The sequence below is a fragment of the Nostoc foliaceum FACHB-393 genome, assembly GCF_014698505.1.
In the GTDB taxonomy this organism is placed as follows: domain Bacteria; phylum Cyanobacteriota; class Cyanobacteriia; order Cyanobacteriales; family Nostocaceae; genus Nostoc; species Nostoc foliaceum_A.
In genome coordinates, this window is record NZ_JACJTD010000044.1 from 1 (window position 1) to 57,671 (window position 57,671).

Consider the following 57,671-nt stretch of genomic DNA (forward strand, 5'->3'; position numbering starts at 1 on the left):
AGGTTTTTTAGCACTTTTGAATAAATCAACCGCTATTTGGTTTTGATAACATCCTTCTTCAATCATGCTCCGGTACATTTGACGGTTAATGTCCATTGCTTGCTGGATAATTTCGGGAGTTCTTTGAGAATGAGCAAGTTCAACAACCCCTTGCATATAAGGCTTGTATTCTTCTCGAATTAACTTTGGATCTTTCTGGCGTTCTTGATCAAACAGGGTTTCGTAATGGTTAGAAACTTGGTCTAGATAATTTGATTTCTGCTCAAAAGTACCGTAAGTCTTTAGTGCCTCAATTTCTGATTCTAATGCCTCCAGTGCCGTCACTTGATTGTTGATTATGCCCACGCTGATGCTATCGCTCATGTGGATAGCGATTTCTTCAAATGGGCGCTGGCTTCCATCGCTAGGATCATAAAATGATTGTTTTTTGAGCTTAACCGTGGGCGAATAAGCGTTTTGAGGAAGATTTCTTCGCTCTGCCTCTGCTGTTAAATTAGGATAGAAGCTGGCTCTTACTACACCAATGCAATCACCATCGTAGTCTCGCGCTTGGCGTTCTGATTCGGTTTCTGCTGGGTCGATAAAATCAACATCAATCCCCCGTGCTTCTAACTCTGTAATTCTGGCTTGTATGCGCTTGTGGTCTTCGTCATTGACTACAATTATGCCTTCTAAAACCTTCCCATCTGGCGCGATTTGGTCTTCAACGTGCTTGTTGGTAGACACACACAATCCGTTAGAATTCAGAAAAGGAGAGCGAAAGTTAAGAACTTTTTCTCCAAGCTTCAGCCAAGGGACACAAATTTCACCATTTTTGAGTTCCTTGGATGGAATAATCATCCCTCGGTCAAAAGTAAGCGTTTTCCCAACAGCAATATCTCGCCACTCACTTTGTACAAACCGACTTAATTCCTGTTTGACCTTCTCAGTTTCTAATAACTGCTGATGCCCAACTAAATCGGCTTTAATGAGTTTGTACATGAACAAATCATCTTTAGCGGAGTCATCATCCAAGTCCTGATCTGCATTTAAGTCATCATTTCTCTCTAAGTTTTTAACATCTATTTCTTGATTGATGACTTCTCGTGTTTTTAATTTATTTTGGCTCAATGATTCTTTACGCTTTTCATATCTTTCACAATAGTAAGCAGCAACAATTCTTGGGTCATCTTGAATAGAGGCTAATCTTTGAGCTTGTACCTCTAGTTCCTCGACAAAATCTTTAATTCCTTGGGGGAAAGATGCCAGCAGTTGGGAGATAGACATCTGACCTTGCTGAGATTGCCCTTTTTCAGCTAACCAAATATTTTGCTGATATAATCCTGGCTTAATCTGCGGTTTAGTGGGGCCTTTGGGTCTATCTTTGTCTGTTCCCTTAAAACTGCTTACGGGGAGAATTATGTCTATTTCTGGTTTGTTATTTGGATCTGCATATTTGATTTCGTCTAACCTGTATGGTCGCAATGTTCCTTTGCCAAAACGGTATTTAGTAGTATCCTCTCCAACTCCATCCACCCAACCAAATCGATGCTGAATTACACGATAGCTTTTATCTGCTTGGGATTCTCTTAAGGTTACTTTGTCATAAAGTTGTGTTGAAATCTGCCCATAACAGTCACCAACTAATTTATATGCCAAATCATTCGATAATATCCCTCCATTTTCACCAGCCTTTTCAGTAGAATCATCTACTACCAGAATGCTTAATTTTTCGTGAATCGCATTTTTACAAGCCCCAAGGAAGATTGAACCATAAGCCCCACGGTCTTTACTATCTGGACAAATTTTTTGAATCGTTTCTAAACATTCTTTATCTCCATAAAGTAAGCGAGTCTTAGAAGATAGCAATAAAATCTGTCCATCTGGATGATTCTTTAACTCTTCAGCAGTACTGTATTCATCTGAGTGTCCAAACGAGAATTCTTTGCCAGGAAAGTAAAATTCTAATAAGGTATTACTGAGCTTTTCAGTTAAAATTGATTGAGAACCAGTTTTGTTATCGTCTGTATAGATCCACTGATTTAAACGAGGATCAAAATGTTTCAATTCCAGAGTCATAAATGCTAAGTAAATTGATGAAATTTAATCAATTTCTGAGGAGATTTATATGTCAAGGATTAAGCGTTGGATAAATATGCACAAGAAAGAGTTCCATCCAGATGGCAGCTTGAAAAATGAAGCTCGACAAGAAATGTTATCTGTGGGAATGAGTAACGAGGCAATTGATGATTATGCCTCTAGGCTAAAAGCAAGATACGACGAGTGGAAGCACCTGGATGAGATTGATCCAGAACCGTGGCCAATCTACACAGCCTACGATTTCTTTACTGAACAAGAAAAAAAGGAATTTAACCCAGATGGTTCTCTCAGACCTGAATATGTAGAGTACGCTCAGAAAATTGGTATCAGTGAAAGTGCCCTCGAACAGCTTGAGTGGCGCAAGAAAATAGAAGTCGAGAATTATGATGCTGTGTCTGCTGATTACGCAGAACAAGGTATTAACTTTGGTGAGCAGAAAATGAATGCTCGGATTGGCGCTAGCAGAACATACGTCCAACGTCGGCAGCAGATGGAGCAAGACTTGCGTAACTTTGAGCCGGAAGACAGTTTGCCTTTCGACAAGGACACAGTATATTAGGCGGGAGCGATGCCGAGTGAGTGACAATATAAGCTGAAAGCATTATCAAACAACGCTCTCAGCTTTTTAGTGGCATTCTTTTACATCTGCAATTGCTCCCCTTGCACTGAGCATAGCCTCTCCAAGAGTTGTATTGCGACTGGGCGAAAAAGCAGATTGTTTGGTTAATTGGCTTGCCGTTCTATAGCTGGAGGGATTACCCCAGGCGATCGCACAACTGATTTGTTGGAAGCGGCGGCAAGGAACGCAAACATTCCTAAAATAGCAAAGGACGTAATAATCACTTGCTGTACGGATGCAAAGACCGACTTTTCTTTCTCCTTTTGGACAGCAATGCGATTGAGCTTCTGTTGATATATGGAGAAGTACAGATAATTCAAAACTTGTTCGCATAAGGCAGGGTCTTCTCCTTTTTGGACTTTTTGGCACAGGAGAATTTCTAGATGCTCTTGGCGACGAGCACTTGTAGATAAATCGCGCTCGTCCCACAGTTTTACTTGGGTTGCATCTAAAGGTCTATCAATACCTAATAAAGTCATAAATATGTCCTCATTTAATTGTTGGGTTAGTTGAGGGAACAGGTGTAATCAACAAGTCAATTACACCCTACTGTGCTTTTTGAAAAATGGAACTCATACCTAACTTAAGAAGTTTATATACGCCCTCTAAAAAGAACTAGCTACGTTAGTACTGAAAAAATCGGTACTGGAGTAGCTAGTAAAGTTAGTGAGTTTATGCTATATTTCCCATTCCAAATCTGGTTGTAGAGATGGGGATAGAATCTGTGCTTTCGATGGTGGTTGGGGTGTATCCGACTCCAACGGGTTCGTCCCATCCTGGAATAATTCTTGTGCCAGAGTCCGGCCATCTGAGTCAATGTCACTACTCAAGAAATACTCCAAAACCTGCGGTGTAGCACCATCAATTGCTGCTTGTGCTAGTAGGGATTTGATGAATTGGGGAGATGCCTCACTATCAGCTAGTACCTTCAAGGTTTGCTCGGCATCTTGGATGGTCATTTTGGAGATATCCTTAACTCCAACTTCGTCCCAGACATCCCCAAAATACTGTCGATATTGCTGATTGAAGTCTTGCTCTTGGGCAAATCGTGATAATTCTTGTACCTGCAAATGTGTCATTTCAGCCATCTTAATTTGCCAATGTTAATTGTTCGCGCTTGTTACTGTTAGAGCGATCGCACTTTCAGATGAGGAAAGGTGCAAGTTGAAGCATATCTCTTACCAAGAGAGGCTTTTACGATGTTAGACAGAATATCTGTCTAACATCAAGTGCAAAATATGAGCCTTGGACTAGCGGCGATCGCTACTAGCAAAATATGAAATAAACACATTCAATTTAAAATCTCAAATCCAAAATGTGTTTTTTGAGAGCTACACTCTATTGATAGAAGTGAGATGATTAACTGCTGGAGAATAAGAATCTGGTACTAATTTCTGTTTGCGCTCATAGCAAAAATTTTCATCCAGCATTCTCACATAACTAATATGAGTTGCCCAAACATCAGCCAGTCGCTCACCCAAGCCAACGGTATCTAATGATTTGGGAATAACTACTCCACCATTCCAAACGATAGGGATGCTTTCTGTTTGAAAATATTGTGTCAGTTCTCGACGCACAAACTCACCTGTACCACCACAGATGAGAACTTCGTCTAATGGTACATGGTTTTTCACCCACCGCAGCAATGCTCGACAGTATTCATCCCGAATCACTTCTAAAACTGATTTAAACAACTCTAAATCCGAGTTAATTCCTGATGGTGTATTCCTACGTGACAAATTTCGTAATGCAGTGAAATTACCTTTACTTGCTTCCACTAAAGCCGCCGCTATACACGGATCATCTTTCGATAGTCCTACGCTAGTACGTTCGACAAACTTTTGTAACACCCAATTCATCCCCAAGTCTGTCGATTCTTTCTTTGCTACTTTCCCTTTTTCTGAAAGGGTAAAACTGGCATTACGATGACCCAGCATTAACAATCCTATATTTTTTTGAGAAAATACATTCCCTAGAGCGCGATTTCTGTAAGAAATAATACCTGTTCCTTCAGGAAGATTTTTGAAGCTATTGACCTTAATTTTCATTCTTCCCGTTGGCGTTATTACTCCTTGCCTATAGTTCAAGACAAACTTTTTAGCCAAATCTTGTACATTCTTCTCTTCTCCAGGTGGTAGCAAAATCTGGAGAAACATTTCGTGAATATCTAGATTTATTTGACGTTTAGCTAGCCACAACAAACCAGCAACCTTTGATAAGGCATATTCAGACTTCAAATCTTGCAGTGCCGCAGTTCCAGCAAACTCTCTTTTTGCAATACTCCCTAAGACAGAATATTCCTGACCAATTCTCACCCAAGCGCTATCATCAGGCAGCGCATCTACAGTTAAATGTTTGGTTGAACCCTCTCCCACATCGGCAACTTCTGGACTCATCCACAATGCAAATGGTACTCCCGCCGGATAAATCTGGGCGATCGCTTTGGTTGAACTACCCCCCAAGTCTGCCGTCAGTATAAACTGCACGACTTGGCTTGATTTGTCCTGATTAGTATTTGTAGTTGTCATAAATTTTTATTACCGTTTGTTTCGTCAAATCCCAACAATTGAGTAGCCATTAATAAGTCTGGTGTCATTTTCAAGTCCATTAATCCCAAATCATCATCAGATAGTAAGGATTCTTCCTGCTGACTTGTTTGCTCTAGTTCCTCTTGTTCTTCTTTCTCTTTGCGAATCACATTTGTTGAGATTGGCAAGCTTTTTTCTAAAATCGATGATTTGTTCTGCTCTATTTGTTGTGGTGGCAAAATCGCACTACTCTCTACTTCAAAAGAATTAGAAACCTTTTGCATTAAAATTCTAATCTTTACTAGCTTTCCTTCCAATTCCCCAATACTCGACAAGCAAGCTTCAATAAATTCCTCTTTACTTACCTTTCCCACTAATGCTTCTATTAGCCAGTAACTTGTCACTGCTTCCATTGTCAGTTCACCTGCCGACTTTTTTGATCGATGATTCACCAAGTATTCAATAGTTCTTCCATCCCAAGAATCATGTCTCCGTTTTACTCTTGGCAGTTCAACGTCTTTGCTTCCCTGTTTGTCCATTTTTAAAAACCAGTACAGTTGTCTTATTGTTTACATTTGCAATACTTGATACAAAAATGAGTATTGCGGGTAGTCTAAATGAGTATTTAGGCGGAGAAATCCCCCTTTTTCTCTCAATTGCGTTTCCACTGTGTTTTCACTGCGTTGCGCTTTTTCCCTCATTTATGAGTATTCGTGCGTAATTCGTACCCAAATTATTCACTGCTTAGAATCAGGCGACTAAATGCCTGGGGTCTTTGCTATGTAAGCACTTGAGCTAGTTAGGTATTAGAGTTCCTTCAAAAAGTCTTTCAAGCCGCTAAAATAATCGTACTTACTACGACTATCTTCACTTTTTCGCATTTGAGCAATTTAGCTATTTTGGCGACTAGTCGCAATTGCTCCGATTTTCGGTAAATCAGCGTGATAACAAAATCATACCAAGTTTATCCAAGATGTGAAGCCATGAGCTACGCGATCGCGCGATTAAAAAAATTAAAGCGGGGTAATATATCAGGGAGTGCATCTCACACTGCACGAGAAAGAGAAACCCCTAATGCAGATCCGACTCAAAAAAATATTCGGTTCATCGGTAGCCTCGACCCAGAGGAACGACTAGAGGATTTAGTCTTAGCCAAGATAGGGGACTCGGAGCAGAAGCGGAAGATTCGCACTGATGCGGTGTACTGCGTGGAGTTACTGTTGAGTGCATCGCCCAGTTATTTCCGTCCCGACTGCCCCACCCAAGCCGGTTACTATGAACCACAAAAGTTGGATAACTGGGTAGAAGCGACTCACCAGTGGTTAGCGGATGAATATGGCAATCGCATTGTCCGCGCCGAGTTACACCTGGACGAAGCCACCCCCCATATTCACGCTTATTTTGTCCCCCTTGATGATCAAGGGCAGCTACGGTGCAATCATTTCTTTGACGGGCGGCAGAAAATCCAACAATTTCAAGATTCTTACTACAACACGATGCGCCTAATTGGGCTGGAGCGTGGGATTAGGGGAAGTAAAGCCAAGCACCAGGACATCAAGGACTTTTACCGGATTGTGGAGGAGGGGCGTGATTTAGAAGTTGATGAGCTAAGTGCAGCGCAATTGAAGGCCAAAGCTGCCGACCGAGACAGGGCGAATCAGCGAAAACAGGAAATGGAAGCTACAGCCAAAGCTCTCTCACTTGAAAATGAACAGTTACGGCGACGAATTGCACAATTAGAACAAGATAATCAATCAATAAAAAAGCTTATCGAGTGGTCAACTGATTTAGCTTTAAATGATGTTGCTTGGGAGTTAGGGCTGTGGCGTAAAGGGAATGAATGGGTTGGAGGAAGCCACATCATTAATATAGATGGCTCTAAATTTAGTGACCTTGCTCCCGGTTCTCATTTTGAAGGTAATCATGCAATTGATTTAGTGAAACACGTTAATCAATGCAACCAAGTCCAAGCGATCGCATGGATCGGGGAGCGATTTGGTGAAGTCGGCGCAAAACGTGCAGCTCAGACTCATGCTCAAAAAGTTGCGGCTGACATTATCCAAACTCAACCAGCATCCCAATTCACCCCACCCGTTGAGGATAAAGCTAATTGGTCAGTCGTTGAACATTACCTCAAACAGAAACGAGGCATACCTTCTGATTGCGTACAAATGTTACATAACCAGGGGCTAGTTTATGCCGACTCAAAAGCAAATGTTGTGTTTGTGATGCGGGACTTGGAAGGGAATACCAAAGGGGCTTTCTTAGAAGGTACAACCAATAAATTCTCTGGTTATGAGTTAGGTACAGTTCGCCGTAATAGCTGGTTTTACTTTACTTTGGGGAAAAAGCCTAGTGATAAAACTAGCACTGCTGTACTGTCTGACTCTCCCATTGACACCATTTCAGTAGCCATGCTGGAATATCAGGTTAAAGGAATACCAGAAAACAGAACAGTTTACATGGCAGCAGATGACACTTCAAATTTACCTTTTGAAAGATTACGTAATGTTCCTTGTGTACAGGTAGCTTTTAGTCAATCAACTGCGGCACGGGCTGTTAAAGAGCTACTGCCACACTCGACTCAACTCAAGTGCGAAAGTGGGGATTGGAATACGCAGTTAATCAATTTCTCCCATCAATCGCAACAGCGTTATTCACAACAAAACCACGAGGAATTAGAGCTATAGTTGCAAAAAAGTCAAGCTACTCTAGTACCGATTTTTTCAGTACTAAAGTAGCTAGTAAAGAGTTTTAGCTATCAATAATATTGGGGTGAAAATTAGTTAAAATCCTGATGAGTAATGAGTTAACAAAGCAAATATTCTCTCTAATCAAACTTAACAATAAGCTGATAGCTGTCGAGTCTCCATTGCAAGAGAGGGTCAGGCTGCTCATCAATCTAGCCAGTGAATTCCAGCGCCTGGACATTAACTGTTACCTGTGGACGCTGGAAGATGATGCGCTACAGCAGTTATCTACTAATGAGGAGGGATTAAGTTTAAAAACTGTTAACCAGTATCAGGCGATCGCCAAGAATCGACGCGAACATTACTTTGAAATTCTGCGGTTTTGGAAAACTACTGATTTATCAGGAATCCTGATACTAGAAGGTATATTCCCCTGGCTGGGAGAGTCTACCACTGACCCCGATTTCTTTCTGACTTCCGAGTGGATTAAGTCAGCCCTCATTAACCTAAAGCTGTACAATTGCAATGCTAACAAAGCAGCGATTCTCTTAGGGTCAAACGCCACTGTGTCATCTGACATTGCCCCCGAAGTTCCGACAGTCATTCAACAACTGCCAGCTATAGAGGAAATAAGCAGTTATTTAGCCCAAGTATTACCGGATTACAGTCATAGCGATATTCATGCGACGGCGAACGTCTCAGTAGGCATGTACTTGGCAGACATTGACTATGGAATTAGACAGGCTATTGCAAATCATGAAATTACACCGGATGAGTTAGTAGAAAAACTGTCCACTTACAAAATCGAACTGTTTAAGCGAATTTATAATATTCAATTCCTTCAACCTCCAAGCACACCCATTGGTGGTTTAGAATTGATCCAGCAAGCGTTTAAAACTTATAAGCGCCTTCTATCCTCATTGGCTAAAGCTTACAATCTTCGTTTACCCAAGGGGATTTTATTAATCGGCCCACCGGGAACAGGAAAATCTTACTCGGCTAAAGCAAGTTCTGCACAATTGGGGCTACCTCTGATTATTTTGGAGTGGGGGAGTTTCCGCAGTTACGGTAATTTGGCTGAATATAAGCTCAAGAATTTACTCGCACTCGTAGACCGAATTAACCGTGTAATCCTGTATTTGGACGACTTCGACAAAGGATTTTCTGGGGATGATGATTTATCCAAACGCCTAGCTGGTATGCTTTTGACCTGGATGCAAGAACGTACTAGTGAGGTTTTAATTATCGCTTCGGCTAACAATATTCAATGGCTACCACCAGAGCTAACTAGAAGTGGGCGCTTCGACGAGATTTTTAAGGTGGATTTACCCAATTATGGAGAACGGCACGAAATATTCAAGATTCACTTAGCCCGTTTCGATCCTCGTTTCCGCGATCGGGGCGATGGGTACAGCGAAGAAGAATGGAAAAGGTTACTCAAAGCCACGCAGCGATGTGTCGGTGCGGAGATTCAAGCCATTGTTGAACGTGCCGCCGTCTTTAGTTTCTGTGAAATGTTTGGTGATGATGTTGCACCAGCTAGCAAACTACCACCACTAGGAATTACATTGTCGGCATTGTTGGCAGCAAGGCAGAGTATGAATCCTCTGGCCATCCGCGAAGCTGACCGAGTTGAAAGTATGAGGAACATTGCGGCTTTGCATGGCCTTCCATCTAGTCCAATTGATTCATCTATATATAGTCTCGGCAATGTTGATATTTTTGGTGAAACATGAAAACTTTAAAAATTAATTCCGAAAAGGATTTATACGCTGCTTTCAAGTTACTGAACATACTAGGCCCTGTTGCTGGAGTATCAATTATCATTGGCACTGTGGCGATTGGTTACGTCCAAACTCGTCCCCAGGATTTACCAGTTACGCACATTCTCACGAAAGGCAATCGCACATTTAAGCTCTCAGTCGCCTCTACATCAGAGCAATTAGAGAAAGGGCTGAAATTTCGAGCATCCTTAAACGGTTCGCGCGGAATGTTATTCAACCTGGGAGGAGAAATTTACAACGTGCCTTTCTGGATGTACAAGGTAAATTTTCCATTAGACATCTTTTATCTTAAGGACAATGTGGTGACAACTGCGGTTTACAATGCCCAACCGTGTTACAAAACCCCTTGCCCTATCTACAAGGGGAAAGTTGCCAATCAAGTGCTAGAGCTAGCAACAGGCGCTGCCAATATCAAGGTTGGCGACAGGCTTAACATCCAACCGTTATCATCAGCCAAAGAATGATATCAATTGCGATCAGGCTGTCATGGCAATTTGCCAAAAACGTATGTATTAGGGAGAACCAATAAATAAATCAGCCCAGCCGTCGCTTTCGCCTTGAGGGCGAAAGCGCCTAGATATCTCGGTTTTGCCAAAAATATTATTGATACGGCTGGGCTGATTTATTCTTGGCAAGTGCCTTGCATTAAACAGGCTTTAACACACAAAACCAAGCAAAAGTCAATCTCCACATTTCTACCTTACTGAGCTAATTACAAAATTATTTATACTAATAAATAATTGCAGGGATTATATGTCAAGCAAAAAGCTTGCTAACAATATAATTGATTTCTAAATACTTAGAGAATGAATGTTAGCAATATTATACTAGTACTTTTGTGCTATTTTTTTTTAGTACTAAAGTGTCTCCATCTTGAAGCTGACTTATTTAAGAATGTGCGTATTCCTCATCCAATCGTTCAGGAGAACGAGATGCGTACTGACTACGAATATCTAGAAAGTTTTTCCGCTTCGGCAACGGCAACCCTCTCACCTTCTCCAAAGAATGACAGGGCGACAAAAAGCACACTTACACTCATGGGTGTGACTGGTGTGTTGATGATAGCAGAGATGTCCGTCCACAATATATTGATGGGTGGATTTATGATTGCGTCCGCCATCGTCATTGCCTTGCCGAAACAGTCACAAGCATTATTTACTAACTTCGACAAAGTACAACGAAAGTATGGAGTTAATCTCTATGCTGTATTGTTTGCGCTGTTAGCAGTAATTTGCCTAATTGATTTTGCGGCGGCTCCAGCTAATGCTCAGTTCTTCAATAATGCTCAAACTTGGATGACCACCACTTTTGGTAATGCCGGCAATGGACAAACAGCAGCAGTTATCGCGCTTTTTTTCAATGTATTAAGAGCTTTATTCCTATTATATGTTGGGATCAGTCTAGTTCGGATTATTCAATCTGCCCGGAATGATGAAGACTGGCAGACGTTAGCAAGAACTCCATTAATCATAGTTATGGCAGTTTTTGTTGGAGATTTAATTACTGGTTTGATTGTTCAGGTTTAGTAAGAAAGCTTTTTAAGTTATCAGTTATTGATAAATACGTATTTGAATTAATAGCTGATAACTCTTGATTAAATTCAGTAAATATGTCAAATAAACATGATTTTCGGACAGTAAATCGGATTTTAGGAGAAAGACCAAGACTAGGGCCATTCCCTGCCGATCAAATATTTGCCTGGACATTAATAGCAGTAGTCAATGTTTTTCTGTTCAATTATCTACTGAAAACAAGTTGGCTAGGTACTAGCTTAAGTATTGCTTGGGGATGGGCAACATGGTGGACAATTTCTACAAACAAAGACTTTTTCGGTAAGTTCGTCAGCGTCCCTCGAATTAGTAGGGGATATATGAGATTTCAATCAATACAACAGAAGTCAGAGGTCGGAAGTCGTCAGAGAAATAAGTTCTAAGTTCTGAGTTTTAGTGAGATTTCATTTATTGGTAAAGTTATGCCAAAATCTTCTAATAAGGCTAAAGATAAATTAGGTAAAGTCATATTAGAAAAGGAGCAGATTAGTGTTGTCAAAATGCTCACTCCCTTTGAAGATATTATCCATTTAGGGGGGATTTGCGACCTCAACTTAGGAGGTAGGCAGGGCGTAGGCGCATTAATTCTCAAAAAAGGTGAAAATATTCAAATCAAATTCTGCTTTGATTGTTTAGGGATTCATCCGAATTTGGAATCATCGCAAATGCTGCCGATCTTTGAGGGCATAGAAGCGGGGTTAAAAGAAATTCCCGAAGGCGAAAGTCTCACAATACACTTAGGGTCTTTTACCTCGGATTATTATAGGCAAAAGGAACTATCTTCTTTAGAGTCAACTTGCTCTCAAGATCCATTAAAGCTATTGATTCGCAGTGAAAGATTGCGAGTTAAAGAATTAACTCAAAGTGGCACTAGAAAGAATAAGTTTCTCCGGCTATGGTGTACATACACTGTTATTTCTGATAATGAACGCTCTCATGATTTTATCGAATCGGTTATCAGAAAATTAGAAAAAGGTTGGTTTTCTTTTACTGGAGAAATTCATGCCCATAACAATACTAGAATTGAAAATATCCTCCAAAATTCCTTTAGCAATGGTTTTTTGCAATGGTCAGCCATACTAAGTAGTAAAATGAAACTTGGGATTAGGGTGCTGAGTGCCCAAGAAATATGGGAAATGATTTGGCAGCAATTCAATCTGTCATCGCCACCAGCAATTCCTAATCCTTTAAAGATAGATTCTGCCAATGGACTAGTAGAAACTCAAACTAGTGATTTTCATATCCGCCACCATCTGTTAGAGAATGAGCTATCTGTGCCATTCTTTGATAGGAAATGGATAAGACTACAAAATAAATATGTTGGGGCGCTTAACTTCAGCCAAAAACCAGGGGGATGGTATGACGAACAAGCCCAACTGCGATATCTATGGGAATTAATCTCTAGAGATAGTATTTCTGATACAGAGGTTATTTGTCAGCTAACGAAGGCAAATCAAGCTATTTCTAAAACAAATCTTCAACGCATTACCAAGCAATCAATTACCAGCACTTCTTTATCTACAGATAAAGGAAATATTGATGTCAAATCGGGGATGAATATTGAAGAAGCGGTAGAGGCGCAGAAGACAATATATAAAGGTAGTGTAGTAGTGCATACCGCAGTTGCTTTTCTCGTCCACCGTCCAACCCCACGGGAATTAGACGAAGCTTGCCGATATCTTGCCAGCTATTTCTTGCGTCCGGCGGTAGTTGACCGAGAAATAGAATACGCTTGGAAGACATGGTTGCAGTGTTGTCCATTTGTTTGGGAACCACTGTTAACCAAGCCTTTTAACCGCCGACTGCCATATTTTAGTTCGGAAGCACCAGGGCTGATGCCGTTGATTCGCACAGCCACAGGCGATCGCAGTGGGTTTGAGTTGATTGCAGAAGAAGGCGGCACACCAGTACATTTAGACTTGTACCAAAACCACAAAAATTTGGCAGTCTTCGGCGCAACTCGTTCAGGTAAATCTGTGCTGGTGGCAGGTATTCTTACCCCGGCACTTGCACAAGATATTCCGGTAGTGGCACTAGACTATCCCAAGCCAGACGGAACATCCACTTTTACCGACTACACCAATCTGCTGGGTGAAGATGGGGCATACTTTGACATCTCCAAAGAATCAAACAATCTTTTTGAACTTCCTGATTTGCGCTCTCTGGATGCAGAACTGAGAAATGAGCGATTGAACGATTTTAAGGAATTTCTCAAATCAGTGCTGATGACAATGGTGATGGGGACGAGCATGATTGGTGTCAGCCCAACTATTACCACCAATATTGAGTCAATCATTGCTTTAGCTTTGAAAACATTTTTTAATGATGATGAAATTAAATTGCGCTACAAGCTAGCAATACAAAATGGATTTGGAACTCAATATTGGAACGAAACTCCGACGCTCAAAGATTTTTATAATTTTTGTTCTCCAGCTTTCATACAATTAGATTCTATTGCTAGTAAGAGTCAAGAGATTTCTGAAGCCTTAGAGCAAATCAGGCTGAGAATAAATTATTGGTTGAGTACCAGGGTCGGGCAATCCATCTCACGCCCATCCAGTTTTAGAACTAATGCCAAATTGTTAGTATTCGCTTTACGTAATTTATCGAGTGAAGCTGATGCTGCCATACTCGCTCTCAGTGCCTATGCAGCTGCATTACGTCGTGCATTATCATCAAAAGCTTCGATCTTCTTCCTTGATGAAGCGCCAATTTTATTTCAATTCGATGCGATCGCGGAGTTGATTGGGCGATTGTGTGCCAATGGTGCTAAGTCCGGTATCCGCGTCATCATCTCTGCCCAAGAACCAGAGACTATATATCAGAGCAAAGCTGCACAGAAGATATTTGCCAATATCACTACACGTTTAGTAGGCAGGATTCAATCATCAGCCGTTGACCCGTTCATTGTTCGCTTTAAATATCCAACTGAAATCATCAGGATCAATAGTACGGAAGCTTTTTATCCAAAAAAGTCGGGCATTTACTCTCAGTGGCTGCTTGATGATAATGGCAAGCTGACTTTCTGCCGCTATTATCCCGCCTACTGTTTATTAGCCTCAGTTGCTAATAATCCAAACGAGCAAGAATTACGCAGTTTGTTTCTCAAACACTATCAAGATAATCCTCTGCTTGGGCTAGTCAAATTTAGTGAGGATTATATCAGAATGATTCGGGGGGAAGAGTTATCAGAATTAGCGAAGAATTTACTCTCAAAATCATGCACAAAGCGAGTAGCTTAATATGAAAAAACGGACAATTGGGGTAATACTTTCTGCTACAGTTGGCAGTTTATTGATAGCTGCACCTAGCTATGGTTTCAGTATCAACGATTTTATCAATTCATTGGTTTCGGATCTTCAAAGTGAGGTTGGTGAAATTCAAACCTGGGCTAGGGATGAGATTAACAGTGCTTGGGCTGACATCAAAGAAAACGCTAATGCTGCAATTGATAGTTCTATTGGACAATTGGGTGCGCCTGACCCAATCGCTTCGGCTGAACAATTGAAAAATACGCTCAAGGATGATTATTCTTATCCTGTCGCCCAAGAAAAAGCTCAGGAGCTAGAGCGTGAACTGACGCTTGGTTCGATTGCCAGCGTGATTGGAAAAAAAGGACAGCAGCAAACTCAAGAAAAAATTGATACTACTGCACAAATTGCCCAGCAAGCAAAAGATATTTCTGATGAGGCGCAGAATATGGATGCCTCTCAAAACGTTCTCAAAGCGATCGCTGCTCAGAACGGTTTAATTGTGTCGATGTTAGCAGAACAACGTACTGATTCGCTGTTAGCCCGACAGGATAATGCATACTCTAACCTGATGCTGACGCAAGTGGCAGATCATCTTGACTCCCAACGGAAAAAGGAGAACTCCCAAGAAGCTGGCAGATTGTCTCTACTACATGAAGTCGTATTTAATGCACGGCTAGATCCTACTTCTGCTGACTGATGTAGCGTTCAACTAGAAAGGCAGAGGGCAGCTATGCTGGAGTTTCAGTTGGAATACTGTTTTGCGCTAAAGCCCGTGCCCAGAGGGAACAGGGGTCTGAGTCCCCCACCCTACTGGTTCGTAGTTGCTTTATGCCGGGGAACCCGTCTACCGCACTGCTCACCATAATCTCGGATTTGGTGGCCAAGAATTGAGCGGGGTTAAAGCCTCGTTCAAATTCTGACGCTCGCGGACTCGCTAACGCTTCGCTATCCCTTCTGCCCTCTGCCCTCAGCAAGAACTGCCTTCTTTACATATCTTTCAAAATTACTGTATTGAGCAAGGATTCAAATCATGTTTTTACTAGCGCAATTAGATGGTGGCGATTTAGCTGATTTAGCAAAAGAAAATGCAGCTTCAATAGCGCAAGGATTTGATGAGCTTTGGAACGAAACTATTACAGGTGGTGTTTATTCAGCAATTTGTACAGTCGGAGCTTTATTCGCTATAGCAACACTAACTTTCTTCGTCGTTGAATGGACAAAAAAAATGATGGCGGGGGAAGAACAAAGAGCTTATACTGATTTTATTTGGCCGTTAATAGTAATTCTTTTGCTCAGTAATAAGGGGGATGTACTAGGAAAGTCAACTTTGGGGATTAGAAACTATATTAATAATGTAAATAATATAGTTCTTAGCGAAGCGGCGGCAGGAATCGATCTCAAGCAAGCGTATGAAAGTGCATTGGGAACTGAAGCAGCACGTAGCGCTATTGGTATTGCTGTAAATAAATGTAGAAATTCATCTTTAAGTCAACAAGAAGAAATCAACTGTTTGAATCAAGCTAAAGAAGATTTAACCAAAAAATATCCAGATAAGTTTAACAAAAATAATGGGGCTTTTTCTTGGTTTGTAGATGCAATTGATGGCGCTATCGATGCTTTTAATGATGTGAAAGATGGTAAAGCAAATGGAATTGATTTAATTTTATCTCCCATTAATGCTTTTGTCGGGTCTGCTGTTACTGACATAGTTACGATAATTTTAGTCGGAATGAATGGGGCTTACCAATGGGGAATTGAATTGACTATGCTCGTAACAGCGCTGCTGGGGCCTATAGCTGTTGGTGGTTCTCTGCTACCTTACGGAGCTAAATCAATCTACAGTTGGTTAGTCGGATATTTCAGTATAGGTTTTGGCAAGCTCTGCTTCAATATCATTGTTGGTTTCGCCGGGCAATTAGTCGCTGATTCTAAATCTTATCAGCCAATGTTCTTCCTATTTACAATTGGTATAATTGCGCCATTCTTAGCTACAGGTTTAGCAGCTGGTGGTGGCGTTTCTGTTTTACTTCAAATTAATAAAGCTACTGAAACTTATAGTGGAATTGCTATTGAGGTTGCTAAAGGTGTTGCTACTAAAGGTGGTAGTTTAGTCGGAAAATTAGCTAAATGACACGTAAGAATTCAGCACGGGCTAAACGCCCCGCTATCCATGTACAGGATTCAGAAACCAGAATTTAAAAGCAATGAGCGGATAACTCTTCTATTGATTGAAAAGAATTCAATCTTATTCTCCAGCATTCTGACTCCTGAATCCTGACTCCTGACTCCTGACAATAACACCTATGCTAAATCATCAAAATAAAACTCAACCAAAAGAACCATTACAATTACTTAGTTACAACAAATATGTAACAACAAGAGTTGGAATAATTTCTCTAGCTGGATTTTCAATGGCTGCGCTTTCTCTGTTATTACAGTTTTTAAGTTATGGAGCAATTAGTGTTTTAAATAAAAAACAATTGGCATTAGTACAACTCTCATCAGGAGAGACAATCGCCGCTAGAGCAGTAGACCCAAAAGAACGGTCTGATGAAGTAATTAAAAAATTTGTATCTGATACATTTATTACTACGTTTAATTGGGATGGATTAGTAAAAGCATTTAATGAGAAAGGAGAACCTATCACTAAGCAAGATACTGGGGTAGAAGTAGGTAAACTTAATAATAAATCTAATAGTCGGGTTGCGACTAGAGCCTATGATGCTGCATTTGCTTTAAGTGAAAATGAAGGATTTCGCCCCGCCTTTCTCAAGAAATTAGCATCAATCACTCCGACAGGTATTTTCAATGGTGATACTCAAGTATCTTTAATTCCCAGATTCATATCCCAACCACGTCAAATTAAATCAGGGAAATGGGAAATAGATTTTATTGGTACACTGGTAACTTTTGACCGTGAGTATAACTCAGGTAAAGGAATTACTTTCAATAAAACCGTTACAGTTTCTTCAATTTCTAATCCAGAATATATCCCAGCTAATACCACTGAGTTAGCTAAGAAGATTTATGCAGCCCGTCGCGCCGGATTAGAAATTACAGAAATTGTAGATTTAAACTTCGGGAGAAGGAAATGAGCGAAGACAACGGTAAAGGGTCTGTATCAACTATAGAGGATTTGCTTGAAATAGATGATGCTAATAAAACTAATGCTAATAAAGCACCAGAACCGGAAAGTTTATTAGTACCGACTAAGCACACAATTGTCACTTCTCCTTGGTCAAGACTAGCAATAATTGCTGTCCCTTTTGGAGTTGGATTTTTAGCAATATTTTTGATGCTTAATGGTGTTTTCAATCCCGCACCAGCACCAAAGATTGGTCTGAAAACGCAGGAAATACCGACCACTGAACAAGCCCAAAAAAGTGATGAGGGAGACGGTGATGCGCGTGCAAAACTCGCTCTGTCGGATCAAGAAGATGAGTTAGGTCGCATTAACAAAAATAAATTTGACCAATCACCGCCAGTACCAGTTTCAGTAAACCAAAAGGTCGTGCCATCTAACCCACCATCTCCACAACCTGCGCCACGTTCTGTTCAAAATACACAACCACGTCGTGTAACTCAAACTGCACCACAACAGATTAGAACCTACACTCAGTCATCAACACGCACGAGTTTTTCTCCAAGACCATCTATATCTGCACGGACACTCACGCCCCTAGATCCCCTTGAACAATTGAACAAACTCCGAGGCATCGGTTCTTACGGCAAAATCGCATACACCGAAACTAGCACCAGTAAACAATCTTCATTAGATCCATATCTTGCTCAAGCTCAAGCAATTCAAAATCAACCGAATGAACAAAATGAACAAACAGATACAAATAATTTTGACCAAACCACGCCGCAAAACTCAAGCGAGTCGATTGAAAAGCTCCGCCCCAGGTGGCAAGCGACTTCTAAGGTTAACAAGATTACTTTAGCTAACAATTATTTACCTCAAGAAAGCCAAATTCTCCAAGGTAAGCAAACTCGTTATTTGACAGTTGGCTCATTTGCTAGTGGTGTGATTATTACTCCATTAGTTCAAACCACAGTTAATAGTTCAGGAAAGACACAAACACCAACCTCTAATAATACTAAGTCTATTGCTAAACTGCAAGAGGATTTACGCGATAACTATGGGCAAGTGGCAATCCCTTCGGGTAGTTTATTGGCAGTCGAGTTAGCTTCAGTTGATGGCGGCAGTTACGCTGTTGCTTATGTCAGAGCGATCATCAAAGATAATACAGAATATCCGATTTCTGCGGGTGCGATTTCCGTGACAGGAGTTGGTGGTAGACCCCTAATAGCTCGAAGATTTCAGGACAGGGGTGGCGAGATTGCCCGTAGTGACTTGTTTGGTGGCGCTGTGTCTGCACTCTCGAAGGTTGGGGAGATTATGAACCAACCGGATAGTGAAGAAGAAATTTCTGATGAATTCACAGGCAGGATTCGCAAACGTAGTAGTGGCAATCAGCGCAATCTCACTGGTGCGTTAATGTCAGGGTTTTTTGGTCAAGTTAGCCAAAACATCAGCCAACGTAATCAACGTAATACTCAAGAAATTACTTCTCGCCCTAATACTTGGTTTATTCCACAGGGAACCAAAGTCACTTTTAATGTAAATCGTTCTTTGGAGTTGCCATGAAAAGCGTAATTAACACAGTTACAAGCGGCACTCTAGCGTTGGCTCTCGCCGCGACTCCACTATCCACAATTGCCGCACCAGTCGTTCGCACCATCAAACAAACTCAAGCTAGTGGGACGCAGGCCAAACTACAAACTATCAACGTTTGGAATGGTCACGGTGTAGCAATTTCTTTCTATGAAATTGGCGAGACAATTAAAAAAGTCTGGTTAGATGATCCGTCGCAAATTCTGCTTGACACAGATGGTTGTTTAGAGGGATTGGATCAGAATTGCTCTAGCCCCGGTGCAGGGCTGATTCATCTGCGACGGATCAAGAGAATAAACATTCCCGGAATACCGCAAACATCTACCACTTTGTTAACAGTAATTACGCAGTCATCCTCTGGGGAGCGTAAGGCTTACAGTTTTCGGCTAGCAACAAGTAATGGCACTCCTAAATATAGTCAGGTAACGATCCAGAATGAACTGGCACGAGAACAAACAGCCCCGAAACCTCAATTGCAATCATTAGTTAAAACACAGCAAACAATTAACCAAATTCGAGGCGGTATTGTTGTCGCTATTAGAAGTGGATGGATTAATCAGCAAGATGAACTACATCAACGATTGCAAAAGTTGATCGGTTATTTACAAGCGGGTGATGACATTTCTACTGCTGCTAATAAGGCTTCTGTCTCTCAAGACTTAGCTAATAAATTAATTGCTTTGAGTAATAGTTCTGAGAATTTGACACAAGGTAATGGCTTATGAAATCATCTTTACGACCCAATGATAACGCCTTACGTTACTTCATTTTTTTTGGTTTAGTAGGTAGCTTATTGATTCATAGTTTCATAAAATATGGGCTATTGAACTCTTTTGTAGGCTTTTTGATGCCCAAGGCATCTGCACAAGTACCCGTTATCAATTCCCCTAATGGGTTTACTCCTGATTGGTCGCGCTTGCGTTTTAGCGACATGATTATTTCTGTAAGTAGCAGTGTTACCTATCCAGGCACAAGAGGTACAGAAACTAGAACTTGGACGGCAGGACAAAGCATTAGCGAGTTTATGGAACTTGGAGATTTTGAAACACCTCAATTAGCAATAGAAAATTTAAATCTCTCAACCATAGCTTCAGTACAAGGAATCAATTTAAGTAGGTTAACATTAGATGATTTTCAATTAACTCAATGGCAAACTTTACCATCTTTAACCAAAGCTATCCCTGACTTAGGTAATAGAAATGTCAGAAGTGTTAAACCTGTCAGTGATTTTTTGAGAAGATTTGGAATTACCGGGGGCACAATAGGTAACGCCAGCCGATATTCTCGTTTACGTGACGTTCAATTAGGAAGAGTAATAAATTTAAAAAATTACTCACTAACATCTATTTCCAACATTCAAAACACATCTATTAATAGATTTGAGAATTGGCAAGACTCCAAAATTAATGGAGTACCTGGACTATCAACTTTGACATGGGATAACCTACCAGGACTGCGAACACTTGACCTTTCATTTGTTGCCAAAGTTGATCTGCCATTGGGAGATATTGAAGCTAACCGTACCCGTTCCATATCTGGTAGCTACCAAGATGGCTTTAATGTTCCCTGTCTACAAAATAATTGCGCTCATACGGAAATGTCAGGCATTGGTAAGACTACTGGAACACAGTGGATATCCGGGAAATTCCAAAAGGTTAATGGTGGATTTGGCATTTTAAAAGCTCTTAATGATGGTCAAGAGCCTACTGGCAGGAACCCCTTTGGCTCTAGTTTTAAGCAAGTAGTTTGGAATATTGATGATCCCAGTGGTTCTGTCGAGACTGCTATGTTTTTCCGCATCTGCAAAACTATACCCTTCATTGGTCGCACTTGCAGCCCCTACTTCATTGGGCCTGTACCTTTTATTGAGTACCAAGAGAAAGACCCTATCGTTCTTGGTCAACCTAATTCTCTACCTTAAATATGAGCAAATCTTTCAAAGTAAATAGCGCTAATCCTCAAGGATTTCGATTTGAGCAATTACAAAATCATAATGACGCAATTGGCAAATACACTCATCATTTATTTACCCCCAATGGGCTAACAGTTTTATCCTTGCTCGGCGCTTACATTTTGCTCAGGGTATTTTTTGGCGATGGTAACAAGAAGAAAATTGCTACCTCTTATTGGGGTGGAGCTAAAGAAACTGCTACTGCTCAGAAAAAAGCCATCTTGCAAATTGCCAGTCCCCAATGTGATAGTGCTGCACTTTATATTGGTCGGTATCAAACTAAAAGTTCAGGTACTACTTTCTATATACCTGATGTGCAACGGGGTACAGCCGTCATCGGCGCTCCCGGTAGCGGTAAAACATTCAGCGCCATTAACCCGATGATTTACTCCGCAATTGATCAAGAATTTCCATGTATAGTTTATGACTTTAAATACCCTTCTCAAGCGAAAGTTGCTGCTTATGCTAAATACAAGGGCTACGATGTTCACATCTTTGCACCGGGATTCCCTGAATCTGAAGTTTGCAATCCTTTAGATTTTCTCCGGGATAGTAGTGATGCCGAATCGTCCCGACAAATTTCCACTGTTATCAATAAAAATTTCCGACTTTTGGGCAATTCAACTGAAGATGGGTTCTTCGGCCCGTCTGGTGATCAGTTGACTCAGGCAATTCTGATGTTAGCTAAAGAGTTCGGTCAATTCGCAGATGTTATGACTTGCGCGGCGATACTTTCTAGCGAACAAATGGTCAAACGCCTCATGGCTGCTTCACTTAACCCTTGGGTAAAAATTGCCTTTGGTCAGTTGTTCAGTTCCGCAGCTAGTGAAAAAACTGTCGCCGGCATTGTTGCTACCGCCAGTATTATGTTTACGCGATTCATGGCGAAAAACACATTAGGATGCTTCATCGGCAAGACAACTTTACCTTTGGAAATTAAAGGAAAGCAGATGATTATTTTCGGGTTGGACAGAGAACGCCGAGATGCAGTAGGGCCCCTCATGACCAGCATTTTACACATGACCATCGCCCGTAACATTGCCAAAAAGCGACTTGATCCACTCATCGTTGCACTGGATGAATTACCTTCAATATACTTACCTGATTTATATAGATGGCTAAATGAATCTCGTTCTGAGGGCTTCTGCGGTATTATCGGCTTCCAAAATATGGGGCAGCTTGAGAAGAACTACGGTAAAGATATCGCTAAGGCTATCCTTGGTGCTTGCAGCACTAAGTTTATATTCAATCCTGGTGAGAACGAGTCGGCGCAATTGTTTTCCAACTTCTTAGGTGATGAAGAGATTAAGTACAAGCAAAAAAGCCGTTCTACTGGTAGTAAAAATAATAGCACGAGCATCAGCGACCAAGAGAAAACTAGAAAGCTTTTTGAATCGGCTCAATTTCTGAAGTTAATTGCTGGCAAATGTGTTTTTATTAATCCGGCTTATGCCAATCAAAAGGAGGGATCTGTTCCTTTACTCAAAACTATCAAAATTAATGAGCCGCTCAAAAATATTGATAAATACAATCAACTTAAATGGGCAAGAATTGTCAGTTTATTAGCTAGAAAGAGTACACAGAAATTTCCCTCACAGCAAGATTTAGCTTTGCGAGTTAAGCAAGTTGATTCACGCTTTCCGCTTCCCGAAAACCCTCAAGCTATTTCTAATAATTCTGGACTAACATTCAAAGAAGTCGGCAGCATGATTAATCAAAATAAATCTGATAGTGGAATTTGATTGTTATGAAAATGACTATTGAAGAATTGAAAATTAATAATTTTGAACTAATTCAAACACTATCTCAAGAGAAAATTTTAGCAAATGGTAGTTTTATTGATATTAGTCTGCCTCCCCTTCAGATTATTCAGGAGTTTAAGACTTTATCTAAAACTAGACGAAAGCTGAGGAATTTGGGCATATATACTATCATCAACCTAAAAAACACTTACATCCAACTAAATCAAGAATCTTGTCTGAAAATTGTTAACCGATATATTCACGGTATCGGCTGGCATGATTTGCAGTATATCTGTTTTTTAGATATTCAACCTAGTAATATTTATATTCATATTATTTTTAATCGCATTACACCCCAAGGTAAGCTCATGGATATCAAATGCTTAGGGGCTAACTGGCAACAATATGAGGTATTACGTCAAGCTTGTTCTCTCATCATCGACAACCCTGTTCATAACAAATATTTGCAAAGACGATTCTGCAACTGTTGCGGTTAGACAAGAACGTAGAAAGGAAGCTGTTCTTGAGCAAGGGAGGCTCTTGAGGAATAAGAAAAATTTAATTCTCTCCCTGCTTCTCCTCTCCCCCCGCTCCCCCTGCTCAAGAGCCTCTTTTGACCCTTTACCCTTTACTCTGCTACACCCAAATAGATATGTTTGATGAACGACATTTGCAACTCACTTCCGCTTACGCTAGAGCTAGTCAGCATTTTATTAGAGCTTTTATTTATCCTTTAGGAGAGTTTATTTATAAATCAATCGAATCAGCTATTGATCTAAAATGTCGAATTGAAATAGGAGAAGAAACTTATTTTCTTACTCCTGATGAGGATGGTGGCTGGAAATGGTCTAAAAATAACTTTGAAGGTGTAACAGATGAGGAAATAGAACAAGTAGAAGAGACGATGGCATATTTATTGCCTAAACTTCTCCCCGGTAGTAATGATATAACACCGTCAAATTTTCCTCCTGATCCTGATTTAACTCCAGTTTTACCTAACCCCAATTCCCCCTTAATTCTTCCGCCTTCTGCCACATCTGTTGAGTTTTTAACTATACCATTCGATTCTCAAAATCCCCAGGAATATCTACCTATTAAAGACCAAGAAAATCTAGATTTAAATGCTTCCATCCATAGAAATGTTTTTTTTACAGTTGAAAGCGCCAACAATGGCATAAGTAGTAAAAAACTTGAGCTACAAAATACTCAACATATCCCGCCTCACCCGGAACATATTGATCCGCAACATTGGCACGAACTCGTAGTAGGCAGTGCGATCGCACCAGATATTGCACATCTCAACTTCTCTAGTCTTCATTTTAGCTATGTCGGTGGCGAACATGAAGCTTGGGAACGGCTCATGATCAGCGACAAACTTTCACGTACAAATACAGGTAGCCTTTCTACTAGGCTTTTAGAACTCTATTCCCACTTAGATGCAGGTGGCTGGTGGTGTAATTCTGGAGTAGATCCGCGCACATTTGCTAATCTTACTCGTGGTGAGCAACCTCAAATTAAAGAATGGGGATGCTATAAGCCAAACCGCCCCAGACTCAAAACCGTAAAAAAAGATGGGTTCACTGTTGCGGTTGAAGGCAAGTTCATCAAATATGAGCATCCACCATCAGTTGATTTGAGTATTTTCTTGCTAGATGTCCCAGGCGTGATTGCCCAAAATATTTACTCAAAAGCTGGAGTAAACCCCAGCGATAGCGATCGCTTGAGTGGTTTTTGGTATTGTGTGTGCAAACACAATATCCCACTTGTCATTACAGAGGGTGCGAAGAAGGCGGCTAGTCTACTATCGCATGGTCACGCAGCCATCGGACTACCGGGAATTTCCTCCGGCTATCGCTCACCTAAAAACGAGTGGGGCAAGAAAATTGGTGATTCCTATCTGGCTGATGAGTTAGCTGTTTTCGCAACTTCGAGTAGAGAAATCAAAATCTGCTTTGATTATGAAACTAAGCCTGAAACTAAGCTCAATATCCAAAGAGATATTTGGAAAACAGGAAGCTTATTACAAGAATTTGGTGCTGTCGTTAAAGTAGTAACGCTGCCAGGGCCAGATAAGGGTGTAGATGATTTTATAGTCACGCAGGGAGGAGAAAGTTTTGAAAAGCTATCTGCCGGGGCTATAGCTCTAGAAGAATGGCATCAAAATCAACTTGATAGCTTACGTTTTACTATCAAGCTCAAAGATGGCACAGTCAAAACAATTGATCAACAAAAAGGAGATTCTACTGTGAAAGATGCTCCCGAATTAGAACCAAACATGAATGTATTTCACAAGAATCGTCGTCAACCATTTATTGACCCTGGTTCACAGATTATAGATATAAAAGTTATTGATTCAGACATTATTCATATAGATGTTACCCCTGAGTCAACCCAACCAACTGAACCGCCTGTAATTCCACAAAACACAAAAAGCATTAGTTCTTGGGCTAAAAAAGAAAATGTTACACTTTATGAGCCTAATTTTTTTAGAAAGCGCCTAGAAGCTAGCGAGAATAAACAAATAGCTTTTGCTGCTTATACTTTGTTAAAAAAATATGGTGTTGAGGCTAAAGATGAACAACAGCAGACCAGTGGCAAAATCTACCATGCTGATGCTTTTGTAATTAAGAATCATGGCGCTGACAAATACAGTATCTATCGTCGTCATGATGATGTAGAGTTAATGACTTTTCAAGCTGATAAATGGGGACACGTGGGCAATATTAAACTTTCTTACACAGAAATAGATGATGAGCCAAAAATTTGGAGAGAAAGACAAATTAACATTCTGCCTATTGAAAGGCAGGAGTTTTTGTTAGTGGCTGACTACCTCAAAGCTGGTAAAGAATTGCCCTCTGTTGATGAAGACCCTCGCAAAATAGCTTCTGTCGTTGGTTCAGTCTCTCCTAAAGGCACACACAATATTTTAGAAAGTTTCAAAGAAAACGAGGTATTAAAAATTCTCACACAAAGTATTAATAGGTTCGAGAAAGACGATTTAACCTTGGGGAATTACCGGATTCTTTTTCGGCAAACCACTGACAATACATCTACTCTGCAATTACTCAAAACTGAACACAATGGTACAAATCGGGAAGCTGTTCGCTTTCAGTTTGAGAAAACTGACACTGGTATGACTCATCAAGTCCAAGCGATGGCTATCACTGAAGCTGATTTGGAGAAGTTAAGATTATTAGCTCAAAAGCTGCATATTAATTACAAAGATTTGTTTGGCAACCCGACAGACACCCGTGACATCGACTTGCCCGTTCATCCCGAAATTACCCGTAATTTAGACGAGGAGCAGTCACACCAATCGTAATCGACCACGGGGCGATCGCAAGACACAATCAAACCCACAAGAAGCAAGCTTTAATTCTCCAAAACAACAGAATGCTGTATCACACTCAGCTACACCAACACCTAACAGCACAACACCATTACAACCAAATTTTTCTTCTAATTTAGATAAAGTTTTGCTACCACTACATCCAGTTTTGAAACAGTATTGGGAGCAGTTAGAAAAAGATGGTTCAAGTCATGAGACTATAGCGCAAGGACATTTAGAATTTCAATCTAAAATTCAGCAAACTGGCAAGCTGACTATTGGTGAACAACGTGAACTTTACCAGCAGATTCAAAATCAAGCTTGGAGTGAAATCAATCACAATGGGCGTACTGATATTGTGCTTCCATCATTAGCTTATATTGTTAATGATTTGCGATCGCAGGTTCTTACAGAAACACAGCCACAGTTTTCTTCTGACCCGAAACGTGATACCCCCGTGCCTCTTCACCCTGAGATTGCCTCTCATTGGCAAGGTTTAGAAACTAATAAAACTTGGTCTAGTGTTGCCAATCAGTACAACAACCCTTTGCGGGAAAAACTTTCAAAAACTGGCAAGCTGACTATTGGTGAACAGCGTGAACTTTACCAAAAAATTCTCCTTCAAAGTCAATTCGAGCAGCACAACAAAGGGCAAACAAATATCTCACTTCCTCCTTTGAATGATGTTATTCAGGATTTGCTCAATTCTCGTAGCCAGGTTATTAACAATACCTATACGCCCAAGGTTGAAGTACATTCCCAAAAATCTCACACTCCACAACAACCTACTACCACTAATTCACAAGAATTAGAATTGTAATACCTATGCAATCTAGCTCAGTTGCCCAAACTATCACTATCATCAACCGCAACAGTGGCTTTTCTGACAACCAAATGGCCTACAGACTGGCGCTGATGATGGAGAAACACCCACCTTCACCATCAATAACCCCCGCACTAGACCCCACACAGCGCGAAAATATTATTAGTGAGGTGAGAAATACTTTATCTGTATCTCAAAATGTTCAAAGTACTGAAGATTACAGGCAATCCCTTAAGGAAAAATACTACCAAGAGTACGCTCAAAAATTTGGTTTAAATAAATCCGAGGAAACACCTGAAATAGATAACTCAACAAGAGTTGAAGACTTGATCAATGAAAAGAAAAAGACATTCTTGCAGCAGATATTAGAAACTAAAGAACGCAAACTGCCTTTTGTTGACAGTCAAGAGTCAAAATCGGTTGAGACTGAAAATAATCAGGTTGTTAAAAAGTCTCTCATTCCTGCACTAATGAATATTATTGTTACAAAGGGACAAGATACTATTGGTGGTCGGGTCTATGAAGGCATGGCTTATCAATTAAATTTGTTGATGAGAGAAGGTATGCAGCGTCTGACTGTTTGGCGCAAAAGTGATAATCAATCGGCTTTTAGTGCTTATAAAGTAGATGATAACGAAGAATACAAAGTAATACACAATCACCTTTCACCACAAGAAACACAAAAGCTGATCAACTTTGATATAAGAGTGCAACAACAACAGCAACAGCCACAGCAACAACAAAACGAGCGTTCTCCTGACGGCCCAGAGTTAGACTAACTAAAATACCCGACAAACAACCCAAGAAGGTACGCACTTACTAAGACATATCGCTTAGTCACCCGCTCGAATTGTGACCAGGGCGAGATGATGACAGCTAATACTATGTAATACAATGCTTGTAAAAAATCGTTGTGCCCCAGTTTGATGATTGCCGCTATCATCAAAGCCGCAAAAATTAGAAATTCCACTCCTGTTTCAATCCTGTCCCAAAGTTTCACATCATATAAGTAACGCATCAACTCACCTCTGTTATTTGAGGCACATCCTACCATCAACCCCATATATCCCGTCATCTTTGTAAGGAAATATAATGGTGAATTTGGTTCCTTGTTTAGCTACCGAATCTACCCTCATACTCAGTCCGTGAGCATAAGCCACCATCCAGGCAATATACAACCCCATTCCTCTGCCTGGCTTATCAGATAACTTACTCTGGGGCGCTCTCCAAAACGGAATAAATATATTTGATAGTTGTTCGGCGGCAATCCCACAGCCGGTATCTTCAATCTCAACAATTAAATCATCATCTTGATTGAGCAGTCTTATAAATATATCTCCTCGCAAGGTGTACTTAATAGCATTAGTTATGATATTGCATAACATTCTGTCAATACTTATGCTGTCACCCCGTACTTGCGTTCCATGCTTGTATGTTACTTGCGTTTCATAGTGGAGATTCAAGGAATGATACTGTGCTATTACCTTGTATTGAAAATATAGCTTTTGTAAAAAATCTAACATATCAAACTGCCCTAACGTTGCTAGACTAGGTTCTAAACAAGGCGTTCTTCTATCAACCAAGCCCAGTCCTCGCTCATTCATTTCTTGCAAACCTATCAAAAGAGGTCTGATTTCTTCTAAAGACTGTCCATAAGCACCATCAATTATCTGATTCAGCACTAATGATGTGGCTCTAAAACTGCTTGATACATCATGTAACAGAGATGAGAAATCCAATTGCTTGCTTAGAGATTCTTGCTGCATATATGCTTCCCAAGATAGATTGTGATTTTCGCTACTTTTATAAATGCTAATTAAATTTTCTTTCTTCTCGAATATTTTTATTTTAGACTGAAAAAATTTTTATTCACTCAGACTTTAGTACTAATACTTTTACTTAATTTGGACTGCCATACTTTTCTAAAATAACTGTTTTCATTTTACGTTTGTATATATAAATTAAAACACTTAACATCAATAACTGTGATATAAATATTTTAGTATCTAACAATCAAAACAATCAAAACTTTATATGATTCGATTAGTACTTATTGAGGATGAAGAGGTATTCAGACTCGGCATCACTACTGCTATTCAACAGCAACCAGATATGGAGATGGTCGCTAATGCTTCTACTGGTGAGCAGGGTATTAATATCGTCAAACAGTGGGAGCCTGATGTTGTCCTTGTAGATATTGGTTTACCCGACATTTCTGGAGTCGAGGTCATTAAGCAAATCAAGATTTATCGCAGTAACACTAAAGTTGTTGTCCTTTCCTGCAACTCTTCTCAAGAAATTGTCAATGCTGCTATCGGCAGTGGCGCTGATTCTTATATTCTCAAAAAAAATAACATTTCTTTGATTTTAGAGGCGATCAGAACCACTCATAATAATAAAAGTTTATTTGATTCCGAAATTATTAAAAGAGGTTTGTTAAATCTTCTTCACAAGCCCAAAATCAAAGGGAAAATCTTTGATGACCACTTAACCGAGCGAGAAATTAATGTTTTGTCATTAATCGCTGCCGGATTATCTAATAAGGAGATAGGTCACAAGCTGTTCATTGGTGAAAACACGGTCAAAAATCATGCTAGGAATATTTATTCTAAATTAGGTGTTGATAATCGCATCAATGCTATTCTAAAAGCCTCTGAACTCGGCTATATCTCAAACACTGTTACCCAAGTTAGTTAACTGCTTTTCACTTACCTACTTGAATTAAACAATAGCCTTGGGTTTTACTCTGCTGTGTTTGACAGGCTTCAATTGCTGCTTGATTCTTTAAGATTATTTGATACATTTGCTTACCCTCTTGGGATTTTGCCCATTGGAGAATCTTTATCTCGTTACGTGAGACTACTACTGACTGATTCGTTCCTATATTTTGCACCAGATTCCATGTGGTCAGCGAACCCAGCAAGGTACTACCAGCCGCTACTAATCCACACACCAGAGATACTGTCCCCAATCCCCAGCCTGCCTGCACTTTCATGCCTGTGCCGGTGGGCTTGCTTTTTTTGATCTCATCACGCACGGCACTAGAGACAACTGTATAATGCATTGACTCGGCTTGTTTGCTTGTCTTCTCAAGTTTTTGGTCTATCAGTGCTGCCCATGCTTCTATCATTGCCTCCATTCTTGCCTGGAGGTCTATCATCGTTTCTTCATATCGACCCAGCGTTGCCATCATCCTAAATGTTGGGTCATCTGGTGTGATTCCTAATTGGTACGCCCCTTCAACTATGCGTTTTTGTTCTGATGGGGAGTAGCCTTGTAATGTGTCTTGTACTCGCATTTCTCACAAGCTCCAAAGCGTTTAATGATGAGTAATAAGTAAAGAGTAAGAAGTAATGAGTAATGAGTAATGAGTAAGAAGCAAATCCTTAATAAATAATGAGTAATGAGTAAGAAACAAGAAATAAGATATTGAAGTATTCGCTCATAACTCATAACTCATTACTCCTTACTCACTACTCATTACTCCTCCATTCAAGGTGTGGTGAGAAATCCGGGTTGTAGTGTCATCAATCAAGCCCTAAATATTTAATAGCCAATTTGTTATTTATCACTGAATTGCGGAAATTTTTTATCCACTGAAAAATGAAACTTCTCCAGAACAAAATTATTGAGAAATCCTGGCAAACTTGCGAATATGGCTTGACAGCTTTCTCCATCGCTTGATAGTGATTTCGATGTAAAGCCATCAAATTTATTTCTGTTCCTCCTATTGTTAACAGAGTTTTCCGCATTTTTTCGTCATATTCCCTAAACTCTGGCGCAAAATGATAATTCTTCACTATCACATAGTTGGCATTGTTAGTAGCAGTTTGGATGATTTGAGTTAAGTAGTCTATGCAGTCCGTTCTATGTGATATCGGTTGCAGGAACGTTAGCTTCCATCCATATTCAGCTAAAGCTTCTAATAGTTCAGACTCAACAATATACTGACAAATTTTGTCTATGTGCTGCCCCGGCATATCCACTAAAATGATATCTATATCATCAGCTACCAGATCAATAAACATCCTGTCCGTTTGTTTATTGAAAAAATCCATCTTTTCAATAAACACTAAATCTTTATAAGCCAAAAATCTGTCACGATTATCATGATCATAAACTTTCAATCTTTTACCTTGAAGTTGATAAATTTCCAGCAACAGTTTCATAACTGTAGACTTGCCTACACGAGAGTCGCCTACAGTCATTACCATTCTTTTAGAAGATTTCAACATTTATACTCTCCAGCCCTAAGAGATGCTTAACTGGACAAATTTGCTGTTTAAAATTTTTTAGCCAACTCTTCACCCGCATTTTCACCCCTGGTAGTTCTTTTTGCTTTATTCCTTCAGAAAAAGTTAGTGACTTTTCATCTAAATAATCATAGGCATATTCAAGCAAATTCGGCATTGTAATATCAAATAAAGGGATTCCTGCTTTTAATAGCTCTTGCTTTATCTCTTGAACTATTGATGAGTTGCTATATCTAAAAAATTCTGACTCCTCACCATAAAATAAATTTCTAACAACTATGTAATCTACTTTATTTCCGCAAAAGCTGTATAAATCTATTAATTGCTTTACCGAATCTGATACTCGACTAATTACCACGACCATTGTTACTCTAATGTCATAATCATTGGCGGCTGTTTCCAAGAACTCTTGTTCTATGAATTTTTTAAATATTTGTCTTGATTGCGGTGGCAATTCTAATAAAAACAGCGATTCTGGTGGTGGCAGTTGATTATATGTATCTGGCTCTGGCTCCATCATTCTCTTTACCTGATCAAAAAATCTATCTATACTTCCATCTTTAAAAATATTTAACTGCTGTATTTGACAATGCTCACCATTCTCACCATAATATCTCAACAAATCTGGATTAGAATTATCTGCATCTACTGCCACAATTCTTCTTTTCTCATCTATACAAGTTTGTAAAAATCCTCTCGTCCACATCGATTTACCAACTCCACCTTTCCCCCCGTCTACTATTACTAATCTTCTTGGGGGAGTTTTAGTTACCTCTTCTGTTTTTCTATTAATTTCTTCTGCCTCTTTATCTGCATCTGAGGCCATATCCGGGTCTAACTTTAGTTTCTCTAACTCTAACTGCTGCTCTGGTGTTAAATCATTTAGCTTTATTTCTTCTGCTTCAATTGCCGATATATCAGCTTTGCCATTAATATTTCCATTTTGACTGTTATTGATAGTTTGTGTCATTCTTCTTCTTCTCCTCATAATTCAGATTTGTTCTCAATTCTCTAAAAAAAAATCTTTTTGAAATATCGGTAAGACATTACTCCTTATCCATTGCGTGAAATTATTAATCATTTGTTCTTCCACTATGCCTTTTAAATTATATATAGCTCCCGAATTTAAAGTTTTTACTATTGTTACTTGCTCACCAATAACCACATGACGTTCTCGACTTTGGATATGCAGAGGCACTACTTTTTCATTATTTAATTCTGGTGCAATAATCTGAAATACATCTTCAGCAAATATCTCTAGCCCTAATGGGGTTGATATTACTCGAACCGCGCTACCCAAAGTATGGTCAAATTCCCAAAATGTCCATATTTTTTTCATTGCTGATTTAGATGTTACTTACGCCAATTATGCTCACGCACAAATTATTTCTCAACTTTGCTCTTTTATCTATGACATATTCCGACTAAAAAGATGAAGAAACTTTAGTACTGTTTTTTTCCGTACTCAAGTGACTTGTTCTTTCTTCATAATTGTTGTACTATTTTTTATTTGCTTTTTTACAAAACGTAGTAACACAAAATCATCCTGCGCTATAGGAAGATCCAGAGGTCGTTATCACCTGACCTACCATTGGGGCTGTGAAGTGTATCAAACAGTAGTGCGACGATATATCTGGACGCTCTGTGCGCCATTAGACCTCTTGCAAAAGTGACTTTTGCACTCTTGCGGAAAAGGGTAAAGGTTAAAGGGTAAAGGTTTTTTCTTACCCCTTTCCCCCTTCCCCTTTCCCCTTTAACCCACTTCTGCAAGAAGTCTATTGCCTCTATGTGATTTCAGTTGCCGATGGCTGTGGAAGGGTAGAACTATGACTAAAAACTGTTAAAACTTGATTGCATATATGCAACAAATATGTATAATATTTGCAGCTTGTAGTCAAGCATTCTTAAAAGTAGATATTGCTTAAAGAAGGAGTCAGAAGTCAGGAGTCAGAATCAATTAGTGGAGGATTCTGACCCGCCACTACGAAAGTTGACCACCAAAGTTTCTTGTTTTGTAGGGACTTAAACCCGTTTATTCATCCGCTAAATCGATTCAAAATTCAATTCTGTTAGCGGATAGCTAAGGTTTAGCCCATTCTGGCGACTGACGCATGTATTCTTTCTTGTTAAACAAGAAAATCGGTAATTAATTTCGCGTATTAATTGTTGGAGTATTGGAGTTTTTTATGAATAAAATCGGTTTACTCATAGCCCTTGTTTTGATAGGTGCGGGTACTGGGGCTTGCCAGTCTGAAGGAGACAAGGTGGCTCAGGCAGAGAATGATTATGGAGCTAAGTTAACTGATGAGCAAAGCCAAAAAGATAAGGAAGTACAGGAGCAAATAAGGCAATATGTAGAAGAGACACCTAACTTATATAGAATAACTTGGAAGGTATGCGGAGATTATAGAAGTCGTCTTCGGGATGGAGTAAGATGTAGCGAAACTAAAATTCCCAAAACTAAAGGATATGTTGATCCCGTTTACGTCTGGGCAGCTAATGGGGTGCAGTTTGTTAATAAGCAACACTTTGTTAATAGCTATTGGGCTACAGGATTGTTTGTCAAGTCTAAAGGATGCTTGAACTCAGGTAAGCCAGGACAAGAGCAATTTTATAATGTAAAAAATTTCACCAGAGATAAAACGAATCCTGTTCCTACCGCAGCAAACGTGAAGATTGAACCTCTGTCAAAGCAGGAAAAACAAACAGTAGTAGAATTTGCCTTCAAGGACGCAGAAGTAGAAAATTATGCGCTGAAAAATTTTGGTGTGTCAGCAACCACAGGATTAATACCCACTGGGAAAACTTGCTTAACATTAGACGAATGGAAGAAGACGCAATCGTAAACATCAGGCACAGTCGCTTCCTTGGATCGCAGTTCAGTCGCGGCAACTTCCTCCATCTCCACCACAACCAACTAATTGGTTGATCGGCATCGCAATTTGCCGACCATTGGTCGGCAAAAACTTAATTATGATTCTGAAAAACTAATCCTTTATATGAGCCAAGATCGAGGGTGTTAAAAGGAGCGGGAATTTGCAGACCACCATGCCAAACAATGTCTGTGCCTTCCCTTATGCCCTGTGTATAAATATTTTTGTAATATAAAATACCTTACTTGACGCAATTATAATTACTGTAAGCATCGCTATGCAGTAAAATTTCCTGCATTATACTCATCTAGGTAAATAGGCTAAATGAACCTAACATAAGCTTATTCGTTTACCTAGACAAATATCATGATACAGCACGGGGATTTCGTTCGATGTTAAAGTTGTATTTTTAACTGTATAATTTACGACCTCATAAACTAACTCGCAATCAGCTAAAGTCCCTTCAGCCATCAGGGAGCATCTTGGCGTTCACCCTGAAAATTGATTCAGGACAAGTTCGGAATCAATTGCAGAACAGTTTGAGTTTTTGGCACGCAAGTTTTACCCATTTCTTGAAGAATTTTTTATAAGCAATCACACCACTCTCAAAAATAAACTAAAAATGACTCTATAGTTTTATGACGTGATAGCGATTAAAAAACGGGCTATTCCGATAAGCTTGATTTGGCATGAAAGCAACAGAAGCTGGGAAGAATTTTGTACAAGTTTCTTAAAATAATCACCTTTGCCCGTTTTCTCTAACCCAAACTGTGACTTGAAGAAGATTTTGGACAGATTTTGAAAGGAGAAGTTGGACAAGTTGCAAGCTGAACTACTTATAAATTCGTTAAGGCATTAATCAAGCGATGCTAAGGGCGGCAAGCTACGCAACTTTGGATAAAGAAAATGGACATAATAACAAAAATAGAAGAAGGACATGGACACAAATCCATATAAATTCTACTCAGATGCCAACTTTTCTCTGACTCCAGGGATTTCTTACGCTTGGTTGCGATCGCTTGCCGCCCTTAGCATCGCTATTACCAAAACCTTTTTCTTGCATATAGGCATAGGGTTTGAGCAGTTTAGTTTTACTTTATGCTATTTTTTGGAAGTTTTTGGAACGTAAACTTGGACATCCATTTTTGGAAGGTAAAGCTGGACAACCTGTCCAAAATCTTCTTCAAGTCACACAAACCTACACCTGTAATATTTGTGTAGTTAACTGTTAAGAGTATGCTCTTTAATTTTTTATATCACTTATTAACTATAAAGCCATTTTTAGTTTATTTTTTTCACCTATCTTTAGGTTTTTCAATATAGGGGCATTGGCTATAGCCCAATGGCATGAAGAAAGGTAGTGGCTAGGTAAACTGGGACGAAGAGTGATTGAGTCAACCGATCGCTCATCATGATAAAGGTGATTATTGCTTGTGCAGCACGAGCGATGGCAGTCCCAAATGGCAATCGGCTTTTTCTCCTGTGCGCTTAAATGGCAGGGGAATAGTACAGCATTAGTACACCGTTCTGGCTACAGGTGACGGGGGTATTCTGTTGCTGACCGAAGAGGCAGAGGGGCAGTTCTTGCTGGGAGCAGGGGGAGCAATAGAAAGCCCCGTTCGCGCAGCGTCTCCAAGAGTTGCCGTGAAGCGGAGCGGAACATGGGTATCAAGCCCCGCCCTTCCTCTCTCGTTCTCGATTGGTCGGAGTACAAGATCCGTTACTACTTCCCCCCAGCTAATAGCTCCCCGCTCCCCTGCCTCTTTTGACAAACTGCCACAATTTTCACTTTGTCCGTGAACAGGGAAAGGGAAAGGGAAACGGTAGAGAAACTAGTACACATTGCAGTACAGTTCCACACTTTTTTCACCGAAATAAATCCTGGGACGGGAGCATCGGCGATAATGATTAACTATCGGGGGTTCGGGGCTGTGAAAATTGACCGTCACGGAAAGGCAAAAGTTTTGTCGCCGGAAGAAATCCAGCGTCTATTCACTTCGGGATTAACCACAGAGCGAGACAGAACCCTAATAGGCGTGATGCTGTACACGGGTTGCCGCGTCAATGAAGCAGTTACCCTAAAAATTAAAGATGTTTATAACAGCAAGGGACGGATCAGAGCAGAGCTGATCATCCGTAAAGGGAATACAAAGGGAAAGTTAGCTACCCGCAGCATTCCGATTTTGTCAGAACTAAGGAACTTCTTAGCTACTTACAAACCGACAAACTCCCGTGACGGTTTTTTGTTTCCTGGTCGATGGGGGCGCGGTCACTTGCACTCAGAATATGCAAGCCTAATCTTCCGACAAGCTTGCGAACGTGCGGACATCGAAGGAGCAAGCACACACAGTTGCCGCAGAACCGCACTTACTTTCATGAGCAATGCCGGAATTCCATTGCGGGTCATCCAAGAAATTAGCGGACATCGCAACTTAGAGCAACTGCAAAATTATCTGGAGGTGGAACCATCCCAAGTCCGGGGTGCGATCGCGGCGTTATCGATGCTATCACCGCCATCAATGAGCAGCAGCAATCAAGACATGCAAAATGCGGATAACACGAGGTTATCATCGGAGTGATAGATCAGGAAATACCTATTAGTTGATCTAGACAGGACTGATAATCCATAACGGCTTTAAGTATTTTTCCAAAAAGCCATTTACAATTCCATAGGCAACACCTCAAGCGATAGCCACTGATAAAAATCAGGCACAAATTGCTCTTTATTTACGTAGCTCAGTCGAGGCTTTGCCCGCCTTCGACATCGCCGACTTTATCCCTCCATTGGCAACACTTCTTCTGAGAGCCATTCATAAAATTCAGGAACTTGAGCTTCCACAAGTCGCAGTTCATTTGCCGCGATCGCTTCAAGTTCCAGCACCGTATCCCAGCGCAAATCACTCTGCCATCGCTTGAGAATGCCTTTAATTGCGTCCACTCCACGAGAAATACCAGATCGAAGTATTTCTACGCAGTGGAGTAGGGTAACGCGATCTGTCGGAGGCGACTCAAATTCGGTAGTATCCTCCCCTTGGCAATGGGAGTTCCCTATAGCATTAAGGGGGGGGATGGATACGGGCTGGTGATTGGGGTTTACAAGAATAGGGTGTTGGGGGTAGGGTGTTGGGTGTAGGGAAGACGGTATTGGTCGGGGCAAGGAACCCCCGCTAATACAATCATCTTGACAAGACGGGGCAAGTGACCCACTGGTTGTTGGGGCTATTTCTTCCCCCACACCCCACACCCCACACCCCACACCCTGCACCAACGGGGTTTGAGCAGCGTAATAGGTTCGATTTTCTTTTTGATTACGCTTTTCCACGCGATGAGCAATTACCTCTTGAGCAAATTCTAATTCCTCTTTAGATAAAGAAAAAAGTTTCACCTGTTGCCCCCGTTTACCTTGCTTGCGGAAAGTCAGTTTTAGCCCCAGCTGCTCTACTAAAGTAGCTAGCAACCAAATAGGTTTACAGTCACTAGGAATAGTAAACCCAAGAATTGCTTTGACGTGAGCAGCACAATGTATAGCGATCTCCGTCATCTTGAGCAAAGTGGGGTCATCGGCAGTAACTTCATCACCCTTCATTAAAGAAGTGAGAATTTGATGCAGCCCCAGGTTAAATCTAGCCAGCCACCGTGCGGAATAATTGCCCCAGTCGATGCACAAAGGTAGATTGTCGCGCTCGGTGCGGTCTTTTTGGGTGACAATTGTTGGTGGCGTAGGATAACTTTGCCCGGTTTTGGGGTCAGTAAAAGATTCTTCGGGTGGGGCTAAAATTGCCTCAAGTCCAGCAATTGCTCTAATTAATCGACCACCTTTATCCATTTCTACGAGTGATTCGGTTACTTCGATGCCGTAAGAATCAGAAATGCGAAACTTTTCACATTCAAAAATTTCATTAGGGTCAAGGTAATCTTTGCTTTGACGGGCACGGTACTCGCTCAAAGTAATATTCTTGGCCTTGGCTACAGCCGAATTGTGGGCACTATCCAAAGCTTGTGCTGCTGCTTTTAGACTTTCAAGAGATTGAGGATCTGAATCACTGCCCACATATATAAATGTATTGCCCATTTCGGTGAGCAGCGATCGCAAGTCATCACGCAGATTATTGAGAGAATAGTGGCGGTTAGCCATAATTTGGCAGTAAGCCTCAAGCGCCCAATCTTTCTCGGCTCCACGCTTGCCTGTTTGACGGTCAATCCGCAACAGAAAAGCAGTCATTTCATTGGTTTGGAGGAGGCGTTCTTTAATCTTGGTAGCATTGGTATCTTTGTAACCAAAGGGAGGACGCGGGGCGACCCAAATATGAAACGGAACTTTCGGGCGATAGCGGTACAACTGCTGGGCGCATTCAGTAGCAGTTTGGGAAACGCCGTGAAACACACCAAATACTAAGTCAAAATGATACTCAGAAATATCGACACCAGTACCGAGACTGGGAGAGGTGAACAAGGCATCAAAGTTTTTGACGGCGTTGGTGATATCTTTGATGAAAGCGACATTCTCATCACTGCCAGAATTATCGGAATGAACCGACCAAATACGCCATTTTTGATGTGTCTGGGATTTTTCGGAGTTAGATTCTTCGTAGTTGATTGTAAAGGATTTGTCGAGTTTTTTGATGAAACGCTTACTGTCACTAGCAACCATGACTTTCTCACCAAGCATCAGCGCTGCCGAGATTTGGGCGACTATGGCGCTTGAATTATCCCCCTCGTACCAATAAATTGTGCGTGAACCGTTTCGCCACTCGTTTTTGATAATGTAAGGTACTTCACCTTTTGGTCGCATTGCAAGAAAGAAGTTTACCGTTAAATCATCCATGTGTGCATCAGCTATGACGACCAGTGGCGCATTGTATACTATATATTCCAGTACCTCCAAAATGGCGGCGCGATGTTGTTTGCAAGTATTACTGTGCAGCAGGTGGGTGAGGTATTGGCAGGCTTCATCTATAAATATGCAGCCGTAGGTGAGAGACTGAGTATTGAGTTTATGCAAGCTGTCAATAGTAATACTAAGGGCTTGAGCCTGGGCTAAACCTGTGTAACCCAAGTCTGAATACATCGCCGTCCGCAAGCGTTCGGCAAGATTTTTCAGCAAGTTAACCCGATGTCCATTGTTGAGAAATCTGGCATCAGGGTTTTGGTCACGCCACCAGCGCATAAGTTCAGTTTTCCCTGTACCCATGTCACTCCAGAGTACGACCAGTCCTGATTTTGGGAAATTGAAGGTAGGGGATTTTTTTGATTTGGATGAATCAACTCCGCCAGAATCCGTAGACTCCTTCTTTCTTTGATGTCCTTTTATAGATGGCGTGAAAAGTTGTTCCTTTTCAAGTTCATAAAGCTCAGGCACTGTCAAGCATTTTTCTTCAAGTTCAGGAATGCATAAAGCCTCAGAGAGATACTTGACATTAACGGTGACATCTGGTTTGTATTTGCTAAGTCCCCATTTCTTAGCCCGATACGAGCGCTGGTAATCGGCAAGTGATTTGGCATCATCGATGATTGCGGTCAGTAGAGCGTTAGCATCTTCGCCCCGCGCCACAACAAAATCATCAACACCTTTCTCTGGGCCTGGTAACAGCGCAACTTCACATTCACAACCAGCTGATTCGATTGCTTTTGCAGTGCGAACAGTGGCTTGAAAAACTGACCAACGGGTATTAGCTCTTGTTTCGTAGTCGAATAAAATAATGAACTTGCGTCCCGCCTGAGCCATTGGTACTAAGTCAGGATGCAATCGTTCATCAAAATCTTGTTTGCCTACGCGCCCGTTCCAAATTCCAGGGAGTGCGATCGCTACAAACCCTAAACTCAGCAAGCAAGCGGCTTTCTTCTCACCCTCGCATAAGATAATCGGAATCTCTGGATGCTGCTTTATCCATTCCCAAAATATTAGTGGATTGAGTTGATCCAGTAAGCGCAATGCTAAAAGTGAATGATAGCGCTTAATTAAATAACGCTTTGCAACTTTGTCCCAGATGGGGTTAGCGACATCAAAGTAGGTAACGCGGTTGGGGGTTTTGGGCGGTGACTCGTATTTGACTGGTTTACCTGTTTGCCAATCAAAGCGCGGGAAGTTGGGCTTAATCCTTCCCCATTCCATTGGTTGCCAGTTTTTAAAGGGGTCAAGTGATTGAATCCACGTCCCACCCAGTAATAGATGCTGATACAGCTTTAAGTATCCATCTGTGACCCGACCCGCATTCTTGCGTGGGATCTTATCAGATATGAACAGGAAATCATAAACTGATTCTCCCTCAATGTGGAAGAAGTTGCGCTCAACCAGTGCTGGATGAATCGCACTACCAACTGTTAACTCATGGTATTCGGCAGCAGTGAGATTGTTTGGATATTCAATTGGAGAGGCTGCGCCTGGGTCAAGGGCAAAGGGCAAAGGAGAAGGGGAGGAAGAATTTGTTAACTCTTCCCCATCCCTTTTCCCTTTGACCTTTAACCTTTCCCCCGTAATATCCGGGGTATGGTTCATCGGTTCTCTCCTTGGAATTCCTTGGAGAGAGGTGGGTTTAAAGTAATGTCGATGCCCAAAAGCAACGCTCTTGAAATCAGCAGTAACTTTTCTGTTGCTCTAGTAGTTAGCCAAGTTCCCTTGGCTGGGTAAAGGGGCAGGGGTAAAGGGGAAAGGTATTTTATCCCTTTCCCTTTGACCTTTAACCTTTCCCCAATCCTCACCCAGCATTTTTGAGTTGGTAGACCACTAGTAGTCTGCCAACCCAAAATTGTTAGGTTAGGGCTGGGAAAAGGGGAAAGGGGAAAGGTTAAAGGAATAAACATCTTTTCCCTTTCCCCCTTGCCCTTTACCCCGCCAAGTTTCCTTGGCGAACTACTAGGCAGGATATTCCTGAAATTCCACGATGCCACAGCACTAAGTTGCCGTGGGAAAGCTACACTTTCTGATCCCAAGGACTGAACGTAAGTGTTCTTGGGTTTGCTATTTATCACGATCTTTTCCCCTGGTTACTTGGTTGACAAGCTCAGAGGGGGTTGCATCAGTTATCAGTCAACAGTTGACAATTATCAAGGACTGTGAATTCCAACTGATAACTGTTATTCGCGCTGCTACTATTTTTTGCTACAAAATTCGGGATATTTCTTAATCAAACTTAATTTTACAGAAACTTATGAATTTCAACAACAAAAATTGCCACACGAAACTGGTGAGTTTCGTGCGGCTTCTCGTATAATACGAGAAGCAGCGGATTAAATCTCGTCTTACCAGTCAGTGGATAAAAGCCGTCAAACTTTAAGTACCACTGCTTTGGTTTTCGTGAGATAACCCCGCTCTGAGGTTATATGGAATTTAAGACCCGCACAAAGCGCTACTCCTTAGTGGCGCTTTGTGCGTTAAATTTTCGTACTGTTGTATCTTCACCTCCATACCTCCTATCAATTAGCTTGATTTTACATAACTCGTGGTCTTTCGGTATCTAACGAGATTCTGATTTTTCTTTGTTTGACTCCTCCATATTTACCAGTCTTCGTTCTAGCTTACCCTGATTGGGTAATCACTTTTTCAAGAAGCAGCACCTAACGCAGAGGTCGTTTCTGCCTTGGGCTTGCGCTCGAAAAATTGTATGCTGGGTTCCTTTAACATGAACCCATTTTCTGTTTGCTGACCGAGTTTACCAGCGATTGCTGCTACCCACTGGGGGTAATTACTGGCACCATCGGTCAGTTTCTTCCAAATCTTAGGCTTGACTGTGATGTTAATGATGCGTTCATCACAGTCAATCTCGAACTCTTGCCAGTTGTTCTCTGCCGTTTTTGCTTCAGGTAGTTTATTGATTTTGATTGTTACTTCTAGCTTTCCTGAAATCATACATACCTCTGTTAAGATGCGAACGCTAATGGTGAACCATGAGATGTATGCACCAACCCTTGTGGATCTGTCTTTATGTATTTTTTAATAACTGGTTGGAGAGTAAAACTGATTTCTTTAGTAACTGGGTCTTTGATACTTTCAATTAATGACTGATTTTCAAGTTTTTCTAACGCTTTGATTAACTCTAAAGTTGATACACATTCTGGACTTTTATGTTTAATACCCGACAAGAGTTTAGTAAAACTAATTGATTGTTGATTTTCGAATATCTCTTCTGCTATATAAATTAAAATTTCTCGCTGAGTACTGCTTAATGATTCTCCAAACAGTTGATTAAGGATTACCTCAAAATTACTGCTAACAAGCGTAGTTGGATTCTCAAAAAACATTTGGGTATTACCACCAAAGAAGTGGTTAATTCGATTAGCTACAGCTTCGAGTTCTGAAGGATTTCCGCGATACGTTTGAATTAATTGGTTACACTTTTCTTTATCCGTCAATCCTTTGCTAGATAAAAGTTGCATTGCGGCATCTACGTCTAAACCTTGGATTTTTAAGAAATGAAGATGTTGTTTTGTTGTTATAACATCATCAAGTTCATCAGGCCAAGCTCGACCAGTTAAGAGTATGCAGCTTTTATGTTCTTCTTCTATCAATCGGTGAAAGAAGACTCGGTATTCAAGCCTTTGCTGAAAGCTTTTTTTCTGAAATAAAGAATCAAAACCATCTAGTACCAGCAGACAACGGCGTGATTGCAAGTGTTTAATTAATACTGAAATCATTCCCTGAGTATATTCAGGTAAACCTAAATCAGGCTTACAAGGTTGCGTTAGTTCTATCAGCTCGGCTACTAAATCTTGAAGTAACGGTGCATGAATAATTGTTTTCCAGATTAAGCTATTAAATGTTGATTCTTTTCTTCCACTGACTTCTTTTATCAATTTTGCAACCAATGCACTTTTACCGATACCTGCAATTCCTATTAAGGATATGCAACGCTCGTTACTTATCAATTCTTTTAATGAGTTTAGTTCCTGTGTTCGTCCATAAAAGCTAGATATCTCAGGTAGTTTTCCCCTAGTAATTGGTGTCAAATTATTGACAGTAAGTCTTTCTTTTTCGCCTGACGCGGATTGAATATGATACTTTTTGTTAACTTGTTCTAAAAAATACCAAAGCTTCTTTTTACCCACTCGTTCGCCATCCCCTATGGTTTCTGAAAGTATGTCCCATAGGCGAGGTGCTACTGTGCGCTGTATGTAGTTTAAGCTGTAAGTTGAGTGGCTTGCTATCTCCTCATATTCTCGATCATTCAATGCCCCTTTGATAACGAGCATTTCAGTTTCAGATAAGTACTTGCCTCTTTTGGCAAAAACTAAGTCATTTACTACGACCAGCGGTAGCCTAAAAGTCTCTGTTATTGGAAATATGCCTTGAGATGATGATTGTTCCAATGAAAGTTCCTGCTCTCTAAAAGTGACAGAAGAAGAAAGAGGAGATTTAAGTTCCGGTTCAGCAGTAAAATCCATAGCTATGCTAGTACCTCTGATACAGTGAATGCTCGTTAAGAGGCTCTCCGCGAATGAGGTTTAGTTTTTAGAGTATGTTAAATTGTAATTAATCATACCTTATCTTACTATTTATGGTTAATTTTTTCAAAAAAGTACTAAGTTAACCATTATATAGGTTTGCTTGAATTTAGGGCATATACGGAAAGATAAGAGCCACGAAGTTATAGTAACTTGCTTTTCATCCAAAGTACTAAAAGTATTATTATGATATGGGTCTAAAGCTACCTCTCCCCGTAGTTGCTGCGTTTTTGGTGGACAGGAAAGCACTCATGTCTGTTTGGCGTTAGCTCTCGAAAAAACTCCCAATCATACAGATATTGGCGCTGTAGCCCCTTTTGGTAAAGCGAGAGGCAGGGTGTTTTCATACAACCAGGGAAAAACTAAAACTGGGTTTCAAAGCCTCTCTCCACTTCAGGAAGAGGAATGAAAGCGGGGTAAAAAGCTATGCTAAACGAGAAATCAAGATTTATGTATTTATTTTTATTTTTTCGTATGAAAACCCCCTGCCTTTTGGCAAAGCGAGGGGGAATTTTTAAATTGCATCCGTGTGTTCAAAAAATTTTTTACAAATCACAAAAATTCAAGCAATGTAAAGGGAGAGTAATTAGCATAAATTGTCATGGTTACTTGTATCTGTATTCAGGCAGTAAGACATAAACACTCTTTACCAACTGCCTAAGGCATAAATTTATACTTGGCAAGCATGTCGTTTTATTGTATAAACCCCCTTTGTGAGCAACGTAAAAATCCTGACAATACTGAAACATGTCTATCTTGTGGTAGTCCGTTGCTGATTAATAACCGTATTCGACTGCTTAAGCCATTGAGAGAGCTTACTTATGACCCTCGAAGCTACTTTGAAGTTTTTGAGGTAGATGACGCTGGTACGAAATGGCATCCGGTTCGTAAGCGAAGAGTCATGAAAGTTCTCAAATGGAATTCGACTAGGCTTCGTGAGTTAATTAAGCGGGAATTCGGTGCTTTACGGCTAATCCAACATCCAAATATTCCTCAATGTGATGTTGAAGATTTTTTCAGTTTTGTGCCTAATAATAGCCCTCTGGAACTACGTTGCTTAGTAATGGATAAAATTGAGGGACAAAACTTAGAAGAATGGATAAAAGAGAATGAACCGATTTCCCAAGCTCAAGCATTAGAATGGCTACGTCAATTAGTTGAAATACTTGATGTAGTACACCATACTGAATTTTTTCATAGAGATATTAAACCTGCAAACATAATTCTTCAACCAAAAGGGGAACTTGCGTTAATTGATTTTGGAACTGCACGACGAATAACTGATACGTATTTAGCTAAAGTTAGTGCAAGTGGAGGAACTGATACAAGAGTAGGAAATTATGAAATTACAACTGTAGTCTCTCATTATTACACTCCATTAGAACAAATTTATGGTAAAGCTGTCCCTCAATCCGATTTTTATGCTTTAGGTCGAACTTTTGTTCGTCTAGTTACTGGAATTCCTTTAATGCAATTGCCAACAGATAAAAAAACAGAACGACTAATTTGGAGAGATAAAGCACGGCAGATTGACAAGCCCTTTGCTGATTTACTCGATGATTTAATGTCTCTTTCTCCAGGGCGACGTCCGCAAACAACAGAAGTAATTTTGCAGCGGTTAGAACGCTTACCATTTAAATTAAATATTAATCGGATAGTTAAATCAAAATTATTTGGATTTGGTTTATCTAGTTTATTATTACTAGGAATTTATGGAACTTATAAAGGGTATAATTTGCTCTTGTTTAATTACTACTTTAATGAAGCTTCCCGTAACTTAGATGATCTTAAAGTAGCTAAAAAATATTATGAATCAGCAATTAAGTATAATCAAAAAGATGTAGCTGCGTTTAGTAATTTAGCATTAGCTTGTCAACAACTTGGAGATATCAAATGTGTAACTGAAAACTATGATAAGGCTTTCAAGCTTAAGCCTGATACCTGGGAAGCGCGATATGGACTAGGAAATTTTTATGAAGAGCAAGGGAGATACGATCTAGCAGAGCAGCAATATAGATTAGCGATTAAGTACAGTAATAACCAAGCAATGAATGCTGTTAGCAATTTAGCGCGACTAAAGAACTTGCAAGAAAAATACTCTGAGGCGGCAGCATTAGCACTTCAAGGTTTAAATCGGACTCAAAATCGTGAATGGCAAGCTGGGTTATATAAAAATTTAGGTTGGGCAAGATTCAAACAGCAGCGTTATGTAGAAGCAGAAGATTACTTGCAAAAGTCAGTGAAGCTAGACTCGGAAAGAGTAGATGCTTACTGTTTGCTAGCACAAACATACGAGGCATTAGGCAACTTGAGCAAAGCCAAAATATATTGGGAAGTATGCCTACTAGCAACATCTAGCTTGCCAGAGGTACAAGAATGGAGACAGCAAGTGTTACGACGACTACTTCAGAAAAATTGACCTAGGCACGTCATTTTCGTTATGCTGTCAACTAAATTTTAAGTAGCTTGATAAGTTTTATGCTGATTGTAACAGAATCAACAACCAAAATAGAAAGAAAAGCCTTTCAAATCCAAATTGCAGCAATAGCATCAGTACTTGTTTTCTCAAACCTTGGCAGTGCATTAGGACAATCCCGACCAGCAGCAAGAGCAGGGCAAACAGGTGCATGTGAGTTTGTAGCTCGTATTATTAGTGGTGATATTCGCTTGGCAGCAGGGAAAGAAGTCTGCAAAGAAGATTATCTGCAATCGGCAAACGATTCTACAGTTGAGGTTTTATGTTATGAAAGCGGAAAAATTTTACAACTGAAGAATGGCGCTATCAATGAACGATGCTTGCAGAGATCCAATAATCAAGCTCAGGTTTGTATCCGTGAAAATAGATTTAGTTGCTTTAAGGTAAAAGGCCCAGGCGAAGATGAAAATGTACCAACACTGATTACTCCCTATAGTCCCTTAATCTTGAATCCACGTCCTGTACTGTCTTGGACTCCTGTTTCTAATGCTATGGGCTATATAGTACAAATTAAAGGACCAAGAGTTGATTGGTCTATGGATGTCAATTCAACTTCATTACTTTACCCTCAAGAACAACCAGCTATGCAACCTGGGATTATCTATCAGGTAAATGTACTTGCCAAGATGGCGGAACAAAAGTTTATTCCCAAATCTTCTATCTTGATGGTAATGCCCTCTCTTAAAGCACAGCGTACCAAAGCTGTCATTGAGCGTGTTCAAAGTCTTAATTTATCTCCAGACTCCTTAGCTGTGGATCTTACTCATATATACAAAGCAGAAGACTTGTTTTCTGAGGCGATTGAGGTTTTGAAAGAGCGAATTCAAGCAAAAACTAAAAATCCAACAATTTATCGATTACTAGGCGATCGCTATCTGGAAGTAGGTCTACCAATAGAGGCAAGTCATAAATATAAAATAGCGATTCAATATTCAAAACTTAGAGGTAATTCAGTTGAATTAGCTAAGGCGCAAACGGGATTAGAATTGTCACGTCAAAGCCAATTACCGACGAGAATAAACCCTGCCCAAAAATAAGGATGAGAATATTTAGGATTAGATATCAATTTTAATTGTGCTTGTCTCAATGCTTCTGCTTTAGTCATGCCATTTATCAAACCTTTATAGAATTCGCTCATTAGCAAACCAGTAGAATTTGCTTCTACTAACCAAAGGCTGGCAAGTATACTGCCCGCACCTGCCTGTGCTGCTATGCCAGCAATTCCTAATGCCGAACGCCGATCTCCTTTTGCTGTTTGGCAGGCACTTAGGACGAGTAGATCGATTCCAGAACGTTCGGTTTTTAACAAGAAATTTAATTCTTTAGCAATTAGCGGAACATTCCAAGCTAAAACAAAAGTTTTTTCGGCATCTGAGCTAAACTGACCGTGAGTACTAAGGTGGATAATCGTAATTTGATCGTCCTCCATGTTTTGTCGAAAGTTGTCACTAGTAAATTCAGCATTGAGTAGTAATTTTGATCCAGGAGCAGTTTTTGTTTTAATGTTTGCAATTTCCGTTTTGACTTCGGGCAATGCCTCAAAATTTTTAGTGACTAATGAATTTTTAAAACTAGGAGGTATCTCAGAAATTCCTGCAACTAAAGCTTTTAAAGTTTTAGGGTTTAAAGATTGACTTTGCCAAAGGTCAGAGCTTAAAGATATTGAAATACTGTAATGCTTTAGTAAATAATTCTCTCCATCGTGCAGTATAGAGAGAGGTAAATTTTGAAAATAAGTATCTAGTATAAACACTAAATTTCCTGAATCTGGTAGATACTTTTTAATGGGTGCAAATAGGGAATTGTAAAGGCTTTGGGTCTGAATTAGGAAATTAGATTCTCGAATTCCAGTAAATTCCTGCTTTTGTGTGCCAGCGACTAAACTATCGATAATATCACTAACTAACGAGAACTCCACTGTATTTTTATGAAAAGTACCCTGTAAAGTTCGGACAATTATCTCTACTCGATTTTTTAATTTGATTAAATATATTATAGATGGTAACTCTGTTAGTTTCTCACTATTAATTAAAGAGATTTTTGAAAATTGACCGCATTGTAAAAAGTTTTCCAATTCAACTAATTTAAGTTGTTCTTGAAGTTTGACTACTTGTTTAAAAATTGGTTTATCTTGAGATAAAAGTAGTTCCATATATTCTTGGTATACAGGTTCAATTTTTTCTTTAAACTCCAACTGAATCTCTGGATTAACTGCAAGAATACTACCTCGAACTTGGTTAAGGCTATTGATAGCAGCCGCGTATGATTGTATTGCTTTATTGGACTCCTGTATTTGCTGGTACAAGCGTCCTAGTTGCCATTGCCACTGGTAAGCGATATCCCAGGCTTGTACTGATTGAGCTAGTCTCATAGCTGCTTCCAGATATTGTTTTGCCTCTAATGTTTGTCCCAAATAGTTATAGATATTGCCGAGAGTTCCTAAAGCGTATGATTTTGCTCGTTTATTATCTAATTCTTGAGCCAAAAATGAGGCTGCTTTAGCAATGGACAGAGCTGCTAATAATGAATTACCTCCAGAGAATAGAAGTTGTTTTAATTGATCGTCTTGATTAATTTGTATTAAAGCTTGAGCAAGATTAAGTTGAATATGAACAGATTCAATTGGTGATAACTGCTGAAATTTTCCTTGTCCAATCAATAACTCTTCGACTAAAATTTGCAGTGATTGCTCTATTGTAATCACTTGAGTACTGCCATTTGTTAAATCTGACCATTTTTTTATTTCTAATAATAAACTTATGAGATTTACCTTCGCTAGAATATCAGTTCCATTTGCCCCTGCTGTACTTAAATCTTGATAAATTGTCAGAGCAGATGTAAGTTTTGATTGGGCTATTAAAAGTGCATTCTGCTTACTACTAGGCTCATCTGTTAATTGATATTTATTTTTAGCTTGATAATAGAGCGATCTTTCTGTATTAGCTAGACTTAATAATAATTGGTTTTTAACATTTGAGGCTTTTAATTCTGGAGGAAGTTTTTTAAGAAGTTCAAAGGCTTTTTTTAATACAGCATAAGAAACATCTAGTTTACCAATTAGCCTCAAGACATCTCCTAGATTCTGCAATCCAAGCAAGTAAGCTTGCATTGGTTTTTGTTTATCAATGGCTGTTGTCAACGATATTGTAGTAGCCTCAGAGTCAGTAAATGGTTCTAGTAAGGTGGCACAAATTGAAGAATCCCCATTCAGCTTTAAAGCTTCAACAAGTGTGCTGCAAGCACGAGGGTACAAGCCTAAATCTTGTAAGGCAAGGCTTTCGTTTGTTAAGCTGCCCGTAATACCTTCTTGATAACCAAGTTGGCGATAAATTTTAGTAGCTGATTGCCAGGACTCAAGAGCCTGCAATGCTTGCCCTTGATTGAAATATTTCTCTCCTATTTGGGTCAACAGTTGTGCCTGACTCCGTTTTTGTGCTTCTTTGCTTGCAGCTTGGGCTAGAAGAGATGGTTTACCTACAGCCGCAAACAGCCCTAGAGCGCTTGATAATAGATAATTAAAGCAATCTCGACGTTTAATCATTGCTGGGGTCTAGTGGATACAGTATTTTTTGATACTTGAAGAAGAATACATTTGTCAGAATATAGGAGCGGACTAAGGAAAGCTCCGCCAAGGCTTCAGAATCAATCAGCGAGAGATTTAGAACCACCACTCTCTTAGAAAGTTTTGTTCGACTTTGGAGGAAAGCAAAGCCAGACGCTCACGGACTTTTAGGCGTTCGCAAAAGTGTGTCGCAGACAAGCCTCTCGTAGAGAAGAGACTTGCGCGCTATCGCCTAAGATCGGTAAGAGACTTTGTGCTTTCTTGTTGAGCACCGCTCATTAAAGATTTAGTGTAGTGTCTCACCATTTATTCATCAGCCAGTAGCGAAAGGTAAATTCTGAATTCTGACGACTGACACATGTATTGTGTTTGACAATCTTACGAACATAGATTAGAGGACGACACAACGTAAGGCGTTGGTGAGTTAACTTCTGCTGTCAACACGAAGTTCCCCTTAGAATCTATTACCAAAGCTTGTGCTTCTACAATTTGTGTTGTTTGTTTAGTTGATAATTTAGGTTGTTCTGAATTCCTATCTTGGACTGAAACAGAATTGTCATGCCAGACAGATTTACTAGAAAGCATGTCATTAGGGCTACGTGGAATACCACCAGTTCCAGTCTTGACAAAACTTGCAACTGCACCGGAACTTCCCTCACAAGCAGAAGCAAATTTTGGAGTTTCCTGAATGATTCCTGGCAATGCTTTAATACTCATAGAATCAATGGAATTCCCATTGATCTGAACTGTACCGTTGACTCCAAACTGTGAGCTTGCCTCAGCTCCGCTATCACGGGAGAAGAAGAATCCATCACGAGCATTTATTTGGATATTTCCACCACGCCCTCCAAAAGCGTTTGCGCTGATATGGCTATTTCTTTGAACAATTAAGATGTTTGTATTAATATTGATATTTCCGCCGTTGCCGTTATTGCCCGCAGTTGTAGTAATGGTGCTGTGATCCTGTAAATGTATGATTCGTGCATTTGTAACAATATTCCCGCCCTCACCGGAAGCCGTTGATGCTGTAATGCGACCTCTGTTATTTAGACTGATAGATTCTACATTAATTTGAAGAGATTTTGCATCACCTAAACCGTCATTTCTAATACTAAAAATACCACCATTTGCAATATTTATTGTTTTAGTATTCACTCTGAGTTCTCCAGAGTCACCAGACGCAAGGGGAGATACATTAAACACTTGTTGAATAGGAGAAGTTGTAATGACTCCCGATGATGATAGATTACTCACAATGGGCGATTCAGATCTTTGTACCTCGCCACTTATTTTTATATAATCAGAGGCATTAACGAAAAGGTTTCCAGCATTACCTGTCCCTAAAGTAGAGGTATTAACTGAACCTCCATCCATAATTATTAACTTTGGAGTATCGATTTTCAAATTACCTGCATTTCCAATAGAGAAAGTTGTGTTAGACAAAGAACTAGGGGAGAATCTTGATGAAACTCCAGTAACTTCAATAGAATTAGTTGCATTTACGGTTACGTCCCCTCCTTGTCCTACGCCAAAAATTGCAACGCCTAAGGTTGCTCCATCTTTAATAGTTAATTTCCCCGTTGATAATATAAAATTACCGCCATTTCCAGTACCAGAAGTCACAGTGGAAATGGTGCTGATAGTCCGAGGATTAATGGATGAAAAACCAGTCACCTCTGTAGAGTCGGAAGCTTTTATTATCAAATCGCCTCCTCGTCCTGCACCAAATGTGAATGCTCCTAGCAATGCTCCTTCGCGAACATTCAACTGCCTAGTCTCCAAAATTAAATTACCACTGCTACCTTTAACACCTGGATAGACAGTAGAAGCAATGCCGCTGCGAACTCGACCGTTTGCTGAAGTGCCACTTAGTTCTATGGAGTTTGTAGCACTCACCTCCATTTTTCCTCCTGGCTTTACTCCCAAGGCACTAGCTTCAATTTGAGAACCATCTCGTATAGTTATTTGCCTGGCTCGAATTTGAATGTCTCCACTTCCCTCGCCACTAGCATCCACTGTTGCTTGTTGAGATAATTCAATTTTCCCAAGATTTTGTGCAGCGGCATCATAATTTAAAGCAAAACCTTTGTCTATAGGGATAAGTCTGACTAAACTTTCTTCTATAACACTACCTAACTCTATCCGGCCTCCAGTAGTTTTGAGTGTTGCTCCTTCCAAGCTCATATCGCCGCCCACTAACGCTAAGGTCTGATTTGATTGCACCCGTAAAGCATTTGCTGTATCAATCAGTTCAGATGTTCCCCTTGTTCCCTGACCATCGCCTAAAGCCTGAATTGCACTAGGATTTTTTCCGTATTGCAAGCCTAGTGGTGTATTTATACTTAGCAATGATGAAGGTTGAGGGTTTGTAGCACTAAACTCTAAGTTATTTGGGAACTTGACTGTGCTAGCAGTACTTGCTAAAAAAGAACCACCAACATTTAGTCGAGCGTTAGAACCAAAAATAATTCCATTTGGATTAATGAGAAATAGGTTGGCTGCACCGTTAGTTCGGATTAATCCATCGATATTAGAAACCGACTTCCCAGTAACTCTGCTAATAATATTTTGAAGATTCAGGGTATTGTCGAAGAAAGCTGTAGTATGGGTTGGAACAGAGAACTCTTTGAAGCTGTGGAACAAATTGTTTCCTGCTTTGGTTCCCCCATTGATTTTGATTGTATTGGTACTGTCTTGAGTTGTAACGCGAGAATTATTAGGGAGAGTAGAGTCAGGAACAATTTGCGCAGCGATTGGGCTTGAGAATGATAAGCAGTATAGTGCGCTAACTTTAAAAATCCAGGAGATCCTTGTCTGCCATTTGATTTTAAGTTGCGTCTTATGGTTAAGTTTCATTCTTATACAAGGACTGTTGTTAATATCTAAGCATCATGCTTTTCTTTCGATTGCTTCCTTTAAACGTCTCAATGACTCTTCAGACTCTGATCGAATCCGGCGACTCAGCACTAGCCAATCGAGCATCTTTGCCAGCAAATTGGGAGTGAAGTAAGTAAACTCGCGCTCAAAGGTTGTTTCTTCATTTGAATAAGGTGTAAGTGTGTAAGTAATTGTTCCCCTACCCCCTGCTCCTACTTCACCATCAATTACCCATTGGTGCGGAGGTTTTCGCTCACGTACTGTCCATATAACGCGTCCACGACGTCCAGCTACTAAAAACTCTTCTTCTACCTGCTCGTCCACATCTAATGAATGGTCTTTTGCACCGCTAACACCGAGTGATGAAGGATGCCATTCTGTCCAATAATTTGGTGTAGTTACATAGTTAAAAACTTGCTCAATTGGTCTTTGTATCCGGATAGTGCTATAGATGCGCGCCATAAGCCCTTGTGGTGATAATTAACAATATTTAAATAATTTTGTTTCAGGTTAAGATATGTCAAAACAGTTAATTGTCAAAATGACTTACATTTTACAACCAGCAGTGATTGCCCCAGAGCGGACGCATCATTTTAATAAGATGGTTCGTAAGGATAAAGATAAATTGTCATAATCAACAATTAATAATTCAAAATTAACAATCGCTACAAGAACTTAGCTTTTGACATTTAATAATAGGGTTTGATTTATCAGTTTGATTAGACCATTTGCTCTATTATTCAAAAGTACTAGTAATTAAAAGGCTAGTATTTAATAGTTAAAAAGCTTTTCAAAAACTTTAGACTAGTCTTTTCCCATAATTACTAATTTAGGACTCCCTTCTCAAGTTAAAATCATGATTTTAACCTTGAACTTAAGTTAATGGTAGTTATTTGCTTGATATTAAACGCTTAAAGGCTAAAAAAACTTTAAAATCACGTTTTTGCTTCAGATTCCTGCGGCAATCGCCTCGGCTGAAGTGCAACTGTCAATTCTGCGTGCTGGCGGTACTTTGCAAATGATTCCCTTTGCAGACTTCAGATTTGGGTGGAATGCAGGTACAGAAAATCCCGACTCAAACATGTTGGCTTCTGTGGGATTAGGTTTGCAGTGGCGTGGGGGCGAAAACTTCAGTGCGCGTTTGGACTGGGGTATTCCGTTGATTGAGGTGAATTCAGACGGAAGAACTTGGCAGGAGAACGGGGTTTTATTTTCTTTACAGTACAACGCTTTTTGAAGACCAGATTAAACTTAGCTAGACCATGAAAGAATAGATTTGCCAAGGTTGATTTTCTGGGAGCAAGATCGTTTGAAGTGAGTTAAGCAGTTGGCTTGGTTGGTGAAGTATTTCACTACAAGACCAAAGAAATTGAAATGTATCAAGGGAAAGTATGGAATGGATATAGCACTGCGGGTATTCAGGCATAATCAATACCAAGAGTTATTACAAGCTACTGATGTAGATGCAAGTGATTTAAGTGACTTAGTATGTCAATGTGTAGAGTGCGGAAATTTTGTAGATTGGATAGGGAGCAACGCGATTTTGTGAGGTCGGATCAAAAACCAGCGATCGCTAAAACTTACATTTCTGTATTACGTAACTTTATTTGCAATTAATATACGTAATTACACGACAATTCATCTTGATGAGGTATCTCAAAAAGATTGCTAGCAAGTCATTTGACGATTATTTCCAAAAATCTCTGCAAAAAAACTTTGATACTTAGTATCAATTACGGCAGAAAATAAATTAAAGGGAGAATTAAAGTATAAAATTTATCAATCAGTTTGGGGTTTGATAAAAGAATTAAAGATAGAATCACAAAAATTATCCCAACTTTTAGCTATCCATTGACAACGGAGGTGCAACATAATTTCTGCGTTATCTTGGAGCCAAAACTTACTATTACCTTTCATACGCAAATTAACGACTTGACGAATCAAACTTTCAACCGCACCACTACCAAGAGGTAATTTCCGGGATGCAACTTCGTTATATCTTAAAAGCCTGCGTCGGTAAGCTTTTAAAATATAATTCCGTTCTCGTACCAAAATTTTGAGGCGCTCTCCGTTTGCCTCAGAAATAAATTCACCCATGTTTCTCATTAAATCTAGTGCCTGACCTTTTTTTAAACTTTTTCGAGCCTTTTGAAACCATTGTTGACGCTCATTGTTTGTGCTAAAAGCAGCATCAGCAAAGTCTTGTAAATGTGATGCAGCGTGAAAAAAGTCTAATAATTGATAAGTTTCAGATGGGCATTTTAACTTTTTGAGTAAAGGAGGAATATGTATCCAGATCCATTCTGCTCCATCCGCAATTAATAAAACCTGTTTCGCCTGACTAATACCTAAATTAACCAAGTACATCTCTAATATCTGCAAAAATCCTTGATATCCTTTATAAGTTCCATCATTGGTAATTGGAATCTCTCCATTCTTGATTTTTTCACCTTGCTCATTCACTACATAAATTGTTAATAGTTTTGGCTCAATCCATTCTCCTGTAAAGCCTACACGATTAGTTTTAACCTTGCGCCTACCTTTTTTATTAATCCTAATCCTTGTACGACCGCCATCTACAGCAATAACAACACGCTGGTCTTTAAGAATGTTACGAATCGGTAAACTACCAAGCTCTAAACTTGTTATTTTTGATTCACGTAAATTTATACCAATTTTACCAAAGTAATATGTTAGCCGTTCTATGCGTTTTAAGCTGATATTTATGCCCCAATCAATTAATGTTGTCCGTGCTGCCTCAAAAGAGCTAGCAATTGCACCATATCGAGCAATAGTCGATAAAACTTCAGGAGTTAAACCTTCAGACATTCCTAAATATCTTAAGAATGGGCAGAATCCAACATGAGTAGATTTTTTATTTTTATTTGTTTGAGTCTGACGTTCAACTACATACGGTAGCTTTAAAGTTACTGCGACATTACCAACTGTTAATATCTGCCGTTCTTTACAACCGTGCTTTCGCGTTTTATTGTGCCACCATCCCTGAGTTTCCTGCATTGTTTTGTGCAAAAAATCTTGAGATTTAGACAAGTTATGAAGCAACAAAGCAATACATTCTCCTGCTAAAATTAATGCCGATTCCCTAATTTCTTTTTCACGTAATTTGAAAGTTTGTCCATTCCATTCTGGGATACTTGTTAATTCTAAAATTTTCGTAACTTTTTCTTGAAAGTCTGACACTGATTTGCTTAAATCAAAAGTACAATATATATTATTTTTCATGGTAAGCATTCCCTGTTTTTGTTTTGATGTCAGATATCAAAACCTTTACTCCAAAGGGAATCCTACCTTTTTTTATCCTAAATTCATCTACAAGTTAACGCAGCATTAATACTCGGTCTAAGGTAATAACTATTCTAAGTACGCCTACATAGGTTTTTAGCGATCGCACCTTTTTTGCTCAACCTCACCAAATCGCGTTGCTCCCGCTAATTCCTGCGTTCGTCCGCCAGCTTCCGGCATTAGCAATCACTGATTTTTGATCCGATCTCACAAAATTGCGTTGCTCCCGATTGGATACCTGCCAATTCACCGGAGGCATTAAGAAAAAGATCAGCACATTTTCGCCATCCGCGGAGTGTAGATAAGAAATTGGCGATGTATTGTGAAAAACGAGTGAGTAGATACAGTAGCGCAAAAGTTAAGAATTTGCAAAAGAGTATTACAGAAGCTCGTTCACGATATATCCGCCGAGAATTTTGGAGGTTAATGGCTAACTACCATTGCGAAGTATCCAATTTTCATATGAATGAGATTCTGGAAACATTAGATCCCAAATACAGAGAGATTGGGGAATTATTTGCTACTAGCTTTCGTTTAGAAGAAGATTACACTTCACAAATTTTTCAGATCATCGATTACGTTTTTAGTGGAGTGCCAGTCTGGTTAACTCATATATATTTAGGAGACAAGCGGCGAATATTGCCCAATTCTAGTATCCAAAAGCATTTTATGGAACAAGTAACAGGTCAATTAAACCGAAAACTACACTGCTTAATCTGCTCAGATGTTTTAAAATTTATTAGAGAATCTAAGTCTTCTTGGGAAATATGTATTCGCCTGTTTACGCTAGCTACCTACTGCATTACCGAATACTTATATCAAGGGATATTATTAGGCTTAGAAGGTGAAGATGGAACCGAATTAGTCATAGATAAAAAATCTGAAGAAAATAGCCAGAAACTGATTGATAGAGATTTAAGTTTTTGGGAGAACGATAAAAATAAACAAATTGTTTACAATTATGCGATTGGTCATGTTCTGACGTGGGTAGCGTTAACACCATACAATCAGACTATCGAAAAGAGATAGTGAAAAATTGGCATTAATAACGTTTAACCTGCTCTTTGCACATTTCAAGTTTTATGTATGGGAGCATTGAGTCGCTAAAAAAATCGAGGCACATGAACATACTTGAAATTATTACTACCTTTATAACCAGAGATTCTCGCTAAGTCTTTGAGATTTTGTACACCACTATATTGATTGCCATTGATGACCCAAGTGGGATAAGCAGAGACATTTGCAGCTTCGCATAAATCAGGTTGAGCATTAACACCTCTGTTGTCGCATTCCACCTTAATGCTGTCGCTGATTATTTGATACGCTTCCTTGCCGAACAGTAACTTCTGTTCATGACAATGAGGACACCACCACGCGACGTACTCTTTAGCACCTGTATTAGCCAAATGCCGTGCTAGAGCTATCTCTGCCTCACCAGAAGTAGTGGTGATTTCCCACCCGACACCAGACTTAGGACGATCGCGGGGAAGGAAGAATATTTTCTCTTGTTCTTTTGATTGAGTTGTGTAAGGATGCTGGGCAGATACCGAAGCTAAACCAACGATAGCGATCGCTACTGTTAATAGTCCTACTGTCCACGCAAGTTTTAGATTCATGCAGATTCGGGTCTACACTGTTGTGACGAAGATATATTACAACTAGCAATCAACTTGATATATTAATTTTTATTCAGTCAGAGCTTAATTTACCCGCAAAAATCATCAACTCTCAACTCGCGCCAAACATCAGACGGTTGCCAACCGGAGTTACCAACGGAACGTAGAGGGCGATAGTGTTCTTTTATAGAGTCAGATTCGGATATTTTGTAAGATGGGCTGGACTCAATCACTGATTCTGTTTCTT

47 protein-coding genes and 2 pseudogenes (1 of these 49 running past the window's edge) are annotated in these 57,671 nt (G+C 39.9%); 27 read left to right on the plus strand and 22 right to left on the minus strand.

Going from position 1 to position 57,671, the window contains the following annotated elements; all coding sequences use genetic code 11:
- Positions 1-2,058, minus strand: a pseudogene (locus H6G92_RS27075) (hypothetical protein); the annotation flags it as partial.
- Positions 2,059-2,107: 49 nt separating this feature from the next.
- Between H6G92_RS27075 and H6G92_RS27080 the strand changes: the two are divergent.
- Entirely contained in the window at positions 2,108-2,638 is a 531-nt protein-coding gene (locus tag H6G92_RS27080) for a hypothetical protein (RefSeq protein WP_228042739.1), read from the plus strand.
- A 164-nt stretch (positions 2,639-2,802) separates the two neighbouring features.
- Here the strand turns inward: H6G92_RS27080 and H6G92_RS27085 are convergent, their stop codons facing one another.
- The 4 genes from H6G92_RS27085 to H6G92_RS27100 all read right to left on the minus strand — a co-directional run bounded on the left by H6G92_RS27085 (position 2,803) and on the right by H6G92_RS27100 (position 5,765).
- Positions 2,803-3,177, minus strand: coding sequence for a hypothetical protein (locus H6G92_RS27085; protein WP_190898076.1), 375 nt, complete (start codon positions 3,175-3,177; stop codon positions 2,803-2,805).
- Positions 3,178-3,375: 198 nt separating this feature from the next.
- Positions 3,376-3,786, minus strand: coding sequence for a hypothetical protein (locus tag H6G92_RS27090; RefSeq protein ID WP_190898080.1), 411 nt, complete (start codon positions 3,784-3,786; stop codon positions 3,376-3,378).
- Positions 3,787-4,029: 243 nt separating this feature from the next.
- Positions 4,030-5,226 (minus strand): ParM/StbA family protein, encoded by a 1,197-nt coding sequence (locus H6G92_RS27095; protein ID WP_094330335.1) that lies wholly within the window; start codon positions 5,224-5,226, stop codon positions 4,030-4,032.
- Positions 5,223-5,765: a hypothetical protein gene (locus tag H6G92_RS27100; RefSeq protein ID WP_094342887.1), complete on the minus strand. Its 543-nt coding sequence runs from the start codon at positions 5,763-5,765 to the stop codon at positions 5,223-5,225. Before H6G92_RS27100 ends, H6G92_RS27095 begins: the two co-directional genes overlap by 4 nt.
- A 402-nt stretch (positions 5,766-6,167) precedes the next feature.
- Here H6G92_RS27100 and mobV point away from each other — a divergent pair, with 402 nt between their 5' ends.
- The 17 genes from mobV (at position 6,168) to H6G92_RS27185 (ending at position 27,805) form a co-directional block, all read left to right on the plus strand.
- Positions 6,168-7,916, plus strand: a complete 1,749-nt coding sequence (gene mobV, locus H6G92_RS27105; protein ID WP_313889999.1) for a MobV family relaxase — start codon at positions 6,168-6,170, stop codon at positions 7,914-7,916.
- A 107-nt stretch (positions 7,917-8,023) separates the two neighbouring features.
- Positions 8,024-9,652, plus strand: coding sequence for an ATP-binding protein (locus H6G92_RS27110; protein ID WP_190898083.1), 1,629 nt, complete (start codon positions 8,024-8,026; stop codon positions 9,650-9,652).
- Positions 9,649-10,164: a DUF192 domain-containing protein gene (locus tag H6G92_RS27115; protein WP_242059324.1), complete on the plus strand. Its 516-nt coding sequence runs from the start codon at positions 9,649-9,651 to the stop codon at positions 10,162-10,164. The genes H6G92_RS27110 and H6G92_RS27115 overlap by 4 nt, the downstream gene beginning before the upstream one ends.
- 468 nt (positions 10,165-10,632) lie before the next feature.
- Positions 10,633-11,226: a hypothetical protein gene (locus tag H6G92_RS27120; RefSeq protein ID WP_190898086.1), complete on the plus strand. Its 594-nt coding sequence runs from the start codon at positions 10,633-10,635 to the stop codon at positions 11,224-11,226.
- A gap of 83 nt (positions 11,227-11,309) precedes the next feature.
- Entirely contained in the window at positions 11,310-11,633 is a 324-nt protein-coding gene (locus H6G92_RS27125) for a hypothetical protein (RefSeq protein ID WP_190898089.1), read from the plus strand.
- A 39-nt stretch (positions 11,634-11,672) separates the two neighbouring features.
- Entirely contained in the window at positions 11,673-14,492 is a 2,820-nt protein-coding gene (locus H6G92_RS27130) for a hypothetical protein (RefSeq protein WP_190898092.1), read from the plus strand.
- Position 14,493: 1 nt separating this feature from the next.
- A complete protein-coding gene (locus H6G92_RS27135; RefSeq protein ID WP_190898095.1) occupies positions 14,494-15,201 on the plus strand; it encodes a hypothetical protein in 708 nt (235 codons plus the stop codon).
- Positions 15,202-15,534: 333 nt separating this feature from the next.
- The gene (locus H6G92_RS27140; RefSeq protein WP_190898097.1) at positions 15,535-16,635 is read left to right on the plus strand and encodes a hypothetical protein; all 1,101 of its coding nucleotides are present in this window, start codon (positions 15,535-15,537) and stop codon (positions 16,633-16,635) included.
- Positions 16,636-16,807: 172 nt separating this feature from the next.
- On the plus strand, positions 16,808-17,599 hold the full coding sequence (locus H6G92_RS27145; RefSeq protein WP_190898100.1) for a hypothetical protein: 792 nt from the start codon (positions 16,808-16,810) through the stop codon (positions 17,597-17,599).
- Complete coding sequence (locus H6G92_RS27150) at positions 17,596-19,155, plus strand: TrbI/VirB10 family protein (protein WP_190898104.1); 1,560 nt, start codon at positions 17,596-17,598, stop codon at positions 19,153-19,155. Before H6G92_RS27145 ends, H6G92_RS27150 begins: the two co-directional genes overlap by 4 nt.
- Positions 19,152-19,907, plus strand: a complete 756-nt coding sequence (locus H6G92_RS27155; RefSeq protein WP_190898109.1) for a hypothetical protein — start codon at positions 19,152-19,154, stop codon at positions 19,905-19,907. Before H6G92_RS27150 ends, H6G92_RS27155 begins: the two co-directional genes overlap by 4 nt.
- Positions 19,904-21,103: a hypothetical protein gene (locus H6G92_RS27160; RefSeq protein ID WP_190898116.1), complete on the plus strand. Its 1,200-nt coding sequence runs from the start codon at positions 19,904-19,906 to the stop codon at positions 21,101-21,103. The genes H6G92_RS27155 and H6G92_RS27160 overlap by 4 nt, the downstream gene beginning before the upstream one ends.
- A gap of 2 nt (positions 21,104-21,105) precedes the next feature.
- Positions 21,106-22,875: a type IV secretory system conjugative DNA transfer family protein gene (locus tag H6G92_RS27165; RefSeq protein ID WP_190898121.1), complete on the plus strand. Its 1,770-nt coding sequence runs from the start codon at positions 21,106-21,108 to the stop codon at positions 22,873-22,875.
- A gap of 5 nt (positions 22,876-22,880) precedes the next feature.
- Entirely contained in the window at positions 22,881-23,372 is a 492-nt protein-coding gene (locus H6G92_RS27170) for a relaxase/mobilization nuclease domain-containing protein (protein WP_190898127.1), read from the plus strand.
- A 116-nt stretch (positions 23,373-23,488) separates the two neighbouring features.
- Complete coding sequence (locus tag H6G92_RS27175) at positions 23,489-26,197, plus strand: DUF3854 domain-containing protein (protein ID WP_242059325.1); 2,709 nt, start codon at positions 23,489-23,491, stop codon at positions 26,195-26,197.
- Positions 26,198-26,351: 154 nt separating this feature from the next.
- Positions 26,352-27,023 carry a hypothetical protein gene (locus H6G92_RS27180; protein WP_190898145.1) on the plus strand — a complete coding sequence of 224 codons (672 nt, stop codon included), beginning with the start codon at positions 26,352-26,354 and terminating at the stop codon, positions 27,021-27,023.
- 5 nt (positions 27,024-27,028) lie between these two features.
- Positions 27,029-27,805, plus strand: a complete 777-nt coding sequence (locus H6G92_RS27185) for a hypothetical protein (RefSeq protein WP_190898150.1) — start codon at positions 27,029-27,031, stop codon at positions 27,803-27,805.
- Here the strand turns inward: H6G92_RS27185 and H6G92_RS27190 are convergent.
- Positions 27,802-28,044 carry a hypothetical protein gene (locus tag H6G92_RS27190; protein ID WP_190898156.1) on the minus strand — a complete coding sequence of 81 codons (243 nt, stop codon included), beginning with the start codon at positions 28,042-28,044 and terminating at the stop codon, positions 27,802-27,804. The genes H6G92_RS27185 and H6G92_RS27190 overlap by 4 nt on opposite strands.
- A 13-nt stretch (positions 28,045-28,057) precedes the next feature.
- Complete coding sequence (locus H6G92_RS27195) at positions 28,058-28,792, minus strand: sensor histidine kinase (protein ID WP_190898162.1); 735 nt, start codon at positions 28,790-28,792, stop codon at positions 28,058-28,060.
- Positions 28,793-29,060: 268 nt separating this feature from the next.
- Here H6G92_RS27195 and H6G92_RS27200 point away from each other — a divergent pair, with 268 nt between their 5' ends.
- Positions 29,061-29,723, plus strand: a complete 663-nt coding sequence (locus H6G92_RS27200; RefSeq protein ID WP_114083221.1) for a response regulator — start codon at positions 29,061-29,063, stop codon at positions 29,721-29,723.
- Between the two features lie 7 nt (positions 29,724-29,730).
- Here the strand turns inward: H6G92_RS27200 and H6G92_RS27205 are convergent, their stop codons facing one another.
- The 4 genes from H6G92_RS27205 to H6G92_RS27220 all read right to left on the minus strand — a co-directional run bounded on the left by H6G92_RS27205 (position 29,731) and on the right by H6G92_RS27220 (position 32,618).
- Positions 29,731-30,324 (minus strand): DUF6753 family protein, encoded by a 594-nt coding sequence (locus H6G92_RS27205; RefSeq protein WP_190898167.1) that lies wholly within the window; start codon positions 30,322-30,324, stop codon positions 29,731-29,733.
- 229 nt (positions 30,325-30,553) lie between these two features.
- Complete coding sequence (locus H6G92_RS27210) at positions 30,554-31,261, minus strand: ATP-binding protein (RefSeq protein WP_242059326.1); 708 nt, start codon at positions 31,259-31,261, stop codon at positions 30,554-30,556.
- Positions 31,245-32,249: a nucleotide-binding protein gene (locus H6G92_RS27215; RefSeq protein WP_190898172.1), complete on the minus strand. Its 1,005-nt coding sequence runs from the start codon at positions 32,247-32,249 to the stop codon at positions 31,245-31,247. The genes H6G92_RS27210 and H6G92_RS27215 overlap by 17 nt, the downstream gene beginning before the upstream one ends.
- Before the next feature lie 33 nt (positions 32,250-32,282).
- Positions 32,283-32,618, minus strand: a complete 336-nt coding sequence (locus H6G92_RS27220; RefSeq protein WP_190898177.1) for a hypothetical protein — start codon at positions 32,616-32,618, stop codon at positions 32,283-32,285.
- A gap of 847 nt (positions 32,619-33,465) precedes the next feature.
- Here H6G92_RS27220 and H6G92_RS27225 point away from each other — a divergent pair.
- On the plus strand, positions 33,466-34,125 hold the full coding sequence (locus tag H6G92_RS27225) for a hypothetical protein (protein WP_190898181.1): 660 nt from the start codon (positions 33,466-33,468) through the stop codon (positions 34,123-34,125).
- Between the two features lie 964 nt (positions 34,126-35,089).
- On the plus strand, positions 35,090-35,281 hold the full coding sequence (locus tag H6G92_RS27230; RefSeq protein WP_158680627.1) for a hypothetical protein: 192 nt from the start codon (positions 35,090-35,092) through the stop codon (positions 35,279-35,281).
- A 203-nt stretch (positions 35,282-35,484) separates the two neighbouring features.
- Here the strand turns inward: H6G92_RS27230 and H6G92_RS40480 are convergent, their stop codons facing one another.
- Positions 35,485-35,619, minus strand: coding sequence for a hypothetical protein (locus H6G92_RS40480; RefSeq protein WP_267894960.1), 135 nt, complete (start codon positions 35,617-35,619; stop codon positions 35,485-35,487).
- 464 nt (positions 35,620-36,083) lie between these two features.
- Between H6G92_RS40480 and H6G92_RS27235 the strand changes: the two genes are divergently transcribed.
- On the plus strand, positions 36,084-36,731 hold the full coding sequence (locus tag H6G92_RS27235; protein ID WP_190898297.1) for a tyrosine-type recombinase/integrase: 648 nt from the start codon (positions 36,084-36,086) through the stop codon (positions 36,729-36,731).
- Between the two features lie 194 nt (positions 36,732-36,925).
- Here the strand turns inward: H6G92_RS27235 and H6G92_RS27240 are convergent, their stop codons facing one another.
- The 4 genes from H6G92_RS27240 to H6G92_RS27255 all read right to left on the minus strand — a co-directional run bounded on the left by H6G92_RS27240 (position 36,926) and on the right by H6G92_RS27255 (position 43,530).
- The gene (locus H6G92_RS27240) at positions 36,926-40,648 is read right to left on the minus strand and encodes a plasmid replication protein, CyRepA1 family (RefSeq protein WP_242059327.1); all 3,723 of its coding nucleotides are present in this window, start codon (positions 40,646-40,648) and stop codon (positions 36,926-36,928) included.
- A complete protein-coding gene (locus H6G92_RS27245) occupies positions 40,645-41,121 on the minus strand; it encodes a hypothetical protein (protein WP_190898185.1) in 477 nt (158 codons plus the stop codon). The genes H6G92_RS27240 and H6G92_RS27245 overlap by 4 nt, the downstream gene beginning before the upstream one ends.
- Positions 41,122-41,692: 571 nt before the next feature.
- Positions 41,693-41,998: a fertility inhibition FinO-like protein gene (locus tag H6G92_RS27250; RefSeq protein WP_190898195.1), complete on the minus strand. Its 306-nt coding sequence runs from the start codon at positions 41,996-41,998 to the stop codon at positions 41,693-41,695.
- Positions 41,999-42,009: 11 nt separating this feature from the next.
- The gene (locus H6G92_RS27255) at positions 42,010-43,530 is read right to left on the minus strand and encodes an NACHT domain-containing protein (protein ID WP_190898202.1); all 1,521 of its coding nucleotides are present in this window, start codon (positions 43,528-43,530) and stop codon (positions 42,010-42,012) included.
- A gap of 745 nt (positions 43,531-44,275) precedes the next feature.
- Here H6G92_RS27255 and H6G92_RS41385 point away from each other — a divergent pair.
- The 3 genes and pseudogenes from H6G92_RS41385 to H6G92_RS27265 all read left to right on the plus strand — a co-directional run.
- A pseudogene (locus H6G92_RS41385) lies at positions 44,276-44,350 on the plus strand (4-Cys prefix domain-containing protein); the annotation flags it as partial.
- A 9-nt stretch (positions 44,351-44,359) separates the two neighbouring features.
- Positions 44,360-46,009, plus strand: coding sequence for a serine/threonine-protein kinase (locus tag H6G92_RS27260; RefSeq protein ID WP_242059328.1), 1,650 nt, complete (start codon positions 44,360-44,362; stop codon positions 46,007-46,009).
- A 59-nt stretch (positions 46,010-46,068) separates the two neighbouring features.
- Positions 46,069-47,103 (plus strand): tetratricopeptide repeat protein, encoded by a 1,035-nt coding sequence (locus H6G92_RS27265; RefSeq protein WP_190898222.1) that lies wholly within the window; start codon positions 46,069-46,071, stop codon positions 47,101-47,103.
- Here the strand turns inward: H6G92_RS27265 and H6G92_RS27270 are convergent.
- From H6G92_RS27270 to H6G92_RS27280, 3 genes are all read right to left on the minus strand, one after another.
- Entirely contained in the window at positions 47,061-49,205 is a 2,145-nt protein-coding gene (locus H6G92_RS27270; RefSeq protein WP_190898236.1) for a CHAT domain-containing protein, read from the minus strand. The two genes, H6G92_RS27265 and H6G92_RS27270, sit on opposite strands and share 43 nt — an antisense overlap.
- Before the next feature lie 801 nt (positions 49,206-50,006).
- Positions 50,007-52,484 (minus strand): two-partner secretion domain-containing protein, encoded by a 2,478-nt coding sequence (locus H6G92_RS27275; RefSeq protein ID WP_190898243.1) that lies wholly within the window; start codon positions 52,482-52,484, stop codon positions 50,007-50,009.
- Positions 52,485-52,517: 33 nt separating this feature from the next.
- A complete protein-coding gene (locus H6G92_RS27280) occupies positions 52,518-52,967 on the minus strand; it encodes an SRPBCC family protein (protein WP_190898250.1) in 450 nt (149 codons plus the stop codon).
- A gap of 481 nt (positions 52,968-53,448) precedes the next feature.
- Between H6G92_RS27280 and H6G92_RS27285 the strand changes: the two genes are divergently transcribed.
- Positions 53,449-53,742, plus strand: a complete 294-nt coding sequence (locus tag H6G92_RS27285) for a BamA/TamA family outer membrane protein (protein WP_190898257.1) — start codon at positions 53,449-53,451, stop codon at positions 53,740-53,742.
- Between the two features lie 542 nt (positions 53,743-54,284).
- On the opposite strand, the gene H6G92_RS27290 is transcribed toward H6G92_RS27285, so the two are convergent.
- Positions 54,285-55,748 (minus strand): ISLre2 family transposase, encoded by a 1,464-nt coding sequence (locus H6G92_RS27290; RefSeq protein WP_190898263.1) that lies wholly within the window; start codon positions 55,746-55,748, stop codon positions 54,285-54,287.
- 426 nt (positions 55,749-56,174) lie between these two features.
- Between H6G92_RS27290 and H6G92_RS27295 the strand changes: the two genes are divergently transcribed.
- On the plus strand, positions 56,175-56,837 hold the full coding sequence (locus tag H6G92_RS27295) for a hypothetical protein (protein WP_206758847.1): 663 nt from the start codon (positions 56,175-56,177) through the stop codon (positions 56,835-56,837).
- A gap of 74 nt (positions 56,838-56,911) precedes the next feature.
- Here the strand turns inward: H6G92_RS27295 and H6G92_RS27300 are convergent, their stop codons facing one another.
- Complete coding sequence (locus H6G92_RS27300) at positions 56,912-57,424, minus strand: hypothetical protein (protein WP_190898273.1); 513 nt, start codon at positions 57,422-57,424, stop codon at positions 56,912-56,914.
- A gap of 89 nt (positions 57,425-57,513) precedes the next feature.
- On the minus strand, positions 57,514-57,671 hold the 3' portion of the coding sequence (locus tag H6G92_RS27305; RefSeq protein WP_190898310.1) for a hypothetical protein. Its footprint extends 100 nt past the window's final position; 158 of the gene's 258 nt are visible here — the last part of the coding sequence; its start codon lies beyond the right edge, outside the window — the gene reads right to left on this strand; it ends in the stop codon at positions 57,514-57,516.

Coding starts and splice junctions, on each gene's coding strand:
- H6G92_RS27255 (WP_190898202.1), bottom strand. CDS start 43,530: ATGGATTTTACTGCTGAACCGGAACTTAAATCTCCTCTTTCTTCTTCT.
- H6G92_RS27135 (WP_190898095.1), top strand. CDS start 14,494: ATGAAAAAACGGACAATTGGGGTAATACTTTCTGCTACAGTTGGCAGT.
- H6G92_RS27265 (WP_190898222.1), top strand. CDS start 46,069: ATGCTGATTGTAACAGAATCAACAACCAAAATAGAAAGAAAAGCCTTT.
- H6G92_RS27210 (WP_242059326.1), bottom strand. CDS start 31,261: ATGTTGAAATCTTCTAAAAGAATGGTAATGACTGTAGGCGACTCTCGT.
- H6G92_RS27125 (WP_190898089.1), top strand. CDS start 11,310: ATGTCAAATAAACATGATTTTCGGACAGTAAATCGGATTTTAGGAGAA.
- H6G92_RS27220 (WP_190898177.1), bottom strand. CDS start 32,618: ATGAAAAAAATATGGACATTTTGGGAATTTGACCATACTTTGGGTAGC.
- H6G92_RS27155 (WP_190898109.1), top strand. CDS start 19,152: ATGAAAAGCGTAATTAACACAGTTACAAGCGGCACTCTAGCGTTGGCT.
- H6G92_RS27215 (WP_190898172.1), bottom strand. CDS start 32,249: ATGACACAAACTATCAATAACAGTCAAAATGGAAATATTAATGGCAAA.
- H6G92_RS27275 (WP_190898243.1), bottom strand. CDS start 52,484: ATGAAACTTAACCATAAGACGCAACTTAAAATCAAATGGCAGACAAGG.
- H6G92_RS27085 (WP_190898076.1), bottom strand. CDS start 3,177: ATGACTTTATTAGGTATTGATAGACCTTTAGATGCAACCCAAGTAAAA.
- H6G92_RS27095 (WP_094330335.1), bottom strand. CDS start 5,226: ATGACAACTACAAATACTAATCAGGACAAATCAAGCCAAGTCGTGCAG.
- H6G92_RS27230 (WP_158680627.1), top strand. CDS start 35,090: ATGGACACAAATCCATATAAATTCTACTCAGATGCCAACTTTTCTCTG.
- H6G92_RS27130 (WP_190898092.1), top strand. CDS start 11,673: ATGCCAAAATCTTCTAATAAGGCTAAAGATAAATTAGGTAAAGTCATA.
- H6G92_RS27190 (WP_190898156.1), bottom strand. CDS start 28,044: ATGCGTTACTTATATGATGTGAAACTTTGGGACAGGATTGAAACAGGA.
- H6G92_RS27280 (WP_190898250.1), bottom strand. CDS start 52,967: ATGGCGCGCATCTATAGCACTATCCGGATACAAAGACCAATTGAGCAA.
- H6G92_RS27090 (WP_190898080.1), bottom strand. CDS start 3,786: ATGGCTGAAATGACACATTTGCAGGTACAAGAATTATCACGATTTGCC.
- H6G92_RS27240 (WP_242059327.1), bottom strand. CDS start 40,648: ATGAACCATACCCCGGATATTACGGGGGAAAGGTTAAAGGTCAAAGGG.
- H6G92_RS27200 (WP_114083221.1), top strand. CDS start 29,061: ATGATTCGATTAGTACTTATTGAGGATGAAGAGGTATTCAGACTCGGC.
- H6G92_RS27080 (WP_228042739.1), top strand. CDS start 2,108: ATGTCAAGGATTAAGCGTTGGATAAATATGCACAAGAAAGAGTTCCAT.
- H6G92_RS27165 (WP_190898121.1), top strand. CDS start 21,106: ATGAGCAAATCTTTCAAAGTAAATAGCGCTAATCCTCAAGGATTTCGA.
- H6G92_RS27250 (WP_190898195.1), bottom strand. CDS start 41,998: ATGATTTCAGGAAAGCTAGAAGTAACAATCAAAATCAATAAACTACCT.
- H6G92_RS27145 (WP_190898100.1), top strand. CDS start 16,808: ATGCTAAATCATCAAAATAAAACTCAACCAAAAGAACCATTACAATTA.
- H6G92_RS27300 (WP_190898273.1), bottom strand. CDS start 57,424: ATGAATCTAAAACTTGCGTGGACAGTAGGACTATTAACAGTAGCGATC.
- H6G92_RS27110 (WP_190898083.1), top strand. CDS start 8,024: ATGAGTAATGAGTTAACAAAGCAAATATTCTCTCTAATCAAACTTAAC.
- H6G92_RS27290 (WP_190898263.1), bottom strand. CDS start 55,748: ATGAAAAATAATATATATTGTACTTTTGATTTAAGCAAATCAGTGTCA.
- H6G92_RS27150 (WP_190898104.1), top strand. CDS start 17,596: ATGAGCGAAGACAACGGTAAAGGGTCTGTATCAACTATAGAGGATTTG.
- H6G92_RS27225 (WP_190898181.1), top strand. CDS start 33,466: ATGAATAAAATCGGTTTACTCATAGCCCTTGTTTTGATAGGTGCGGGT.
- H6G92_RS27170 (WP_190898127.1), top strand. CDS start 22,881: ATGAAAATGACTATTGAAGAATTGAAAATTAATAATTTTGAACTAATT.
- H6G92_RS27140 (WP_190898097.1), top strand. CDS start 15,535: ATGTTTTTACTAGCGCAATTAGATGGTGGCGATTTAGCTGATTTAGCA.
- H6G92_RS27205 (WP_190898167.1), bottom strand. CDS start 30,324: ATGCGAGTACAAGACACATTACAAGGCTACTCCCCATCAGAACAAAAA.
- H6G92_RS27120 (WP_190898086.1), top strand. CDS start 10,633: ATGCGTACTGACTACGAATATCTAGAAAGTTTTTCCGCTTCGGCAACG.
- H6G92_RS27115 (WP_242059324.1), top strand. CDS start 9,649: ATGAAAACTTTAAAAATTAATTCCGAAAAGGATTTATACGCTGCTTTC.
- H6G92_RS27160 (WP_190898116.1), top strand. CDS start 19,904: ATGAAATCATCTTTACGACCCAATGATAACGCCTTACGTTACTTCATT.
- H6G92_RS27100 (WP_094342887.1), bottom strand. CDS start 5,765: ATGGACAAACAGGGAAGCAAAGACGTTGAACTGCCAAGAGTAAAACGG.
- H6G92_RS27185 (WP_190898150.1), top strand. CDS start 27,029: ATGCAATCTAGCTCAGTTGCCCAAACTATCACTATCATCAACCGCAAC.
- H6G92_RS27195 (WP_190898162.1), bottom strand. CDS start 28,792: ATGCAGCAAGAATCTCTAAGCAAGCAATTGGATTTCTCATCTCTGTTA.